The sequence below is a fragment of the Myxococcus llanfairpwllgwyngyllgogerychwyrndrobwllllantysiliogogogochensis genome (assembly GCF_006636215.1).
In the GTDB taxonomy this organism is placed as follows: domain Bacteria; phylum Myxococcota; class Myxococcia; order Myxococcales; family Myxococcaceae; genus Myxococcus; species Myxococcus llanfairpwllgwyngyllgogerychwyrndrobwllllantysiliogogogochensis.
Genome location: NZ_VIFM01000077.1, coordinates 1 through 42,238 on the forward strand (window position 1 = coordinate 1; position 42,238 = coordinate 42,238).

Annotated in this window: 29 protein-coding genes; 13 read left to right on the forward strand and 16 right to left on the reverse strand. The window is 70.1% G+C overall.

What is annotated here, in order from left to right; all coding sequences use genetic code 11:
- The 3 genes from FJV41_RS20225 to FJV41_RS20235 all read left to right on the forward strand — a co-directional run.
- Positions 1–964: RCC1 domain-containing protein (locus FJV41_RS20225; RefSeq protein WP_368773771.1), on the forward strand; the 964-nt coding region annotated here is incomplete at its 5' end.
- A 104-nt stretch (positions 965–1,068) separates the two neighbouring features.
- Positions 1,069–1,485, forward strand: coding sequence for an RCC1 domain-containing protein (locus tag FJV41_RS20230; protein ID WP_246137304.1), 417 nt, complete (start codon positions 1,069–1,071; stop codon positions 1,483–1,485).
- A 129-nt stretch (positions 1,486–1,614) separates the two neighbouring features.
- Positions 1,615–4,905, forward strand: a complete 3,291-nt coding sequence (locus FJV41_RS20235; protein WP_141644154.1) for an RCC1 domain-containing protein — start codon at positions 1,615–1,617, stop codon at positions 4,903–4,905.
- 84 nt (positions 4,906–4,989) lie between these two features.
- Here the strand turns inward: FJV41_RS20235 and FJV41_RS20240 are convergent, their stop codons facing one another.
- From FJV41_RS20240 to FJV41_RS20250, 3 genes are all read right to left on the reverse strand, one after another.
- Positions 4,990–6,831, reverse strand: coding sequence for a putative Ig domain-containing protein (locus FJV41_RS20240; RefSeq protein WP_141644155.1), 1,842 nt, complete (start codon positions 6,829–6,831; stop codon positions 4,990–4,992).
- Between the two features lie 8 nt (positions 6,832–6,839).
- Positions 6,840–7,637, reverse strand: coding sequence for a right-handed parallel beta-helix repeat-containing protein (locus FJV41_RS20245; protein ID WP_181790796.1), 798 nt, complete (start codon positions 7,635–7,637; stop codon positions 6,840–6,842).
- A gap of 384 nt (positions 7,638–8,021) precedes the next feature.
- Positions 8,022–9,050, reverse strand: a complete 1,029-nt coding sequence (locus FJV41_RS20250; protein ID WP_141644157.1) for a coiled-coil domain-containing protein — start codon at positions 9,048–9,050, stop codon at positions 8,022–8,024.
- Positions 9,051–9,310: 260 nt separating this feature from the next.
- Between FJV41_RS20250 and asnS the strand changes: the two genes are divergently transcribed.
- The gene (gene asnS / locus FJV41_RS20255; protein ID WP_141644158.1) at positions 9,311–10,711 is read left to right on the forward strand and encodes an asparagine--tRNA ligase; all 1,401 of its coding nucleotides are present in this window, start codon (positions 9,311–9,313) and stop codon (positions 10,709–10,711) included.
- Between the two features lie 28 nt (positions 10,712–10,739).
- Here the strand turns inward: asnS and FJV41_RS20260 are convergent, their stop codons facing one another.
- Together FJV41_RS20260 and FJV41_RS20265 are read right to left on the reverse strand one after the other, a co-directional pair.
- Positions 10,740–12,497 (reverse strand): CotH kinase family protein, encoded by a 1,758-nt coding sequence (locus FJV41_RS20260; RefSeq protein ID WP_141644177.1) that lies wholly within the window; start codon positions 12,495–12,497, stop codon positions 10,740–10,742.
- Between the two features lie 86 nt (positions 12,498–12,583).
- Positions 12,584–13,291, reverse strand: a complete 708-nt coding sequence (locus FJV41_RS20265) for an abortive infection system antitoxin AbiGi family protein (RefSeq protein WP_141644159.1) — start codon at positions 13,289–13,291, stop codon at positions 12,584–12,586.
- Between the two features lie 273 nt (positions 13,292–13,564).
- On the opposite strand from FJV41_RS20265, the gene FJV41_RS20270 reads away from it, so the two are divergent.
- The 6 genes from FJV41_RS20270 to FJV41_RS20295 all read left to right on the forward strand — a co-directional run bounded on the left by FJV41_RS20270 (position 13,565) and on the right by FJV41_RS20295 (position 25,098).
- Complete coding sequence (locus FJV41_RS20270; RefSeq protein WP_141644160.1) at positions 13,565–14,446, forward strand: hypothetical protein; 882 nt, start codon at positions 13,565–13,567, stop codon at positions 14,444–14,446.
- Between the two features lie 119 nt (positions 14,447–14,565).
- Entirely contained in the window at positions 14,566–17,874 is a 3,309-nt protein-coding gene (locus FJV41_RS20275) for a carboxypeptidase regulatory-like domain-containing protein (protein WP_141644161.1), read from the forward strand.
- A gap of 51 nt (positions 17,875–17,925) precedes the next feature.
- Positions 17,926–18,330, forward strand: coding sequence for a TonB family protein (locus FJV41_RS20280; protein WP_141644162.1), 405 nt, complete (start codon positions 17,926–17,928; stop codon positions 18,328–18,330).
- A 35-nt stretch (positions 18,331–18,365) separates the two neighbouring features.
- Positions 18,366–22,289 (forward strand): coiled-coil domain-containing protein, encoded by a 3,924-nt coding sequence (locus FJV41_RS20285; protein WP_141644163.1) that lies wholly within the window; start codon positions 18,366–18,368, stop codon positions 22,287–22,289.
- A gap of 37 nt (positions 22,290–22,326) precedes the next feature.
- Positions 22,327–23,052 carry a purine-nucleoside phosphorylase gene (gene deoD, locus FJV41_RS20290; protein ID WP_141644164.1) on the forward strand — a complete coding sequence of 242 codons (726 nt, stop codon included), beginning with the start codon at positions 22,327–22,329 and terminating at the stop codon, positions 23,050–23,052.
- A 276-nt stretch (positions 23,053–23,328) separates the two neighbouring features.
- A complete protein-coding gene (locus FJV41_RS20295) occupies positions 23,329–25,098 on the forward strand; it encodes a penicillin-insensitive murein endopeptidase (protein ID WP_246137305.1) in 1,770 nt (589 codons plus the stop codon).
- Positions 25,099–25,113: 15 nt separating this feature from the next.
- Here the strand turns inward: FJV41_RS20295 and FJV41_RS20300 are convergent, their stop codons facing one another.
- Genes FJV41_RS20300 through FJV41_RS20310 form a run of 3 tightly spaced genes read right to left on the reverse strand, consistent with a single transcriptional unit; the run spans position 25,114 to position 28,180 of the window.
- Positions 25,114–26,943 (reverse strand): caspase family protein, encoded by a 1,830-nt coding sequence (locus FJV41_RS20300; RefSeq protein ID WP_246137309.1) that lies wholly within the window; start codon positions 26,941–26,943, stop codon positions 25,114–25,116.
- Entirely contained in the window at positions 26,943–27,698 is a 756-nt protein-coding gene (locus tag FJV41_RS20305; RefSeq protein ID WP_141644167.1) for a DUF4384 domain-containing protein, read from the reverse strand. The genes FJV41_RS20300 and FJV41_RS20305 overlap by 1 nt, the downstream gene beginning before the upstream one ends.
- The gene (locus FJV41_RS20310) at positions 27,695–28,180 is read right to left on the reverse strand and encodes an RNA polymerase sigma factor (RefSeq protein ID WP_141644168.1); all 486 of its coding nucleotides are present in this window, start codon (positions 28,178–28,180) and stop codon (positions 27,695–27,697) included. The genes FJV41_RS20305 and FJV41_RS20310 overlap by 4 nt, the downstream gene beginning before the upstream one ends.
- Positions 28,181–28,278: 98 nt before the next feature.
- On the opposite strand from FJV41_RS20310, the gene FJV41_RS20315 reads away from it, so the two are divergent.
- A complete protein-coding gene (locus FJV41_RS20315) occupies positions 28,279–29,157 on the forward strand; it encodes an alpha-ketoglutarate-dependent dioxygenase AlkB (protein WP_141644169.1) in 879 nt (292 codons plus the stop codon).
- Between the two features lie 49 nt (positions 29,158–29,206).
- Here FJV41_RS20315 and FJV41_RS20320 read toward each other — a convergent pair whose 3' ends face one another.
- The 5 genes from FJV41_RS20320 to FJV41_RS20340 form a co-directional block, all read right to left on the reverse strand.
- Entirely contained in the window at positions 29,207–30,457 is a 1,251-nt protein-coding gene (locus tag FJV41_RS20320; protein WP_141644170.1) for a DEAD/DEAH box helicase, read from the reverse strand.
- 57 nt (positions 30,458–30,514) lie between these two features.
- Entirely contained in the window at positions 30,515–31,420 is a 906-nt protein-coding gene (locus FJV41_RS20325; protein ID WP_141644171.1) for a VWA domain-containing protein, read from the reverse strand.
- Between the two features lie 81 nt (positions 31,421–31,501).
- Positions 31,502–32,881 (reverse strand): adenylosuccinate synthetase, encoded by a 1,380-nt coding sequence (locus FJV41_RS20330; RefSeq protein WP_141644172.1) that lies wholly within the window; start codon positions 32,879–32,881, stop codon positions 31,502–31,504.
- Positions 32,878–33,801, reverse strand: coding sequence for a VWA domain-containing protein (locus FJV41_RS53770; RefSeq protein WP_246137306.1), 924 nt, complete (start codon positions 33,799–33,801; stop codon positions 32,878–32,880). The genes FJV41_RS20330 and FJV41_RS53770 overlap by 4 nt, the downstream gene beginning before the upstream one ends.
- Positions 33,802–33,903: 102 nt before the next feature.
- The gene (locus FJV41_RS20340; RefSeq protein WP_141644173.1) at positions 33,904–34,923 is read right to left on the reverse strand and encodes a serine/threonine-protein kinase; all 1,020 of its coding nucleotides are present in this window, start codon (positions 34,921–34,923) and stop codon (positions 33,904–33,906) included.
- 51 nt (positions 34,924–34,974) lie between these two features.
- On the opposite strand from FJV41_RS20340, the gene FJV41_RS20345 reads away from it, so the two are divergent.
- Positions 34,975–35,448 carry a PIN domain-containing protein gene (locus tag FJV41_RS20345; protein ID WP_141644174.1) on the forward strand — a complete coding sequence of 158 codons (474 nt, stop codon included), beginning with the start codon at positions 34,975–34,977 and terminating at the stop codon, positions 35,446–35,448.
- On the opposite strand, the gene FJV41_RS20350 is transcribed toward FJV41_RS20345, so the two are convergent.
- On the reverse strand, positions 35,424–36,968 hold the full coding sequence (locus FJV41_RS20350; RefSeq protein ID WP_141644175.1) for an NADase-type glycan-binding domain-containing protein: 1,545 nt from the start codon (positions 36,966–36,968) through the stop codon (positions 35,424–35,426). The two genes, FJV41_RS20345 and FJV41_RS20350, sit on opposite strands and share 25 nt — an antisense overlap.
- A complete protein-coding gene (locus tag FJV41_RS20355; protein WP_246137307.1) occupies positions 36,965–37,957 on the reverse strand; it encodes a multiheme c-type cytochrome in 993 nt (330 codons plus the stop codon). The genes FJV41_RS20350 and FJV41_RS20355 overlap by 4 nt, the downstream gene beginning before the upstream one ends.
- Before the next feature lie 80 nt (positions 37,958–38,037).
- Between FJV41_RS20355 and FJV41_RS20360 the strand changes: the two genes are divergently transcribed.
- Complete coding sequence (locus tag FJV41_RS20360; protein ID WP_141644176.1) at positions 38,038–39,051, forward strand: zinc-dependent alcohol dehydrogenase family protein; 1,014 nt, start codon at positions 38,038–38,040, stop codon at positions 39,049–39,051.
- 81 nt (positions 39,052–39,132) lie between these two features.
- Here FJV41_RS20360 and FJV41_RS53775 read toward each other — a convergent pair whose 3' ends face one another.
- Complete coding sequence (locus tag FJV41_RS53775) at positions 39,133–41,856, reverse strand: RIO1 family regulatory kinase/ATPase domain-containing protein (protein ID WP_246137308.1); 2,724 nt, start codon at positions 41,854–41,856, stop codon at positions 39,133–39,135.
- Positions 41,857–42,238 lie beyond the last annotated feature (382 nt).

The window sequence follows — 42,238 nt, forward strand, 5'->3', positions numbered from 1 at the left end:
CTACCTGGGGCAGCTCGGGGCGGCGGGCCGGCCGGGCCGTGCGACGCCCGGACAGGTGCCAGGACTGTCGGAGGTGCTGGCGGTGGCGTCTGGCCGGGACCACACGGTGGCGCTCACGCTGGAGGGTTCGGTGTGGACGTGGGGAGGAACCTTCGAGGGCCCCGGTGGGCCGGCGGCTCGCGACGGCCTGCGGACGCCCACGCGCATCACCAGCCTCTCCAACGTGGTGATGGTGGGGGCGGGGATGCACCACTCCGTGGCGCTGAAGGACGACGGCACGGTGTGGGCGTGGTCCATCAATCCCCTGTGGTTCCCGGGTGCGCCCCCGTCGAGCTTCGTGCTGGCTCCGACGCAAGTCTCGGGCCTCACGGGAGTCATCGCGGTGTCGGGGGGCGGCTACAACTTCTTCGCATTGAAGGCGGACGGCACGCTGTGGGCGTGGGGCACCAATCCGCACGGCAACATCGGCGACGGGACGCTGGATGATGCCCCGCTCCCGGTGCGGGTGCTGGGACTGACGGAGGTGATGGATTTCTCCTCGGGGCTGACTCATTCCGCGGCGCTGAAGGCGGACGGCACGATGTGGACCTGGGGTGAGAACTCCGACGGCCAGCTCGGAGACGGCACCCAGGTCAACCGGCTCTCGCCCATCCAGGTCCAGGGGCTCACGGAAGGGATACGCCTCTCAGCCGGCTTCGCGGACTCCTTCGTGCTGAAGTCGAACGGGACGGTGGAGTCCTGGGGCTTCAATGGCTCCGGGCAACTGGGGGACGGCACGTTCGTCACGCGTTCGGTGCCCGCTCCGCTGACGGGCTTCACGGGGACGGTGTCCCTGTCGGCCGGGCTGCATCACGTGGCGGCGGTGAAGGGGGATGGCTCGGTGTGGACCTGGGGTCTCAACCAGAGCGGGCAGTTGGGCACGGGGACCTTCGTCGACAGCGCCTCGCCCGTGCGCGTGTGGTGATTCGCCGCGGGAGTCGGACTCCGGCGGCGCGCCGGGGCTCGTGACAGGGATTGCAAGACTCGTTGTGGGGAGCAGGGGGACTCATGCAATGCGGTGGGAGACGTGTGTCTGGCATCCTGGCGTGGGGCGGGTTGCTGTGCGCGGTGGTGCTGGTGGGCTGCACCGAGCGCGGTGCCGGTGACAAGGCGGCGGAGTTCGCGTCCGCGCGCGCGGCGGAAGGTGTCGCGCGTCAGGGCACGGTGCTGGCGGGGCGCAATCACACGCTGGCGTTGCGCTCGGACGGGACGGTGTGGGCGTGGGGGCCCAATCACCTGGGGCAGCTGGGGGATGGGAGCACCGTCACGCATCGGCTGGTGCCCGTGAATGTTCCCGGCCTCTCGGCGCTGTCCGTCGCCGCGGGCGCCGCTCATGCGCATGCGATTCGAAGAGACCGGGGCGTGTGGTCCTGGGGTGACAGCACTTCGGGGCAGCTTGGCACGGGCCTGTCTCCTGTTCGAGTGTCACCCGTGAGGGTCTGGTAGCGCGGCAAAGGCAGCACGAAGTCCGGGAGGGCCTCGTGCTGCTGCGAGCACCCTCCCGACCGCGCCCCTGCTTCGCGCGGGTCCTGTTTGGAAGTTCTCGTCGTCGGGCTGTCTGAAAAGGGGTGTCCCATGGAGCGTGTCGCGAGACGTGTGTCTGGAATCCCGGTGTGCTGGCTGTTGTGCGTGATGTGGCTGGCGAGTTGTGGTGAACCGGGTGCATTCGAAAATTCCGAACTCGGCACCATCCGTGCCGCCGAGGGTGCCTCGCGCCAGGGCACGGTGATGGCGGGGCGGCACCACACGTTGGCGCTGCGCTCGGATGGGACGGTGTGGTCCTGGGGCGGAAATGCCTTTGGACAGTTGGGCAATGGCACCACCCGCCCTCGTCCTGCGCCCACGCGCGTGTGGCGTCTGTTCAGCATCAGGGCCATTGGCGCCGGGGAGCTGCATTCGCTGGCGTTGAAGTCGGACGGGACGGTGTGGTCCTGGGGCTACAACAGCAGCGGCCAGCTCGGGGATGGCAGCCTCGTCTCTCGCTCGGTGCCCGCGGCCCTGCCGAACCTGACGAACGTGGTGGGCATCGCCGCCGGCTTCTCCCACTCCGTGGTCCTGAAGGCGGACGGGACGGTGTGGGCCTGGGGCAACAACGCGACGGGGCAGTTGGGAGATGGGACGACGGTGCGAAAGACCTCACCTGTGCAGGTGCAGGGCCTGACGGGCGTGGTGTCCATCGCGGCGGGCAATGCTCATTCAATGGCGCTGACGGCGGACGGCCGGGTGTGGACGTGGGGCGGAAACGCGGATGGTCAGCTTGGCACGGGAACCCTGACAGGCCGCTTGCTGCCCGCCGTCCTTCCAGGGATGACGGGCGTGACGGCGGTGACCGGCGGTGGCTCTCACTCGGTGCTGTTGAAGACGGATGGCACGGTGTGGAGCTGGGGGAGGAATGACGAGGGGCAGCTGGGGCTGGGCACCTCGGCGGCGAGCCTGGTCCCCACGCAGGTGCCAGGGCTGACGGGCGTCGCCGCGGTGGTGGGTGGAGGCCAGCACACGGTGGCGCTGAAGGGGGATGGAACGGTGTGGGCGTGGGGCAGCAACCTGAGAGCGCAGCTGGGAGACGGAACGCAGACGCAAAGACTGTCACCGTTCCAGGTGCCCGGGCTCACGCAGGTCAAGGGCGTGTCGGCGGGAGGTGGGCAGCACTCGGTGGCGGTGGTGGCCACGGGCGAGGTATGGGCCTGGGGCTCCAACTCCGACGGACAGGTGGGGGATGGGACCTATCTGATGAAGCTGGCGCCCGCGCTGACGCGGGGGTTGCTGGAGCGCGTGGAGGCCTCCTCGGGAGGGCGCCATTCCCTGGCGCTCAAGGCGGATGGCACCGCGTGGGCCTGGGGCTCGAATGACCAGTCCCAGCTCGGGGATGGCACGACGCAGACTCGCTGGCTGCCAGTCCAGGTCCCCACGCTGACGCTGATGGCGGCCGTGGCCGCGGGGGCCTACCACTCGGTGGCGCTCAAGGAGAACGGCTCGGTGTGGAGCTGGGGCTCGAACAGTTGGGGCGCGCTGGGGGATGGGACGAACGTCAACCGGGCCCTGCCCGTGAAGGTGGGCACCACGCTCACCGCGTCGGCCGTGGCGGTGGGGGCCTATCATTCGCTGGCCTTGAGTGTGGACGGCTCCGTCTGGGCGTGGGGAGACAATGAGATGGGGCAGCTCGGGGACGGCAATCCCCGGTTCCTGTCCCGGACGGCGCCCGTCAAGGCGCTGGGCCTGGAAGGCGTCGTGGCGCTCTCGGCGGGCGTCGAGCACTCGCTGGCGTTGAAGGCGGATGGAACGGTCTGGACCTGGGGCCGCCAGGACACGTGCGAGGACGTCGAGGACCTGGGGCGGCTGGTCTTCGCGCCCGAGCAGGTGCTGGGGCTGACGGACGTGGTTTCGCTGGGGGCGGGTGTCTGTCATTCGCTGGCGTTGAAGGCGGATGGCACGGTGTGGGCCTGGGGAAGCAACGCGAAGGGTCAGCTGGGGGATGGGAGCTTCACGGCGCGGCTCGCTCCGGCGCGGGTGCCAGGGCTCACGGGGGTGGTGGCGCTGTCGGTGGGAGCCGAGAGTGTCCTGGCCTTGAAGGCGGATGGCACCGTGTGGGGCTGGGGTGCCAACGTCCAGGGGCAGTTGGGAGGGGGCGCCTCGGCGGCGCGTACGAGTCCGGTGCAGGTGCCCGCGCTCACGGGGGTCAGGACGGTCTCCGTGGGGGAGCAGCACTCCCTGGCGGTGAAGGAGGATGGGACGGTCTGGGCGTGGGGTGGGAATGCCGACGGGCAGATTGGCGATGGGGTCGTGGATTGGCAGTTGCTGCCGGTGCGCTCGCAGCTCGTGGCTTCACGCGGGCTGTCCACGGCGTATCAGTTCTCGCTGGGCGTCGCGCTGGACGGGAGCGTCCAGGGCACGGGGGCGAATCTGTCGGGGCAGTTGGGGGATGGGAGCGTCCTGAACCGCGCGCTGCCGGTGGCGGCGCTGGGGCTCACGGAGTGTCGAGCGATTGCCGGCGGTCAAGGGCATACCCTGGCCTTGAAGTCAGATGGGCGGCTGCTCTCCTGGGGGGAGAATCAGGAGGGTGAGCTGGGAGATGGGACGGGGGTGTCCCGGGCGCTGCCCACGTTGATTCCCTCGCCGACGGGAGTGTTGTCCATCGCGGTGGGCAGCCGGCACTCGCTGGCCTTGCTGGGAGATGGCACCGTCCAGTCCTGGGGTTCCAATGTCCAGGGGCAACTGGGTGACGGGACGACCGTGTCCCGAATCCTGCCGGTCCGCGTCCAGGGCTTGACGGGAGTGGCTGCGATTGCGGCGGGCGAGGGCTTCTCCCTGGCGCTCAAGCACGACGGCACGGTGTGGAGCTGGGGGTACAACTCGCTGGGACAGTTGGGCGATAACTCCACGGCCCGGCGGCTGTCGCCGGTGCAGACGCAAGGGCTCACGGGCGTGACGGCTGTCTCGGCTGGACGCACGCATGCGCTGGCCTTGAAGGGGGATGGGACCATCTGGGGCTGGGGGTCCAATACCTATGGCGAGCTGGGGGATGGCACACAGGTGCGCAAGCTGTTGCCCGTGCAGGTGAGCGGGGTGGCGGGGGCTGTCACCCTGGACGCGGGCGAGCACCACAGCCTCGCGGTGACGACGGGTGGCAAGGTCTGGTCCTGGGGGCGCAACCAGCAGGGCCAGCTGGGCAGCGGGGTGAAGTCCAACTGGCGGCTGTTGCCGGCACAGGTGGCGGGGCTGACGGGCGCCGTGTCCGTGGGGGCGGGAGGTGAGCACTCGCTCGCCGTGCTCGCGGACCGGAGTGTCTGGGCTTGGGGCAGCAGCAGCCATGGGCAGCTGGGCACGGGGCTCTCCAGCTTCCGTGCCGCGCCCGTGCTGGTCTGGTAGCGCGAGGATTCAACCCCACCCGTGACGACGGCGGCCTCGATGCCAGCGTCGTAACGGGTGGGGGTTCCCTCGGCGTATACGACTTCACCCTGGAGTCGGTGACTCCCGACGCCGACGGTTCAACACGAGCAGCAGCAGCGTCAGCAGGACTCCGCCCGGCGCTCCGGACTGTCGACAGCCGCATCCGCTGTCACCCTCCTCGACGGGCGCCTTGGCGGGCAGGACCTCCAACGTCAGGGGCGCCGCGTCGACTCCACCGAAGCGGGTGTCTCCGCTGTACGCCGCGCTCAAGGTGTACTGACCCGGAGCAAGCGGCGCGAGCGTGTGTTTCGCCTCGCGGGAAGTCACGGTGACGACCTCCAGCACCTCCGTGCCCCGGAAGAACGTCACCGTCCCCGAGGGCTCTCCCTGTCCGCCCACGATGCTCGCGGTGACGGACACCGCCTCTCCCGCATACGCCGGGTTGGCCGAGGCCTGGAGCTGAACCGTGGCCTCCTGGAAGTCGGCGGAGCGAGCGACGGCCAAGGTGTAGCTCTGGCTCGACGAGCAGCGCCCGCCATCCGTCGCGGTCAGGGTGATGGGGAAGGTGCCGGGCTGCGTGGGCATTCCCGTGAGGACGCCGTCACGGAGCTGTAGTCCACGGGGCAGCGCCCCATCGAGCACGAACGTCGTCGTGCCCTCGCCACCCTCATGCACGAAGGGTGTCTGCGCATAGACCTGTCCCGTGGTCCCCGCGGCCAACACGGTGGGGCCCAGCGTCATGGGCGGACAGGCCACCGCGAGCGTGAAGTCGCGTGATGCCGTGCACCCATTCCCATCCGTCGCCGTCACCGTGAAGGGATGGTCGCCGCCCTCCTCGGGAGTGCCCGAGAAGACGCCGCCCTCCAACCGGAAGCCCCGAGGCAGGGCCCCCGACACCGTCGAGGTGACGCTCCCCATGGCCCCCAGCACGGCGAGCTCCACCGGAGCGAAGACCCCACCCCGGGCAATCCCTGGCAGTGCCGCGTCCTCCAGCAAGACGGCTCCCGTGGGACACGTCGACGCGGAGCCTCCCGCCATCCGGTTGTTGCCGAAGGACAGGATGGTGCCCGTGCCGATGAGCCGCGTGGTGGCCAGCACATTGGCGTCCACGGCGGCGCGGGACAGCCTTAGCAGCGTCTGACTCCCACTCCCCACCGAGGCGGCATGCAGGCCCACGCCATTGTGCGTGAGCCGGGCCCGCTCCACGTTGAGCTGGACCTTGCCGCCATCGTCCGTCCGGGCCCAGATGCCGGCCTCGGCATTGTCGGACGCCGTCAGCTCATTCACCGTCGCCACACTGCCCGCGCCGAGCCAGAGCCCCTGGCGATTCCCCGAAAGGTTGCCGCGCGAGATGACGGCAGAGGCCACCCCGGACGGCGAACTCACCCGGACGCCAGCGCCCCCATTTCCCGAAACCACGACATCGGCGAGGACCAACTGGCCACCCGCCTCGGGCGAGAAGCGGATGCCGTCCTGCTGGAAGCCATGAATCTGTACGCGCTCGACATGCAGCGCCCGCCCGCTGTTGAACGCGATACCCGTCGTTCCGCGCGTGCCCGCGCTCCCGGTCAGGGAGAGCCGACGCAGCACCACCACGTCCTGAGGGCCGGCGTTGATCGTGATTCCCGGGATGCCGGACGCGCTCACCTTGCCGGCCGGCCCGCCATCAATCGTGATGGCCTTGGTGATGACCAACGTGCCGAAGCTGCCGGCGTCCAGCACATCGATTTCCCCACCCGCGGCCGTCTTGCTGATGGCCCCCGCGAACGTCTTGCACGGCGCGGTGCGGGAACACGGATTCGCGTCGTCGCCCACGGCCGACACCCAGGTGCGCGTTGCCTGGGCCAGCGCGGGAGTGGACGCGCAGAGCGCGACCACGAGGATGCAGCGCAAGTGGACCCCCATCGCGCGGCTCAATTCTGAGGCAGCGTGGTGGAGGGGGAACCATCCGTGCCGTTGCCCGCGGCGACGCGATTGTTCCCGAACGAGACGACCGGGCCGTCCAGCCCCAGGCCCGTGTTGTGGCCTACCATCGTGTCGGAGATGCGCACCTGCGCCGGGGCCTCCGCCTTGATTCCGACGCCGTTCTGCGCCACCACGGCCCGCTCCAGCGTCACCTGCGCACCGCCCACCGCCAGGACGCCCTGGCCGGAGTGCCCCACCACCGTCGTGTCATTCACGGTGACGCGCGCGCCGTTCAGCACGTGGAGCCCGATGAGGCCGGACGCAATCTGGCTGTTGCCAATCACGGCCCCGCCGCTCGCCACCTGGATGCCGCCCGAGGTTTCGTCGGCGGTCGTCGGCGCCCTGGCGACCGCACCGTTGACCGTCGTGTTGCGCACGACGAGCTGCACGGCGCCCGCGCCAGGCAGGACGTTGATGCCCGAGCCGGTGAACCCCTGAATCGTGCAGTTCTCCACCAGCACCTTGTCCGCCGCGAGGATGCGGATGGCGTCCAGTCCCGTGGTGCCGCCATTGATGGCGACATTTCTCAGGATGACGGTGGCGCCGGCCGCGTTCACGACCACGCCATGCGTCCCTGAATAGAGGATGCCTCCGGCGCTGGGCCCGCCGTCAATCGTGATGGACTTGGTGATGGTCAGCGTGCCGTAGCCACCCGGGTCCATGGCATCGACCTCTCCACCCGTGGCCGTCTTGCTGAGCGCCCCCATGAACGTCTTGCACGGCGCGGTGCGAGAGCAGGGGTTCACATCATCCCCCACACCCGAGACCCACGTGCGGGTCGCCTGGGCCGAGGCGGAGGACCCCACGAGCAGGCACAGCAGGGCGGGAAGCGCGAACAGACCCCTCGCGCGGGAAAGAGCAGAGCCAGGATTGGACATGGTGAGACAGGCTACCCCGCTCGTGCTCACTCCACGAACGACGCCCGCGCGTGACTCATCCCAGGACAGCCCGAGTCCATCGGCACTCAGATTCTTCAAGGTGTTTCAGCCTTTCCCATGAAAGCTGAACGCACCCAGGAAGGGGTGTTTCAGCCTTTCGCATGAAGGCTGAACGCACCTTGTCGAATTCCTTCGCGCGGGACGCTCGCCAGGCCGAGCGCGGCAAGCGTCCCCGTGTGGCTCCAGCCGGGATTACTTCGTCTTGTTGTACTCGCGGCTGGCGATGACACCCTGCACTTCGGCCAGGGCGCGGGCGCCGGAGGCGGACTCGAGCGCCTTCTCGGCGATGGTCTGCACCTGGCGCTTGGCGTCCGCCAGCTCCGCCTGGAGCGACTGGATGGCCTGCGCCTGCTTGGTGTTCGTGTCCTTGAGCGACGCAATCTCCATGCTGGCCACGCGCTGGGACGTCTCCGCGTCCTTCGTGGCGAGCGTGAGCTTCAGGTCCCACTCCGACTTCACGCGGTTGCCGACGATGGCCGCCGCCGTGTCCGCTTCCTTCTTCAGCACCGCCGGGAACTCGGACACCTGCTTGCGCAGGTCCTCCAGCTCCTTCTCGCGCAGCTTCAGCGCGTCCTCGCGCGTGGCCCAGTCCTTCTCCAGCTTCTCCTTGCGGTCCCGCTCCGCCGCGGACTGCACGCGCAGTCCTTCCGCGAACGCGTCCTGCTCCTTCTTGCGCAGGTTCTGGACGTCATACGCGTACTGCTCCTCCGCCCGCTGGCGCGCCATCTGCGCCGCCTCACGCTCGGTGGCCAGGTCCGTGGCCGCCTTGGCGCGCGTGTCCTCGATGTCCTTGTTCAGCCGCTCCATCTCCTCCTGCAGCTCCGCCTTGCGCTTGTCGTACTCCGCCACGAGCACGTCCACGGCGCTGGCCGCCACGTCCTTGCCGTGCAGCTCCGACAGCTCGTCCGTCTTGAGCTGGATGGCCTCATCCAACTGCTTCATCTCCTCCACCAGCGCGATGACCTGCTCGTTGATGCCCGAAAGCGTCTTGTTGATGGTGAGCCCCGCCTCGGTGACTTTCTTCACCGCGGACTCGGCCGACAGGGTGGAGACGTCCGCCAGCACGTTCTTGGCGTGGGTGTCCCGGGCCTCCTGCTCCTTGGCGGGGACGACGGGCTTGCTGCGCGCCTTGCGAGCCAGGTCCTCGAAGGCGGCCTTGGTGGACTCCGAGGAGCGGTTGCGGGCGGCGGACTTGCGGGAAGCGGACTTGCGCGTAGCCATGTGACTCTCCAGGTAGGGCACGGCCAGGCGGGCCAGGGCGGCTCGCGAATGACGTGCGGGTTTCGTGGGATTCGTGGTCCCCTTTTCGGGCGACCATGGGAGAAGAGTACCTGTGGGGTCTGACATGGTTGGCCGGGTTCCAGGCATCCGTCCGGGGCCCGGAAACAGGCGTTTGGGGCCCCGGAAAGCCACACCGGGCTTGTCCTTCGGGCCGGCGCGCGGCTAACTCGCCCCCCGAATCCGCTCAAGGGAGAGCGTCAATGCAGGTCGTCAGTGTGAAGCAGGTCCTCGCCGGCGCGGTGGAGGCAGGGACGAAGGTGGAGGTCCGTGGCTGGGTTCGCACCCGGCGCGACTCGAAGGCGGGCATCAGCTTCGTCAATGTCAGCGATGGCTCGGTGTTCGACCCCCTCCAGGTGGTCGCCCCCAATTCGCTGCCCAACTACGAGAAGGAGATCCTCCACCTCACCGCGGGCTGCTCCGTCGTGTGCCGCGGCACGCTGGTGAAGTCCCAGGGCAAGGGCCAGGCCTTCGAGGTCCAGGCCGACGAGGTCCAGGTGCTGGGCTTCGTGGACGACCCGGACACGTACCCCATTCAGCCCAAGCAGCACACGCTGGAGTTCCTGCGCGACGTGGCCCACCTGCGCGTGCGCACCAACACGTTCAGCGCCATTACCCGCGTGCGTCACCGCGCGGCCCAGGCCGTCCACCGCTTCTTCGACCAGGAGGGGTTCTTCTGGGTCAACACGCCCATCATCACCGCGAGCGACGCGGAGGGCGCCGGGCAGATGTTCCGCGTGTCCACGCTGGACACCGTCAATCCGCCCCGCACGCCGGAAGGCAAGATTGACTGGCACAAGGACTTCTTCGGCAAGGAGGCGTACCTCACCGTCTCCGGCCAGCTCAACGTGGAGGCCTACGCCATGGCCATGTCGAAGGTGTACACCTTCGGCCCCACGTTCCGCGCGGAGAACTCCAACACCACGCGCCACCTGGCCGAGTTCTGGATGATCGAACCGGAGATCGCCTTCGCGGACCTGAACGCGGACGCGGACCTGGCCGAGCGCTTCCTCAAGTTCGTCTTCAAGGCGGTGCTGGAGGACTGTGGCCCCGACTTCAAGTTCTTCGAGGAGCGCGTGCAGAAGGGCGTCACGGAGCGCCTGGAGAAGTTCATCCACTCCAGCTTCGAGCGCCTGACCTACACGGAGGCGATTGAAATCCTCAAGAAGGCGAAGAAGAAGTTCGAGTACTCGCCGGAGTGGGGCAAGGACCTCCAGACGGAGCACGAGCGCTACCTGTCCGAGGAGCACGTGGGGAGGCCCGTGGTGGTGATGAACTACCCGGAGGAGATCAAGGCCTTCTACATGCGCATCAACGAGGACGGGAAGACGGTGGCGGCCATGGACGTGCTGGCCCCGGGCATCGGCGAAATCATCGGCGGCAGCCAGCGCGAGGAGCGCCTGGACGTGCTGGACGCGCGCATGAAGCGCTTCGGCTTGGACCCGGCCCACTACCAGTGGTACCGGGATTTGCGCCGCTACGGCACGGTGCCGCATGCGGGCTTCGGCTTGGGCTTCGAGCGGCTCATCGTCTACATGTGCGGCCTGCAGAACATCCGCGACGCCATTCCCTACCCGCGCGTTCCGGGCTGGGCGCAGTTCTAGTCGGGGCGGTCCACCGGCGGGGAGGACGTCAGGGCAGTTGGGACTGGAGCGCGGGCCAGCGGGTGCGAACCCACTGGCGCACGTACTCCAGCTCCTCCTCGTAGGTGAGGAAGTCCGTGCGCTGGTACCAGGCGGGGAAGTTGCCCTCGCCCACGGTGCCGGGCGCGCCCAGGGCGCGGTACTCCAACTGCCACCGCGCCCAGTCTCGCCTCGCGACGGCGGACGTCTCCTTCTCGTAGCCGTCGATGAGCGCGAGCACGTTCTCCAGCTTCAGCTCGTTGCGCAGCAGCGTCCGGTAGCGCTCGCGCATGGGCCCCGCGAAGGTGGGGTCCGCGAGCAGCCGCGCGAAGATGCGGTTGTTCCCGGTGAAGGTGTTGCGCGTCGTCGGCGAGGTGCGCGTGGTGTCGAAGTTCTGGCCGAAGCTCGCATCGAGGTCCCAGGGGATGAAGCGCCAGGGGCCCTGCGTCTTCGGGTCATACGCGTGATAGGCGTTCTTCGAGTGGGAGTCCGTCCCGAGGATGAGGGAGTTGAAGATCCACCAGTCCTCGTAGTCCTTCAGGCGGGTGCGCTGCGGGAAGCTTGCGCGGAACGTGGCGTCGTCGGAGTCCGCCACGAAGGTGATGAAGGCCTCCAGGGTGTCCCAGGCGTGGGGCTGGCCCATCTCCGGCTCGCCGACCTTCTTCTCGAAGCCCTCGCGCAGTGACGCCTTGGGCTCGCCGTTCTTGCGGATGCGGGAGAAGTTGGCGTCGTTCTCCACGGCCTTGAACAGGTCCGAGTCCTTGTCCATGCCGTGCTCCGCCATCAGCCGCTTGTGGGGCAGGTCCGCCGCCGTATAGAGGCCGAGGAAGCGGTTGTTGGCATAGAGCACCGCGCTGAAGGTGCGCACGCGGATGTGCTCGGGTGACATGCGGCTCCACAGGTCGAACGCGAGCCGCGTGCGCACGTAGGAGTTGTCATTGAACGTGGTGACGAGCGCCACGCGCTTCTTCTTGAGGAAGCCGTCGCCGTGGACGGGCTCGTTGAAGAGGTCCTCGTCCGGGAACTCCAGCGTGAAGCTGCGCTTGGGGAAGGCCCCGGACGTGGCGCCCCGGTACTTGGCTTCGATGTTGTAGGTGCGGCCCCGGTAGATGAGCTGCGCGGGCTTGTCGCTGCCGGAGGTGAGGGGCGGCGTGTAGATGAGGTGGAAGACGGGCAGCCCGTACTCTTCCGTGTACTTCGTCGGGTCGACGATTTTGATGTTGCCGGGGCCTCCGTCGTTCTCCGCCACGCCGACCTTGAGGGTGCCCGTTTCATTGCTCGTGTGCTCGCGCAGGACGAGGTTCCACACGGCGGCCTGGTCCCTGCCGGGCGTCCAGCGCAGGGTGGCGGTGGCCTCGTCGAAGGTGGCGCCGGGCGGGAGGTTGTCCACGCCGAAGCGCAGCCCCGTCGTGGTGCTCCCGGTGGCGCACGTCACGGTGGCCGTGACGAGCTGCCCTTCCGTCAGCCAGCGCGTCTCGCCAGCGGTGGGGGCGCAGACAATGGGCGCGGGGCCCGCATCGGGAGGACCCGCGTCCGGAAGGGGGCTCCCCGCATCGGGCACGCCCGCGTCCGGAAGCTCCTGGGGATTCGTGGGGGGCGGGTCGGGGATGGTCCCCGAAGGTCCCGTCGGCTCGTCCGGAGGTTCACCTCCAGGGCCGGCGGAGGTGCCACCCCCACAGGCCACCGTCAGACAAACGACACACGCCAGCACGCCTCGCGACAAGCTTCTTCCGGCCACTGTGTAGCTCCCCCGTGTCCACCCACCCATGTCGGAGCGGAAGAGATAGGCATCCGGAGAAGCGCTGACAGGCCCCCGCCCCCGCACCGGTGTTGGCTCATGGACGCAAGGGGTGACTACCCTGCCCGGAGGCGCACGGAGTCCTCCGCGTGTTTTTCCAGCGCCGCGGCAATCTGGGGCGCCGTCCACAGCGGATCCAGACAGGGGCAGAAGTAGCCAGGGCCCGCCTTCTCACGCACGGCCCACTCGAAGAAGCCGCGAGCCGTCGGGTGCAGCTCTTCCGGAAGGAAGAGCGCCGCCACGTCGTACTCGGTGAAGCGCAAGAGGCCCGGTACGCGCCACTCCCGCTCCCAGTCGAAGCGGTAGTTGTAGGGCGCGTTGTGCTTGTCGCCCTGGATGTCCACGAAGGGCGTCATGGCCCAGAGCGGGTGTGCTCGTGAGTCCGTCGCCGCCAGCGCCTGGTCCACCTGGTGCTTCAGGGAGAGGTGCGCGGGCGAGGCGTACTGGACGTACCAGACGGGGCCGCCGCCCTGGGAGAGGATGAAGCTCTTGCTGAAGCCGATGCCATACAGGCTGCGGCGCTGGACGAGCCTGCCGAGTTGGTCGAGCGGAATCTCGCTGAAGCAGACGGCTCGGTGCCGGTCCGCGACCTGGGGTTCCTTGCGCGCCAGCCCGAAGCCCTGGGCGCCCGGGATGAGCGTCCGCGTGCCCAGGATGTTCATCATGTTCTGGTAGGCGTCATGGAATGGCGGTCCGGGCTTCGTGAAATGCACCACGAAGTCAGACATGTCGCGCCACTGTGAGTTCGCCTGATAGCCCAGCATCGTCCAATCCCCGGAGGCAATGTCCCGGAGCGAGGTGAGCGATGCAACCGGACTGCATTCGCGACCCCGCTGCCTGCCCGCCCTGCCGACGACGGGCCCGGTGCTCGGTGGGGTCAGGAGTCGACGCGAAGGGGCATCGCGAGCGCTGTCTCCGCTGGTCCGTCGGGGTGTTGGCCGGTGGGCGGCATCACAATCGTTGTCGAGCGGAGTGGGCCTTCCGCGCGGGGGGAGCGAGCGATGCGCCACGATGGACGATTGTCACCAGTCGAGCTGATGCGGCGTCTGACCCTGTCACTCGAGCGAATCGCCGCCCATGGGCTCACGAGCGGCGCCATCCAGGGGGCCTCGGAGGGACTCCAGGCGGAGCTGCCAGGGCTCGACGGACAGCTTCGTCAGCTCATCCAAGACGCCGTGGCCCTGCTTGCTCGTGAGGTCGAGGTCGCGGCCGAGCGTCCTCGCGGTTCATGGTCTCGCTCGCTCGCGGAGAGCGCAGTGCAGGGGGTGGTGGCGGAGCTGCGGCGGTCGATGCCCGGGGCGGATGCGTTGTCCCATGACCTCCTGGAGCGGGTGAATGGATGGTTGGACCACTCGGCCAGGGCGGCGGACCAGCGTCAGCGGGAGCTTCGCCAGCCCGGTGCGCGGGCCCGGACGCTGGCGACGGGCGCGGTGCGAGGCGCGGTGCTGGAGCTGGAGCACGAGATGCCCGTGCTGGCGCCCATCGCCTCGGAGGTGGCGTCCCAGGCGGGGCGCGGGCTCGTCGAGGGACTGAGCACGGCCCTGGATGCGCGGACCGAGCGGCTCGACGAGGTGCTGGAGCAGGTGGGGCGGCGGTTCATCCACGCCGTGGTGGGGCAGCTGGAGCTGGAGCTGAAAGAGCACCGCGAGCGCTCCGACGTAGATGTGGGCGTCGTCGTCGCGACGATGGCCGAGCGCACGGCGACCGCGACGGTGCGGGGCGCCTCCGAGGAGCTGCGACGCCAGCTCCGTACGACGCGAGACGAGCTGGGGAATCCTTCGCTGCGAAGCGCCAGCCGAGAGGTGACGCTGGGCGTGTTCTCCGCGTTGTCGGAGCGGCTGCGCATGCCCCTTGCCGTCGCGATGGGAGCGGGCGGCGCGCTCATGCTCACCGCGTTCACCCTCGCCAGGCGACGCTGAGCGGCGCGTGGCCCGGTGCTTCGACGGAAAAAGCCCGAGGCCGACGAACTGCAGCGCGAGGTGGGGGAATGCGGATAGGCTGACCGGACGACACGAGGTCCTCCGGGGTGGGCTCGCGCATGAGGCGATGGTTTGGAATCGGCGCGGGGCTGCTGCTCCTGACACTCTTCCTGGGGCGTCTGTTGCTTGGCGGGACGAGCGTGGATGGGCGCGACACCGGAAAGCCTTCCTCCTCTGGCCTCGGAACGGAGGGCCGGGGATTGTCATGGCGCGCGCTGCTCGCGGCGCCCGTCGAGGCGCCCCGAGGTGAGTTGAGGGTGCGTGGCGTCGTGCTCGGACCCGATGGGCCTGTCGAGGGCGCGGTCGTGGTGGCCACCGAAGCAAAGCCAGACATGCCGTTGCTCAAACAGCCTTGCGACTGTGGCGAGCCCTGTGAGCTGCTGTTGCTGAGCACCCTGTGCCGGACGGAGGGGCTGCTGGACTGGTTGGAATCCGGCGCGGGAGAGACGCCTCCCCTGGCGCGCACCACGACGGACGCGGAGGGGCACTTCACGCTCGCGGGCCTGGAAGCGGGACGGTACGCGGTGTGGGCCGAGGGGCCGCGAGGCGTGGGGTTGAGCGAGGACGTCGCCGCGGGCGGCGAGGAGGTCGAAGTGCGGTTGGGCGGCGAGCCTCCGCTGTCGGGCCAGGTGCGGGACGAGTTCGCGCAGCCGGTGGAGGGCGTCCGCGTCACCGCCATCCTCGTGGCACACAACCGTGCCTTCGAGGTGTCCACGACGTTGGATGGGCGCTTCCAGTTCGCGTCGTTGCCCTTCGGGGACTACAACGTCCTCTTCTCCAAGGAGGGGCTGCTCCCGCAGCGCGTGCAGCTCCGGGGAACCGGCATGCAGCGGCTGGACGTGATGATGCCCCGCGCACGTCGGCTCTCGGGGCGTGTCGTCATGGGAGACGTGCCCATCCCTGGCGCGCGTGTGAGGTGCGGGAACCCATACTGGACGCGCGACGTCGTCACCGACGACCAGGGGCGCTTCACCTTCGAGGCACTGCGGCCTGACCAATATTCGTTCTCCGCCACGCACGGCGAAGCGGTGGCCGAGGAGCGCGTCGGCCTGGCGCCTGGGGGCGACTATCCCGAGGTCGTGCTGGCGCTCGGCAATGCCCTGCTCCTTCCCGGCGAGGTGCGCGACTCCAGGGGCGCGCCCATCGTCGGGGCGAGCATCTCCGCCTGGTTGATGGGGACGCCCGCCGTTCCCCTGGAAAAGCGTGGGACCACGGACGCTCGCGGGGCCTTCACGTTGGGGCCGCTGCTACACGGCATCTACGCCGTCAATGTCGAGGCACCGGGCTTCCTCGACCATAACGGCGAGGTGCGGCTGGGAGCGGACACCGTGCCGTTCGCCATCGTGTTGCGCGACGCGGTCACGGTGGAGGGAACGGTGGTGGATGCCGAAGGCCATCCCCTGGCGGGAGCAAGCCTCGCCTTGAGGTCCGCGCGCGACCTGAGTGGCCCGTTCGATGCGTCGGTCATGGCGCGGGATGACCTCGAGTTGGAGAGCACCACGAAGACCGAGGAGGACGGCTCGTTCCTGCTCTCTTCCGCCGAGGCGGGGGAGCATGGACTGGTCGTCACCCATGACGCGCATCGGCCGACGTGGCTTCCGGTGACGTCACCTCGGAAGGGGCTCCGGGTGGTGCTCACGCCGGGCGCCACGGTGAGCGGCGAGGTGCTGAGCGAGACGGGCGCTCCGGTGCGCTCCGCCCAGGTGGACGTGGTGCCGGTGGTGTCGGAGGTGGCGGGCGCTCACGACAAGAGGGCGTTCACGGATGCGAGGGGCCGCTTCGCGCTCCAGGGCATCGAGGAGGGGCGGCACCACCTGGTGGTCACCCAGAAGGAGTCGGAGACGCTGCGCCAGTTGACCACGCCAATCGAGGTGCGGGGGCTTCAGCCCGTGAATGCGCGCCTCCAGTTCCTCGCGGGACTGTCCCTCTCGGGTGTCGTCGAGGACGGGGATGGCCGTCCCGTCGATGGAGCCCAGGTGCGTGCGCAGCCGGCGGGGAAGGCCGTGGTGGTGCGACCTCAAAGCGACGGCTCCAGCCGCATCCTGTCGCACCCGGGACCGTCGACGGGCAAGACCGACGAAGGAGGGCGCTTCACGCTGAGCCACCTCGTTCCGGGCGCGTACTCGCTCACGGTGCGAGGCAGTGGCTATTCACTGGATGCGACCCGGACGCAGGGGGCCTCGACGACCAGGGGCCAGACCTCCGTGCCCGTCGAGGCGGGCGACGCCGAGGTGCGCCTGGTGATGCGCCGGGACGTGGGCATCCGGGGGCGGTTGGTTCGTGAGGATGGCACTCCCGTCACCCGGTTCCAGTTGTGGGACGGCACCGTCACGAACGCTCGGGGCGAGTTCTTTCGGGGTCCCCTCACCGGGGGGAAGCTGACGCTCCACTTCTCCGCCCCCGGCTTCGCGAAGCTGTCGCTCACGGTGGAGGTCGTGGAGGGACAGTCCCTGGACCTGGGAGCGGTGGTCCTCCACCAGGGGCGGCCGCTGCGGGGGCGCGTGACAGACGCGGCGACGGGAAGGCCCGTGGCGGGAGCGCTGGTGGACGTGGGCGACGTCCCCGAGGATGCCGAGGGCTGGGAGCGCCAGGCTCGGCCCAACGAGGAGGCGGGGGCGGCGAGGACGCGGCAGGACGGCACCTTCACCTTGCCGCATGTCATGGAGCGACCGTATGCGCTCGTCGTGACGCACGCTTCGTATTCGCAGAAGCGACTGTTGCTCGGCGCGGGACAGGACGAAGTCGCCGTGGCGCTCGATGCGGGGGCCACGCTGCGCGGCACCGTGAGCGGCTTGAAGACAGGCGATGCCACGGTGGTCCTCTCGGGCGCGGCGAGTGGCTTCCGGAGGGAGGTGCGGGTCGTCGCCGGTCGCTTCGAGCAAGGAAGTGTCCCTCCCGGCACCTATCTCGTGGCTGTCCAGCCCCATGTCCACGAAGAGGAGGAGCCCGCGTCGCGCCCCGTGTTCATGGCGCGGCACGTCCAGGTCCCCGCTACCGGCACGGTGACGGTGGACTTCGAGGCGCGTCGGGACGGGGTGACGCTCCACCTGCGGGTCGAGGGGGCCTGCGAGGACTCCGTGGCCATCCTCGTGCCAGGGTCGGTGCCCGCTCCGAGCACTCCGGGGGAATTGGTGCTTCTTCAGTCCATGTACTCGCGGGAGCCGGCGAGGGAGGGCGGTGGCTGGACGTTCCGCTCGCAGCCGGAGGGGGCCTATACGGCCTTCGTCTTTCGAAAGGACGCGCAGCATCCCTTCAGTGTCGTGCGCGAGGAGTTGACGCTGCCGGGGACAGGAGAGGTGACGCTCGAATTGCCGCCCTCATGGACGCTGCTGCCGGAGAAGCTGCTGATGAAGATGGAGTGGAACTGACGGCGTGAGGCCCCTTCGCGGCGCGGTCCGTGGCGACTACCATTGCGCGCCATGCTCCGCCTCCGTCCGCTGTCTGTCGTGGCCCTGCTCACGCTGGTCGTCGCGCCGCTGGCGCTCGCCGCCGGTGGGACCCCCCAGCTCCAGGCCTTCTTCCAGCCCGAGCTGACGAGCGCCGCGTATCAGCAGCGCGCCTACTCCCAGGTCGCCGGCAAGTGGAAGCAGCCCGCGCGCAAGGGGCTGCCCGCCGTGGGACGCAGGACGGTGGTCCAGGCGGTGATTGGCCGGGATGGCAAGCTCGTCACCGCGGTCGTCTCCCAGGAGTCGGGCTCCAAGGTCTGGGATGCCGCCGCGCTGTCCGCCGTGCAGAAGGCCGCGCCGTTCGCGCCGCTGCCCAAGGACTACGCCCTGGCCACGCTCGACGCGCACTTTCATGTCGCGTGGGTCGCCGCACCTTGAACACCTCGCAGCGCTCGTTCGTCTCGGTGCCACCGATGAAACGCTCGTCCCCGTCGTTCGCGCCCCTGCTCCTTCTCGTGCTTGCCCTGGCCGCGTCGCCCGTCGAGGCCGCGCGCAAGCCTCGAAGCATCCAGAGCGCGACGAGCGTCGAGAAGCTCTGGTCCGAGTCCCAGCACGTCTATGTGAAGGGAGACGTCGGCGTCTCCGAGGAGCAGCTCGAGGAACTGGAGGCCTGGCTCGCGACGAACGCGCCCCACTGGACGGTGGTGTTCCTCTGGAGCGCTGCGGGGGAGCGCTTCGTCGACGCCGAGGGCACGACCTTCACGGGCATCGACGCCGCGTTGCATGCCCTGGGCAAGGGGTTGTCCAACCGCACGCGGTTCGGCGCGCTGAAGCATCCGAAGACGCAGGAGCCGGACGGCGCCGTGTTCGTGCTGTCCCTGGCGGAGCGGAACCTGTCGTATTTCGGCTCGGAGGCGCAGGACCGGCGCAAGGCGGGCGAGGCCCAGTGGAAGGGCGACCTGGATGCTCCGGCCATCGAGGCCATGCGCAACGGTGGTCGCATCATCGACGCGGCGAAGAACACCGTGACGCTCGTCGACTCGCGGGTGGCCTCCGCCATCGACCAGGAGGTGGCCGAGCGCAACCGGCTCATCGAGTCCCTGCGGGGCCGGCTCCTGGCGATGCGGGAGGAGGTGCCGCGCCTCTCCGCGCAGCGGCTCGCGGCCTTCGGGACGGCGCTTCCCTCGGGGCTGACCGCGGCCGCCGTGGACCTTCCTGGCGCGGAGCAGCAGGTCCTCCAGGCACTCGCGCTGCTGACGCCTCTGGAGAAGGCCGACCTCGCGAAGGCGACGGCGGTTCATGACGGACTGCGGACGCGTCTGGACGGGCTGCGCGTGGCGATGGAGACGCACCGTGCCGCGTCCGAGCGACTCAAATCGCTGGAGTCCGCGCAGGTGACGCTGTCCGCGCATCCGTTGGCCGCGTTCGCGTCCGAGCGGCTCACGCTGCTGCGCACGGAGACGGAGACGGCGCGCGGCGCGGTGCGCGACATGACGCTCGCTCATGGCGGCGCGCTCACGTCGGCCGAGGCGGCACGCGCGAAGGTCACCGAGACGCTGGATGCTGCGGGACGGGATGGGCAGCGGCTCACGGAGCTGGCGGGCCTGCTGGAGCGCCTCGCGACGAGGCCGGAGGTCGAGGACTTTCAGGAGCCGCTCGCGGCGGCCCGGCTGGCGCTGGGGCAGGCTCGCGAGGCGTATGATGCGAGAGCCTCCGCGTACGGCGAGCTGCTGCGAGCGACTGAGGACTCCTACCGCACGGCAGTCGCGTCGGCGGACGAGGCGGAGCAGGCCCGGAGGACGCGCAACCAGGGCGGGGCGGCGGGTGGCGCGGGCCTGCTCCTCGCGGGTGTCTGGGCGCGTCGTCGCCGCAACGCGAGTCGGCGCAAGGCCACCGAGCTGCATGCCCGCTGGCGCACGGCCATCGACGAGAAGACCCACGCGCTCTTCGGCCTCCTGGAGCGCACGCACCTGTGCGCCGGCAAGTCTCGCGAGGACATCGAGAAGCGCTTCGAGGGAGTCACCCGGGAGCGCGGGCAGCAGCTCGCCTCCGATGTGGACGAACTCTTCCTGCTCGCCACCGCCGCCGCGCGCGTGCTGCATCGGGCCGAGGAACTGCTCGAGGGCGCGGGTATGACGAAGGCCCTGGGAGCGCACCTGGGGACGGCCCGCTACGAGCAGGTCACCCGCTTGCTGCGCGACGAGCCCATCGTCTTCCACCCCGACGAAGGCGTGGAGGACGTGCTGCGCGGACCGCGCACGGAGGCGCAGCGGCTCATCGGCGACCTGAAGAGCTATCAGCCCTTCTCACTCTCCTTCGAGGCCTTGCTGGAGGCGTTCAACACCCATGCCGAGCGGGCCCTTGTGCTGGTGGACTCGCTGGAGAAGGCTCCGACGACTTCGGTGGACTCGGTGAAGGTGCTGGAGTCCTTCTCGGCCGAGCTGAAGACGACCGCCTCCGGGGACGCGGTGCTTCGCGTGAAGGACGTCATCGGTCACGTCACGCCGTGCCTGGACTCACTCGCGAAGCAAGCGAGGTCCCTGTTGGGCATGGACCCGCTCGCCGCGCTGGAGGGGCCGCTCGCGCAGGGCGCGCGACGGATGGATGATGCACTGGCGCTCGTCACCGTGTTGGACGTGGCCGCGCGCGAGGTGCTCCCGGTGGTGACGCAGGCGGGAAAGGCGCTGGGGGGCGCGGGCCTGTCGCGCCGGTGGTTGGATGACGCGCTCGCGGCCCTGGGACATACGGCGGAGGAGACCGCGAAGGCGCTGGTGGACCAGCCGGTGAAGGAGTCCGTCGAGGTGTTGGGGCAGTCCTTCTCGGCGCTGGCCACGCGAGCGACGGAAGCGGACGAGTTGGTGGCGCTCTCGGCCCGGGCGCGAGATTCCCTGGCGCGCGTGGAGAAGGAAACGGCGAAGGCCCGCGCGGAGCTGGGGCAGTCGATGGACAAGCCCGCCTCGGCGATGCTTCGCGAGAAGGACGCGGACCCGACCGACCGGCACGCCTCTGGTGCCCACTCATTGACGGAGGCGCGAGCGGCTCTCGCTGAGGGACAGCTGGATGCGGCGCTCACGGCGCTCACGGCCACCCTGACGCGCGTGGGCGAAGTGGAGGCGCTCATCGCCGGCAGCCACGAGGCGCGGAAGAGCTTCGCGGCCCGGCGAGATGCGTGCCGTGCGGAGGCCCGGCGTCTCGAGGTGCGCGTGGCGGATGGCACCGTGCTGCTCGAGGCGTTGACGCGTGGCTATCGCCCCTCCGCGTTGCGTCTGCGGCCGGAGGACCCGGTGCATCCGGAGGCCAATGGCACGGTGCAGGACAACCTCGCCGAGGTGGCCCTTCATCGAGGTGAGGCGGCGAAGCGCCTGGCGGAGTCGGAGCTGGCGTATGCGGAGGCCCGATTGCTGGCCACCGCCGCGTTGCTGACGGAGGTGGAGGCGCGTCATGCCCGGGTCCACGCCCGGCTCGATGAAGTCGAGGAGAAGTCGCGGAGACTCCAGTCCACCGAGGAGGGCAATGCCCGCACGCTGCTCGTGGCCCAGGGCCTCATCACGGCCTGTGACACCGACGCCTCCGATGCCCGCACGATGCAGCCCACGCGCACGGCCCGCGATGCAGCCCGGCAGCTCCTCCTGGCGGCGGTGACCTCGGCGGAGACGCGCCCCGCGGACCCCTTCGACGCCGCCGAGCGGCTCGCCTCGGCCTGTCTGTCACTGGAGCAGGTGCGGCAGACCGCCGCCTCGGACCGGGCCCACCACGCCCAGGCCGAGGAGAGCCTGGCCTCGGCGAACCGCGCCCTGTCCTTCGCGGACCAGTGGATTCGTCAGGCCGCCAACGACGGCATCACCGACAGCCGCGCGACGACGGTCGCCATCAACGCCCTGGTGACGCTGCGTCGCGAGCTCGACACGACGATGAAGGACTTCGCGAAGCCCCATGGAGACTGGGTGGCCTTCGACCGGGTGGCGGACCGCATCGCCTCCGAGGCCGCGCGCAAGTCGGCGGACCTGCGCGGAGAGCTGCGCGCCGCCGAGGAGGCCTCCGACGCCATCCGGTCCGCCGCCAGCCTCGTGCAGAGCGCCGCGACCTGGCGGGGCAGGGCGGGAGGCTCCCAGCTCGACTCGGCGCGCCGCGCGCTCGACAAGGGGCTCTATCAGGAGGCACTTCGGTCGGCGGACTCGGCGACGCGCGAGGCTCGTGACGCCATCGAGGAGGCCGAGCGCGAGGAGGAGCGGCGCCGCGAGGAGGCCCGTGAGCAGGCGCGGGCTCGCGAGTCGTCCTCGTCCAGCTCGTTCTCGTCCAGCTCGTCCTCTTCGAGCAGCGACTCGGGCTTCTCCAGTTCTTCCTACAGCAGCGGTTCTTCTGGGAGCGGCTCGGGGTTCGGCAGTTCGAGTTGGTAATCGCGGGCAGGCGCACGGAGCGTTATGGTGCGCCCCCATGGCAACCCCTCATATCTCCGCCGCACCCGGCGACTTCGCCGACGTGGTGCTGATGCCCGGCGACCCCCTCCGGGCCCGCTATATCTCCGAGCGCTTCCTGGAGGACGCCCGGGGCGTCACCTCCGTGCGCAACATGTTCGGCTTCACCGGCACCTATCAGGGCCGCAGGATTTCGGTGATGGGACACGGCATGGGCGTGCCGTCCATCTCCATCTATGCCACCGAGCTCATCAAGGAATATGGCGCCCGCGTCCTCATCCGCGTGGGGAGCTGCGGCGCGCTCCGCCCGGACGTGAAGCTGCGGGACGTCATCGTCGCCACCGGGGCCGGCACGGACTCGAAGGTGAACCGGATGCGGCTGCTGGACCACGACTTCGCGGCCGTGCCGGACTTCCAGCTCGCCCGGTGGGCGATGGAGGCGGCGGAGCGACGGAGCAAGGCCGTGCGCGCGGGCACCGTCTTCACGTCCGACCTGTTCTACCACCCGCAAGAGCAGCTCACCGCCACGCTGGTGCGCATGGGCGTGCTGGCCATCGAGATGGAGGTTGCTGGCTTGTACGGCGTAGCAGCCGAGTTCGGTGCGCGCGCCCTGGCCCTGCTCACTGTGTCGGACCACCTCCAGACGGGTGAGGCCCTCTCCCCGCAAGACCGGCAGACCTCGTTCGACGAGATGATTGAGTTGGCGCTCGACGTCGCACTCAAGGTGCCGGCGCCGGCGCCCTGACGCGGACATTCTCGCGCGGGAAGTGTGGCCCTGGCCACGCAGAGAGCGCCCCCCGGGGCAGGGGGGCGCCAAAAAATCAGGGCGGGGCTTTGTGCTCGAACGATTCTCGGGCCATCCTCCGGCCCGGTGCGTTACCCCCTCTGGCTCCTATTGGTTTGCGCCGGCTGTGCCGCGCGCGTGGCTCCCCCCTCTGGCGGCGAGGCTGCCCTTGCGTCCGTGCGTTCGGAAGGACTGACGCCTGCGCGAGAGCAGGTGCCTCCGGCACCGGTTGAAGCCGTGCCGATTGTCTCGGCGGAGGGGGCGACTTCCGGGGCCGCCGCTGTCGTGGCCCAGGCTTCCGACGAGAGCTGCGCGCTGTCGGCGGAGGACCTGGAGGACGAGGCGGCGGAGGCCGGCGAGGGTGAAGGCGACGACGGCGAGGGAGAGACGCCGGTGGTGGGCGGCGAGGTGCCGACGGGGCCGCTGTACTCGGCGGAGGTGTCCGATGAGGACCTGACGCGGCGCTGGAAGGAAGACATCGCGTCGCTCGGCTCGATGGCGGTGGGTTTCGCGCACAGCGGCCGGCTGGTGAACTCCGTGCAGTTCCCCCGGGGCGACGACTGGATTGTCGTGTCGCCGGAGATTGCGTGGGGCACGCAGGAGAGCATCGACTACCTGGTGTCGGCCATTCGCGAGGTGCGCTCGAAGTACCCGGAAGCGCCGCCCATCCGCGTCAACGGCATCAGCAACAAGGAGGGCGGCTACAAGCGTCCTCACAAGAGCCACCAGAATGGCCGGGACGTGGACGTCGGCTTCTATTACCCGACGGTGGACCCCATCCGTGAGCGCGAGCGCGAGAAGTACATCAACGTGCCGCTCAACTGGGCGTTCATCCGCGCGGTCGTCACCAAGACGGACATCCAGCTCATCCTCGTGGACAAGCGCGTGCAGAAGGTCCTTTACGACCATGCGCTCGCGGTGGGCGAGGACAAGGCGTGGTTGGACTCGCTGTTCAGCCCGGTGGGCATCATCCGGCACGCGCGTCGGCATCGGGACCACTTCCACCTGCGCTTCCACAACCCGAGGGCGCAGGAGCTGGGGCGCCGGGTGCAGCCGCTCCTGTCGTTGCAGCCCGAGCACAACGTGACGGTGCACCGCGTGCGCTCCGGTGACACGTTGGGCGGCATCGCGCTGAAGTACGGGTCGACGGTGTCGATGATTCGCAAGGCGAACCGCATGCGGAACAACTTCCTGCGTGCTGGCCAGCGGTTGTCGGTGCCGCTGCGGGGACCGTGCACGAACTGCCCCGTGCCGCCGCCCTTCGTGCTGCCGCCCCGGCAACTGCCGCCCGAGCCGAAGGCCCCCGCGATGGCCGTCGCCACGAGCGCCGCGCCCACGATGGATGCAGCGCTCGCGACGAACTGCGCGAAGCCCACGCCCGTCGCCGAGACGGTGAAGCCGGCCGCCGCGCCCGTTGCTGAGGCGGTGAAGCCGGCCGCCGCGCCTGTTGCCGAGGCGGTGAAGCCGGCCGCCGCGCCTGTTGCCGAGACGGTGAAGCCGGCTGCCGCGCCCGTTGCCGAGACGGTGAATCCGGCCGCCGCGCCTGTTGCCGAGGCGGGGAAGCCCGTTGCCATGCCTGTCGCCGAGACGGTGAAGCCGGCCGCCGCGCCCGTTGCCGAGGCGGGGAAGCCCGTTGCCATGCCTGTCGCCGAGACGGTGAAGCCGGCCGCCGCGCCTGTTGCCGAGGCGGTGAAGCCGGCCGCCGCGCCCGTTGCCGAGGTGGTCAAGCCCGCTGCCATGCCTGTCGTCGAGGTGGTGAAGCCCGCTGCGCCCGTTGTCGAGACGGTGAAGCTCGCCGCACCTGTCGCCGAAACGGTGAAGCCCTCCGCCGCGCCTGTTGCCGGAGCGGTGCAGACCACCATCCCAGTCGCTGCGTCGGCGCAGGCGGCCTCATTGCCAGTGGCCGGGTCGGTGCCATCCGCTTCGGCTACGGCCGTGCCCGCGTCGCCGGCCTCCGTGCACGGTGCCTCGGAGGGCTCGTCCGCTGGTATCTCCCACGGACGCTGAACGTCGAGCGCTTCGCTAGAAGCGCGTTCTCACCCCCAGGTCCAGTGCGGGCAGGAACTTCACCTCGGTGAAGTCGTCCATCCGGAGGACGGCCACGGGCAGTCGTCCTCCGATGAGCAGCGCGAGCTGGGGCATGACGAACACCGCGATGGACCCCACGGGCGCGACAGCGGGTCCAACGGTCCACAGCGTGTCACCCGACCGGCTCTGCACAACGAGCTGCATGCTGGCCTCGACGCCGCCGGTGAACTCCACGATGCGGGCCTGCTTCTTCCACGCGTAGCCCACGCCCAGCCCCGTGATGAACTCCCGGTCCTCCTGGTGCGGCCCCTGGCCCAGCTCCAGCGAGAAGGTCATTCCGCTCGACTCCGTCCGGGACAGTTCCAGTCGGAACGACACCAAGGCCCCGTCCGGATCGATCACCGTCTGACGCGCTCCCACCGTCAGGCTCAGCGCACGGCTCCCAGGAGGATTCTGGAATCGTGACATGGGCAGGGGCGGTGGCGGCAGTGCCTGTTCGAACACTGACTTCTCGGCCACGGGCTCCAGCGCGCCGACCGCCAGGGGTTCCGAAGTCGGAGGCTCCGGAGACTCCACCGAGACCGTGCCAGCCTCGGCCGCGGCCCGGCGCGTGGCGGCCTCCTCCCAGGGACGAGGTTCCTCCGGCGCCGTCCTGGAGGTCTTCGCACCGGGCGCCTGCCCAGGCTGCACCGGAGCCGCCGACGCCGGCCAGTTCCACTCCTCGGGTGACGAGGAGGAGACGGCCGTCCGCGCCACCGGCTCCGAGCCCCCCTTCCTTCCACCGACGAGAGGCGCGGGGGCCACGAGCTGAAGGTCTTCCCACCGCACCTTCTGAACCTGTCCCGACGGCGCGCGCACCGTGCCCTGGTGCTGCTTGCCCGCGCGCCATGCCCGCAGCTCGTACTCCCCGGGAGGCACCGCGAGCCGGGGCACCGCGCCCGGCCCCAGCTCCGCGAGCACCTGTCCCCGCCCGGGACGCAGCAACAACGCGCGCTCGAAGTCGGAGGGCAGCTCCAGGGCCGTGCCCGGGCTGGGGAGCTGGGTGAGGATCAGCTCGCCCTTGCCCGTCAGCCGGTAGTCATAGGCGGGATGCTGCGCGCCCGTCAGCACGTCCGCGGTGGCGGAGACCGTATGCGCATAGGCGTACTGATACGCCTCCGCCAGCGTCACCAGCCCATCGCCGGAGGCATCCGCCGCCCCGCGCAGCCCAGACACCAGGTGGTGCGTGAAGAGCGAACCGCCGACCTCGCGAGACTCCAGCGCCAGCTCGTCCTCCGCGCTGGAGGTGAGCAGCGCATGCCCCGTGCTGTGCACCTCGTCCGTCAAGCGCAGCTCGAAGGAGGGACCGGGTCGTCCGCCCTTGAAGCGCAGCAGCGCGCCGCTGCGGCAACTGTCGACGATGGCCAGCCGCACATCCGCGCGCGTCGCGTCCAGCCACCGGCGCAGCTCCGCATACAGCAGTCGCTCCGTGCCCAGCTCCAGGGCCACGCCATCCGAGTGCCCGGAGAAATAGAAGAGCAGCACCACCCGCGTGTCCGGCGTGACGCGCAGCGAGTCGACCTTCCGCGCGGCGGCGTCCAGCGCGGCGCGCACCGTGGCCAGGTTCTCGCCCTGCAGGACGATGAGGTCCGAGGGTGGCACGTCTCCCAGCTCGGAGAGGACTCCGGCGAGCTTGACCGCGTCGGCCTCGGCGTAGCGCAGCGGAGGCCGCTCGCCACTGCCGACGTTGTGGCCAACCAGCACGGCGATGCGCCGGGTCCCCGCCTGGGCGGGCAGGGCGGCGCAAAACACGAAGGCGAGGACGAGGCAGCGGATGAAGGTCATCACGGCTGGGTCTTCTCGAAGAGGAAGGAGGCCTGTGCTCCGGCGGGAACCGGCAACCTCGTGCGGTCTCGGATGACGTCAGCCCCCCCGGCCGAGATTTCACGCAGTGCGGGAGCCACGGACTCGATGGACAGCGGCTTGCGAGAGAACAGGGCGAACAGTCGCTCGGGGCCCGGGGCGCTGTCGAGCACCACGCTCCCCGGAATCTCCAGCGGCAGTCCCCTCGAGGGCAACAGGCCGCTCTCGGTTCCCCCGAACGGGAAGTAGGTGCTCACCTGTCCCGCGCCATCCACGGAGACGACGAGGACGTAGGGCAGCCCCAGTCCCTCGACGACGAAGCGCACCTGGTCGCCCGCGGCCAGCGCCTCGCCTTCCTCCACCTTCCACGTGCGCTCGCCGCGGTGCGCGAAGAGCTGGAGCACCGCGCCTCCCTTGAGGGCGAGCTCGGGCTCCTCGGCAGAGGGGATGGCGACGAGCGCGAGCAGGAGCAGCACCGCCGATGAGAGGGCCAGGGCGGGAGCCCACCATCGCCAGCGGTGTCCCCACGGCGACACGCGGGTGGGGAGCCGGTCGGCGCGGGGCAGCACATAGGCGGTGAAGTGGCGGCGCAGCGACGCCAGCTCGTCCGCGCGGGTGCGACACGTGAGGCAGGTGTCCAGGTGGGCCTGGGTGGCACTGCGCTCCTGGGGGGAGAGCGCATCCATCGCGAGGGCATCCAGCTTGAGGCTGGAGACGTGGGAGGGGGCGGTGTTCATGAGGGGGGCCTCCCGGCGAGCGTGTGTGCGTGCCGGTGGAAGTCTGCGAGCCGGTTGACGACGGTGCGACGGGAGATGCCGAGCACCTGGGCGACCTCGTCCTGGGTCATCCCATCGGCGAGGTGCAGCCAGGCGACCTCGGCCGCCTTGGGGGGCGCGGTGGTGATGAGGCGGCGAGCGAGGTCCCGGTCCTCCAGGAGTCGCTCGGCGTCGACGCCCGGTGCCTCGGGAAGCTCTCCGACGGGCACGGCGCGGCGGCGGCGGTCCCGGGCCTGGTTGAGGCAGTAGTTGGTGGCCACGCGGTAGATCCACGCGAGGGCGTGGTGGGCATCCGGGGCGCGGGCCAACTGCCGGTGCAGGCGAAGGAAGGTCTCCTGGGCCGCGTCGGCGGCCGCGGCGTCGTCGCCCAGAATCTGGCGGCAGCGGGCATACAGGGCGGGCCCGTAGGTGCGGTAAAGCGCATGGAGGCGGTCTTCGGACATGGTGGTTTCGCGTTCCGGCCTCCCTACCAACACCCGGGGTGTCCGGATTGCGCAACAGCCGCTCCGGACAGAGCGGGTGTGGTAGCACGGGGCCGCCCATGGCCCTTCCCCCCCGCCGTGGCCCCTCGCTGGCCCAGAAGGCCCGCCAGCGCACTCCGGGTCACCACTACAACGCGAGCTTCCTGTCCGACGCGGACCGGATGGACATCCTCAACTGGCTCGGTGGGCTCCACCCGCTCTGGGAGGAGCGTTACTCCAAGCACTTCCCGCCCCCGCCTGGGCAGCAGCAGCGGCGCCTGCTGCGGCCGGTGTACTGGCTGGGAAACTGGCAGTTCGCGTGCCTGGACTACTACCGCCCCCCCAAGGGCCTCTTGAACCGGTGCGTCAAGGCGGAGCCCTTTCCGGCGGTGCTCCAGCGGCAGGTGGACAAGGTGGAGGCGCTGGCGCGGCGCATGTTCCGGGGGCCGGACATGCCCAAGGGCTGGCACCTCAACACCTGTCTGGTGAACTTCTACGGCAGTCGCCTGGAGGATGACCGCTGGGTGGACACGGCGCGGGTGGGCGAGCACAAGGACTTCGAGCCGGGGCCGGTTGCCTCGCTGTCCTTCGGAGAGCGGGCGCTCATCCAGTTCGTCACGTCCTCGCGGCCCGGTGAGCGCGACGCGGTGGTGCTGGAGCAGTGGCTGGATGACGGCTCGCTGGAGCTGTTCGGCGGGACGCGGTGGAAGGAAGAGACGTTCCACCGGGTGCAGCGGGTGGACACGCGCGAGGGGCATGACCTGGCGCCGAAGCTGCCGGACTTCCGCACGCGGCGCATCAACCTGACGTTCCGCTACGTGCCGGATGCGCACGTGATGCCCTTCGCGAAGCTGTCCGACGAGGCGCGCGAGGACGTGCGCGGCTACATGGCGCGGCTCGCCAAAGGCAGCGCCTTCTTCCGCGCGGAGCTGGAGCGCGAGCGCCCCGCTTCCCCCTGACGCGAACCCCCGTCGCCGGGGGTGGGTGGCCCTGGAGCCCTCGGCCTGGTCAGCGCTTGCGATGCGTGCGGGCGTGTCGGCCTTCGGGCCGCCGCTGCTCGCGCTTGGGCGCCTCCGATTCCTGCTGCGCCGGGCCCGGGTTCTTCTGTGAGGCGAGGAACTGGGCCCACGCCTCCTGGAACACGGGGTCCTCGCGAGGCACCGGCACTCGGGGAATCTGTCCGCGCATGACGCGCTCAATCTGCGCGACGACTTCCTTGTCCTTGGGGATGGCGAACGTGGAGGCCACGCCGCTGGCCTGCGCGCGCGCGGTGCGACCGATGCGGTGCACGTAGTCCTCGGGTGAATGGGGCAGGTCGTAGTTGATGACCTGTCCCACGTCCTCCACATCCAGGCCGCGCGCGGCGATGTCCGTGGCGACGAGGCACCGGTACGTCCCCTTGCGGAAGCCCTCCATCGCCTGGCGACGCTGGTTCTGCGTCCGGTCCGCGTGCAGCACCGCGCTCTTGTGGCCCGCGCGCTGGAGGATGCGCATCACCTTGTCCGCGCGCTCCTTCGTCTTCGTGAAGACGAGCGCCGTCGTCGAATCCTCCGCCAGCAGCGTGAGCAGCAGCGAGGACTTCTCCTCGGCCTTGACGATGTAGAGCCGCTGCTCGGCCCGCTCGGCGGGAGTGCCGCTGCGAGTCACCTCCACGCGCACGGGACGGTACAGCCGCTCGCGGGCGAACTCGGTGACGTCCGGCCCCAGCGTCGCGGAGAACAGCAGCGTCTGCCGACGGCGGGGCAGGGCCTCGAAGATGCGCTCGAGTTGAGGGAAGAAGCCCATGTCGAGCATCCGGTCGGCCTCGTCGAGCACCAGGGCCTCCAGCTTGCTGAAGTCCACCATGCCGTTCTCCAGCAGGTCCACCAGGCGGCCAGGCGTGGCGAGCACGAAGGTGGGCTGGGCCTTGAGGGCCTCCACCTGGGCGCCCATGTCCTCGCCGCCGATGACCACGGCGTGCGTCAGGCCACGGGCCTCGGCGAAGACCTGCACGGGCTCGGCGATCTGCTGGATGAGCTCGCGGGTGGGTGCGAGCACCAGGCCGAGCGTGCCCGACTTGCTGTGGAAGCGCTCCACGAGGGGCAGCACATAGGCGGCCGTCTTGCCCGTGCCGGTGGCCGCGCAGCCGATGATGTCCTTGCCCGAGAGGGCAGGGGGAATCGCCTGGGATTGGATGGGGGTGGGCTGCGTGAAGCGCACCCGGCGCAGGGCGCCGAGGGTGGCCTTGGACAGTCCGAGCCGTTCGAAGGATTCACTCACGGCTTCGGGGTATCACGGCGCGAGGCTCCGTGGGAAAGAGCCTCGACCGACACTGTCCTACGTCGTGGCTCGCAGCTTCTGGGCCCAGGGCTCCAGCGCCCGCAGGATGCCCTTCACCCGCTCGGGGGGCTTGCCGGAGTCCCGAAGGCGCTTGGCGATGGCGTCGAGGTGGGGGACGGCGCGCTCGGTGAGGGCTACCAGCGCGGCGGCCACGTCGCAGGTGTCCACCGCGTCATCCATGCAGATGACCCTGTCGCCCATGACGATGCGCCAGAAGTCCTCGCAGTAGCCCCGCCGCCGCTGGTCCGGGATGAGGAAGAAGGGGTGGAACGTCCGCTCCAGCCGCTCGACGGCCTGGTAGATGGGCATGTCCTTGTCGAGCGTGTCTCCGATGAGGGACTTCACCTGGGTCAGGGACACGTTCTCCAAGGCCGGCTCGTCGCCCGTCATGAAGAAGTAGCCCTTCTTGCCGCGCTTCTCGAAGCAGTCCATCGCGGTGTGCTCGGCGGCGAAGTACATGCCCAGCTCGTACGACTCGCCGGGGTTCGAGCCACCGCCGCGCTCCAGGAACATCCAGGTGAGCCACTGGTCCAGCTGATTCTCGGAGGACTCGAACTGGCCGACCTGGAGCGGGGCGCGGTCGAAGAACGCGTCACCCACCGCCATGAAGAGCACCTGCGGGTCGGGGATGCCCGCCTCCATCAGGTCCTTCATGAACGAGGGGAACGTCTGGCGCGCGAGGCTCTCGGGGATGTTGCCCATCGAGCCCGTCACGTCGAGCGCCATGACGACGGCGAGCGAGTTCGGGTGGGCCGCGCTGTCGCGGCTCTCGCGGAACTTCACCCCCAAGGGGTCCATCTGGGGATGGCAGGCGCGCTGCTTGAACACTTCCTGAGGCGGCAGCTCGCTGCGAGCCTTCGTCATCGCCTCATGCGCCTTGTGGCTGTAGCTCCCGTAACCCATGACTGAAAGACCCCCTCGGTGGAGACACCGCGAATGCACCTCGCGATGTGCCCGGACGCTAGCCCGGAGGCCCTCTCGTCGTCAGCCCCGGGAGCGCTTGTCCCGGGCCCTGGGGCCCTGTGACGTCACGGAGACGCGCACGCCCAGGGTCGCCTCCACCCAGGTGACGAAGCGCTGAGTCCGGGTGTCGGCGCTCTCTCCCAGCGACAGCGTCGTCCGCTCGGGTGTGCAGCGGGCGAGCGCCCCGGTGAGTCGTGCCTGCCATGCGAGGTCCTGGGCCGCGCCGGGACGCAGCGCCGTGACGCGCCCGGCCTCGTCGCGCACCACGAGCGCCTCGTCTTCCGCGGTGCCGGAAGGTGCGTGGTACGCGGAGCACACGGGCCAGTGCGGGCCAAGCCTGTCCACATGTGTCAGGGCGAGCGAGTCCACACCGCCGCAGACCTGGAGCGAATAGCGTCCGAGGACCGCGTCGAACCCGCCCACGCGGAAGCCGCCCTGCCAGCCGTCGGCGGTGTTGTGAGGCTCGGGCACCAAGGCCGCGAGCGATGCTTCCTCGGTGGGCAAGGGGCCCTCGCCGTGGCGCGTGGCGTAGGCGCGAAGCACGCCGAGTCGATGCACGTCCCCGTCGAAGCCCTGCTCGCGCAGCAGGGCCAGGGCCGGCTCGAAGGTGCAGGTGCTCCAGGTGGTGTGCGGATGGAAGCCGCGCCACTCATCCAGCAGGACGCCCTGCGCGCCCTCGAAGATGGTGTGGCCCTCGCGCAGCCGGGGGCCGAGCCAGCCATCGCCCACCACGCGCTGCTCGGGATGGATGACGCGCACGGCCTCCACCCAGCGCGAGGGGATGTCGGAGTCCTCCAGCAGTCCCAGCTCGGGCGCGGAGTCGGGATGGCCCATGGCGGCGCGCCGCACCTCGGCCAGCTCCGCGCGAAGTCGCTCCTGCGCGGCGCGGGCCTTCCTGGTGAGGACGTCGGGTCGACACAGGTCTGCCGCGAGGACGGCGGCCTCCGGATGCGCGAGCGCGTCGCGCATCGTCTCGCCCACGCCCACGCCGCAGGTGCCATGCCGCCGCGCGCCCCGACCCAGCTCGCGCAGTCGTCCGGCCGCTTGATGGAACGGGGTGATGACGCGGGCGCGCTCGCCCACCGTCACGCGCGACAGGGCGTCCGGGACACCGCGCTCCGCGAGGTACTGCGCTTCCACGTGGAGGGCCAGCGGATGGAAGACGGTGGAGTGCGCCAGGTGCGTGGCCACGCCCGGGACAAACGTGCCCGCGCCGAGCTGGGAGAAGGTGTGGTGCCTGCCGTCATCGGTGACGACGTTGTGGCCCGCCTGGGCGCCTCCGTTGAAGCGCACGACGAGTTGGGCGCCGTGGCGCCGCACCAGCCAGTCCGTGAGCGTGCCCTTGCCCGCGTCGCCGAAGCCGAGGTCGACGACGACGTGGGCCGCGCGGGGCGCCTTCATCGCTCGTCGCGAGGGATGCGGCGGTGGCCGGAGTTGGCGTCGTTGGTGGGCAGCGGCTCATCCTCCAGGCGAGGCTGTGGCGTGCCATCGCGCCCCAGCGTCGCGGCGAAGGACGTGAGCGCGCGGATGACGGCGCCGCGTCGGGGTCGCTCCAGTCCGCCTTTCTCCAGATGTCGGGCCAGCGCGTCCAGGTCTGGGATGGCGCCCTCGCACAGGCCCACGAGACTGGCCGCCACATCCACCGTGTCGGTGGGGTCCTCCATGCAGATGACGCGGTCTCCGAGCAGCTCCCGCCAGTCGCGCTCGCAGTTGCGGCGTCGGGCCAGGTCCGGGATGAGGAAGAACGGCTCGAAGCCGACCTGGAGCTCCTCCACCACCTGTCGCACGGGCAGGTCCTCGTCGAGCGTGTCGCCGATGAGGGACCTCACCTGCTTGCGGGAGACGTACCCGTAGGGGCGCTCGTCGCCCGTCATGAAGAAGTAGCCCCGGTGCTTGCGCTTGCGCCAGCAGTCCAGGTCCGTGTGGCGCGCGGCGAAGTACATGCCCAGCTCATAGGACTCGGTGCCGGGCGTTCCGCCGCCGCCTTCCAGGTAGCTGGACGTCAGCCACTGGTCCATCTGCCGCTCGGAGGACTCGAACTGGCCCACCTGGAGCGGAGCGTGGTCGCTGTTCGCGTCGCCCACCGCCATGAAGAGGACCTGAGGGTCCGGGATGCCCACGTCCATCAGGGACTTCATGAAGTCAGGCAGACGGCGCCGGGCGAGCAGCTCCGGGATGGAGCCCATGGAGCCCGTGACGTCGAGGGCGAAGACGATGCCCAGGGACTTGGAATGCGCCTCGCTGTCGCGACTCTCCCGCCACTTCACGCCGTGCGGGTCCATCAGCGGGTGACAGCGCTCCTGTCGGAAGACGCGCTGCACGGGTATCTCCTCACGGGCCCGTGTGAATGCCGCATGTGCCGCGTGGCTGTAGCTCCCGTAACCCATGGCTCGACTCTCCTTCCTCGCACGGCCAGGCCGCGCTCAACGCCACCCAGGCAGGGTGAAGGGAACGTAACTCGGCGGACCGAAGGCCTCCTGCGCGGCGGCGGAGACCTGCTCCTTCACGCTCCACGCATCGACGTCCAGGCCACTCCGCCCCGAATGCTGCGCGCGCAGCAGCTCCGCCAGGGGCGCTGGCACGCGGGACGGCACCGCGCCCGTCGCCGGGTCTCCACCGAGCACCCAGGTGATGGAGCGCGCGCACATCGCCACGTCCGTCTCCGGAGTGGGCACGCCTCCATTCCACAGCGCGTCGGGATAGAAGTCCCGGTGCGAGGCGCTGGTGGAGGGCAGGGATTGGAACGAGCGGTGCCGCACGGCGCTGGACCAGCCAACCAGCATCAGCCCGTGGTCCCTGGGATGGAGGAGCAGATGGGGCGGCAGCACCGCGCCGTGGACGTAGCCCGCGCGATGCACGAAGCCCAGCAGCTCCAGCGCGCGCTTCCACATCCAGACCGCGGCGCGCGGGTCGATGCCATCGGAGTACACCTCACGCGCCTCCGAGAAGGTGTGCTGGAAGCCGCTCGTCCACCGGTACACCAGCGCCGCGCGAGCGATGCCCTCGGGGTCCTTCGCGGTGCCTCGCGCCACGGGCTGGGGGAGCAGGCGGGTGAAGTACTCGGCGCCCTGGGCGTCGGTGCGCTGCAGGTCCTCCAGCACCTCGTATTCGCGGGCGAGCAAGTCCTTGTCGTCGAGCGCGCGGGCCACCTTGAGCACCACCAGCTCGGTGAGGCGGGAGTCGCGGCGCGCGAGGAACACGTCACTGCCGTCGCCTCGGCCCAGGCGCCCGAGCAGCACGTAGCGCGTGTTCGCCACCGTGACGCGGGGTCGGTCCGGAGCGAAGGGAGGGTCGTCCGCGGGGCGAGCGGGCTTGGGCCAGACAGCCGCGCCCTTCGCGGACACCATGGCACCGCAGTAGTCGCAGGTGAGGATGCCATTCGGTGAGGACGGGGGTGGAAGCTTCGCGCCGCAGCCAGGACACTTCAAAAGCTGTAGTTCCATCCACCCCTCACACAGTGCCGGGCAAGCATACCGCAGCCTCCAGGAACCCGAATGTCCCCATTGACGCCTCCGCTCCCCGTGGTGCTCGACACCAACGTCGTCCTGGACCTGTACGTCTTCGAGGACCCCGCGCTGCGCGTGCTCCAGACGGCGCTGGAGGCGGGCGCGCTGGAGGCGTGGGCGGAGGACGCGACGCTGGCGGAGCTGGGCTTCGTGTTGGCGTCGCGCCACTTCCTGCCGGGGCGAGACCTGGAGGGCCGGAGGACGGCCCTGGAACGCTACCGGGCGCGCGTGAAGGTGCTCCCGCCGGACGCGTCAGGGCCTTCGCTGGAGCTGCCTCGTTGCAAGGACCGGGACGACCAGAAGTTCCTCCTCCTGGCCGCCCGGGCGGGGGCCGCGTGGCTGGTGAGCAAGGACAAGCGCGTGTTGTCGATGTCGGACCGACAGGGGATGCCCTTCGTCATCCTCACCCCCCGGCAGGCCGTGGCGCGACTGGAGGCTCAGGCGTTGGTGGCGGGGCGGTAGCGAAGCACGCGCACCGACTCGAGGCCGATAATGAAGGTGGTGATGGCGCTCAGCTTCGCCTTGCCCCCGGACTCGCTCCAGTCGAGCACGTGCACGAAGACGGGCTCTCCACCGTCCTCCGCGTTCCGGTTTCCGAAGACGAGCACCGTGTCGGCCTTCTCGCCCGAGTAGGTGACGAGCGTCTGGCGGAAGGAGATCCACGACTCGCGGCTGCCGTTCTCCTCGCTGAGGCCGCGCAGGAACGCGGTGGGCTGGGCGAGCGAGCCCTGGACGTACTCGCCACCGGTGAGCTGGTGCTTGAGCTGCTCGCTCCGGGTGCTCAGCTCGGGCTCCCGGTCACCCATGCAGCCCATGCACTGTTCATCGCAGCCGCAGATCTCCTCGGGCTCGGAGAGCGTCCGGCCCTTGCGGTCCGCTTCACACTGCTTGACGCAGGCGGCGAGCGCGCGGGACTCGGCCTTGTGGGTGCTGGCGATCTTCGCGCGCATCTGGGCCTGGGTGGCGTCGGACTCGAAGAAGGACGCATCCGCCAGGTGCAGCAGGCCGGCGACCCGCACGAGTCCAGGGTCATCCATGGAGGACAGCGCTGAACTGGCGGCGGCCTTCTGCGGGCGCAGCAGCGCGGGCCTCACGCGAACCCACTTCGAGCGGGCCTCGGACTTGTCGCCGTCCAGGTTCAGGCTGGCGCGGTCGAACAGCGCCGCCGCGGCCTTCGCGCGAGCCAACTCCGCCTTGTAGGAGTCCTTCACCTTCACCTGGGCCAGCCACTTCGTGGGGGTGCGCTCCGTCTGGTAGAAGACCTCCTGCTGCTTCTCGGTGTTCTTCTGGATGAAGAGGTCCTCGGTCTTGTAGCGAGGCGCCCACTCCAGCTTCGCCTGCGTGTCGTTGCGCGCGGCGGCCATCTTCCGCTCGTACGCGTAGGCGCGCACCTGTTCGAAGGCGGCCGTCTCCATCTCCGCCTTGTAGGGGTCCTCGCCCTCCACGTAGACGCGCAGGTCGCTCAGGCAGGTGTCGTCGTACGACGCGCCGGGATAGGTGGACACGAGGGTGAGCCGCACGCCCTGGACCTTGCCGGGCACGGGCAGGGGGATTTCCTGCCAGCCGAGCACGTCCTTCAGCTCCACCTCCACGGCGGTGCCCGTCGTCTGCGGCCCCGTCTCGCCCTGGACGAGCGGCTCCAGCTTCACACCCTTGGGACGGGCGTTGGCCCGGTAGAGCTTGTCCGTCTTCTGGTAGCCGTTGCGCAGGAAGACGCGGAAGGACTTCGCGCGCGTCAGCTCCGGGCCCCACCACTCGATGGCCTCGCCCTCGCCGCGTCCCTTGGCGCCCTCCACCCAGGCGGTGGCCGGGTCATCGTCGGCGACGTAGAGGGGGAGGTAGTTCTGGGCGTGTTTGTTCCAGCCGTTCTCCAGGAAGGAGGACGCCGTCACGCGGCGGGGATGCAGGCGGTGGGCGGTGCCCGCGTCGGGCTCCAGGAGGACCGGCGGCGCGGCGGCGAGGATGAGCGACAGGAGAATCATGGCTTGCGCTCCAGGGGTGTGCGGGTCGAGGGAAGGGGCGCGGCCCACAGCACCAGCTGTGAGAGCCCCGGGGGATAGAGTCCCGAGTCTTCCTGCTCTCGGGACACCAGGTGGTAGACGACGCGGGCATAACGCGCGCCCGCGGGCATGCGGATGCGGCGAGGCGGGCCCGGAAGCAGCCGGGTGTCCTCGACGGCGCCCAGGTGCGGTAGCGGCTCCGGTGGCCAGGAGCGCACTTCAATTCGACGGCCCAGCGTGGCCACGGTGCGCGAGGACTCGAAGAGGGGTTGGTCCGAGACCTCCACGCTGACCCAGCGCATGACGTCACCGGAGGGGAAGGCGTGGCCCACATCGCGCGTGGAGAGCAGGAGCGCGCCGTCCACGGCCTCCACGACGAGCGCGGCCTTGAGGGACTCCGTGCGACGGGTGCCGCCCAGTCCGTGGTCGCCGCGAGGCATGTGACAGCTCGTGCAGTGGCGCGTGTCCCCCGTCTGTTTGCGCCACCGGGTCCATTCGCCCACGGTGTCCTGTTGCCACTGGGTGTCGGAAAGCCGGACGCGCTGGCCATCGCCCTGGAGCACCGGGAAGCCGAACTGGTGACAGCCCGCGCAGGGCATCGCGGGGGCGGCCTTCGCGTCACCGAGGGGGGCGTGACAGCCCGCGCAGGTGACGCCGTGCTCCTCGGGAGGGCTGCCCGTGGGAAGCGCGCCGCGCTCGAGGTTCCGCGCGAGCGGGGCGTGACACTGGACACACCAGGCGGGCCGGTCCTCGGTGATGGCGACCTGGAAGACATCGTCCGTGCGCGCGGTGGCGTGGCCGCTGCGCTTCCAGGCCTCGACCTGGGGTGCGTGGCACTCCGCGCAGCGCTGGACGCTCCAATCGGGGAGCCCGTGCGGCGCGGGGCCAACCTCCATGCGCGCGGTGCCCTGGGGGAAGCGAGGGCCGGGCGCGGAGGCGAGCAGTGCGCAGATGAGGAAGAGGGCGTTCACGATGAGGCGGGGAGTGTAGGCGCCCTCCGTGTGCGAGCGCGACTCCCACTCTGGGGCGTGGGCGCGGTAGAACCCGACCCATGCGGGCCTATGAAATTCGAGGCGGATTCGGGTTGGACAAGCTGGTGCTGGGCGAGCGGCCGGACCCCGAGCCGGGCCCGTTCCAGGTGCGGGTGCGGGTGAAGGCGACGAGCCTCAACTACCGCGACCTGATGATGGTGGAAGGTCGCTACAACCCGAGGCAGAAGCTGCCGCTGATTCCCAACTCGGACGGCGCGGGTGTGGTGGACGCGGTGGGGCAGGGCGTCACGCGCGTGAAGCAGGGAGACCGGGTGATGGGCCTGTTCTCGCAGGCGTGGCCCGCGGGTGAGCCGACGCGCACGGCGCAGCAGCACACGCTGGGGGGGCCGCTGGACGGCGCGCTGGGCGACACGATGGTGCTGCACGAGGACGGGGTGATGCTCACGCCCGCGTACCTGTCGGACGAGGAGGCGGCGACGCTGCCATGCGCGGCGCTCACGGCGTGGAGCGCGCTGGTGACCTATGGCGCGTTGAAGGCGGGAGACGTGGTGTTGCTCCAGGGCACGGGCGGCGTCTCCATCTTCGCGCTGCAGATCGCGAAGCTGCTGGGCGCGCGCGTCATCATCACTTCCAGTCGCGACGACAAGCTGGAGCGGGCGCGCGCGCTGGGAGCGCACGACCTCATCAACTACGTGACGACGCCGGACTGGGACAAGGCGGCGCGGGCGCTCACGGGGAACGCGGGCGTGGACCACGTCGTGGAGGTGGGTGGGGCCGGGACGTTCGAGAAGTCACTGCGCGCGGTGCGGCCCGGGGGCACGGTGTCCGTCATCGGCGTGCTGAGCGGTGGCTCGGGCGCCGTGCCGCTGACGTCCATCCTGATGCAGAACCTTCGCGTGCAGGGAATCCTGGTGGGGCATCGCCAGGGCTTCGAGGCGCTGGTGCGTGCCTTCTCGCAGCACTCGGTTCGTCCCGTGGTGGACCGCGTCTTCGCCTTCGACGAGGCGGTGGCGGCGTTCCATCACCTCAAGAGCGGCGCCCACTTCGGGAAGGTGGTCGTGCGCGTCGGGTGAGCGGGTGCTGCTCTGTATCGCAGGAGTGGAGACGGGCCCGGTGACGCGAAGTGCTCACCGGGCCTGGGTCCTACGGGGTGGTCAGGAACCCGTTTCCGTCGGGCCCGAGTCCGAAGGGTTGTTGTTGCGAGCGACGTAGCTCACCTGGGGACCGCCGCGAGGAGCACGGGAGCCGCCGCCCCGGTTCGGAGCGGAACGTTGCTGCCGGGGGCCGGGCCCATTCTGCCGAGGCTCTCGCAGCGTGTTGCCGCCGGGATTGGCATCAGGTGCGTTCGTCTCGGGGCGGGCCTCCACGACAGGCAGTGAGGCCCTGCCGTTGCCCCGATTGCCACCTCGCTGCTCGTTCCGGGCAGGTCGCTGCCGCGACTCGGGGAAGGGGCTTTCGGCGCCAGCCTGGACCTCGTTGCCGTGACGTCCGTTTGGCGCGGAGGATTGCTCACGAGGCGTGCCGTTGCGGGAATCCCCCTGGGGGGCGCGTGGGCCGCTGCGTGAGTCTCCCTGTGTGGACCGAGGGCCTCCGTCGCGCTGCTCGCCCTGCGCGGAACGTGAGGAGCCACGGCGCTGCTCTCCCGAAGCCGGGCGGGTGTTGTCCACTCCGGACTGTTCTCTCGGGGCCCGGTGGTGTTCGCCCGGGGCGGAGTGCTGCTCGCTGGAGCGGGTGCGCGGGCTGCCGTTGCGCGATTCATCCGCGGTGCGGGAGCCGTTGCCGTTCCGTTGCTCGCCATCGAAAGCGCGAGGTGTTCCGTTGCGTGATTCAGCCGCGCCGCGAGAGCCGCCATTGCGCGAGTCGTCCGACGCACGGGGGTGACCGCCGCGCGGAGCGTCCGAAGCGCGAGTGTTCCCGTTGCGCGAGTCCTCCGAGAAGCGAGGTTCTGCGCTGCGCGACTCGTCCGACGCACGGGGGTGACCGCCGCGCGGAGCATCCGAAGCGCGAGTGTTCCCGTTGCGCGAGTCATCCGAGAAGCGAGGTTCTGCGTTGCGCGACTCGTCCGAGGCACGCGGGGTTCCGCTGCGTGAGTCCCCCGACGCGCGAGCCGCCCGACCGTTGCGGGGCTCTCCTTGAGCGTCACGGGGACCGCCGTTGCGAGGATCACTCGCGCCTCGCGGACCACCGCTGCGCTGCTCGTCCTGAGGCGAGAACGTGCTTCCGTTGCGCTGCTCACCCGGCGCGGAGCGCGTGTTTCCGTGGCGCTGCTCGTCCTGAGGCGAGAGCGTGCGTCCGTTGCGCTGCTCACCCGGCGCGGAGCGCGAGCTGGTGCTGCGCTGTTCAACCTGAGGCGAGTGGGGGCTCCCGTTGCGCTGCTCACCCGGCGCGGAGCGCGGGCTGGTGCTCCGCTGTTCAACCTGCGGCGAGCGGGGGCTTCCGTTGCGCTGTTCAACCTGAGGCGAGCGGGGGCTTCCGTTGCGCTGCTCATCCGGCGCGGCGCGGGGGCTTCCGTTGCGCTGTTCACCCTGAGGCGAGCGTGGGCTTCCGTTGCGCTGCTCGAACTGGAGAGCGCGAGGGCTCCCGCTGTGCTGTTCGACCTGAGCCGAGCGAGAGCTGCTGCTGCGCTGTTCACCCGGCACGGAGCGCGGGCTCCCGTTGCGCTGTTCGACCTGAGGCGAGCGAGTGCTCCCATTGCGCTGCTCGACCTGAGGCGAGCGAGGGCTCCCGTTGCGCTGCTCGACCTGAGGCGCGCGTGAACTCCCATTGCGCTGCTCAGCCGGCGCCGAGCGCGGTCCACCCGAGTGCTGACCACCCTGCGGCGTGCGCGCGGCATTTCGCTGATCGCCAGCGCCACCCGTTCGCGGCGCCGACGCGGGAGCATTCGGGCGATTGCCTCCGGAACGTGGCGGCGACCGACCGGGCCCGCGGCGTCCGCCTCGCGGCGCTGGGGCCGCGGGAGGCTTGCTCCGCTCACCACCACCCTGCCGGAGCACCAATGCCTCCAGCGCGCGCAGCTCCGCCTCTTCGGCCTCCTCGGGCGTCATGGGCGCCTCTGGGGGCGCTTCCACCGGCTGCGCATGGACGGGGCGGCTCGCTCCCCGGCCCGCGCTACCATTGCGACGCGGCGCCTCGCGGAAGCTGCCGGAGGGAACGAACGAGGGCGTGAGCTCACGCCGCGTGTACGCGCTCCAGATTTCGCTCGTGTCGCCCCCGGCGCCGTGCAGCCAGGGCGCGATGCCCGCGAGGAACTCGCGCACGTTGTCCAGGTCGCGCCGGAAGTAGAACTCCGCGCGGTTGTTGCGCGCGGCGGCGATGGTCTGCGGAAAGTCGATGATGGTGGGCCCCAGGTAGCCCATCAGGATGTTGTAGGGCGACAGGTCCCCATGGATGAGGTCGGCGCACAGCATGCTGACCACCTGGGCCCGCAGGTCCACGTACATCGCCTGCGCTTCCTCGGGCGTCGCCGGAGGAGCCTCCACCAGCCGGGGCGCGGGTTGTCCCTGCGCGTCGAGCACCAGCTCCATCAGCAGGATGCCCTCGTAGAACATCACCGGCGTCGGCACGCGCACGCCCTGGGCGTGCAGCTTGTAGAGCGAGTCGGCCTCGGCGCTCTTCCATGCCTCCTCGGAAGCGGCCTGCCCGAAGCGGCTGCCCTTCTCCATGGCGCGACGCGTCCGGGAGTTGCGCACCTCGCGCCCTTCCCGATAGCCCACGTTGTTGCGGAAGTTCCGCTCGTGGCGCTGCTTGTACAACTTGGCTGCGACCACCTGCCCGGAGTGCTGAACCAGCCACACCTCCGCTTCCTTACCGGTCTTCAACTGGCCGATGACGGCCTCGATGATTCCGTCGGCGAGGAGGGTCTCTAGCGAGTCATTCATTCAGAGGCGGAAGTCCTGATGGGGCTCGGGCGGGTGTCTCGAAACGCGCGCGGTGCGGCCCTACTCGCAGCGCGCGGTGGCATGTGAACATCTGGCGGGGCCCTCTTTCTACCGCGTTGTCGCCGCGAGCAGTCAGGAGGGCCGACGCTCGGCCTGCTAACAGTTTGTCTGCCAGGGTTCCAGGGTATCAAGGGGACGCCAGAGCGGGTGGGTCATGTCGGACCTTGTCCTCGAGGCCTCTCCGGCAGCCCGTTCCGAGCAGACGCGGCCTGGGTGCCGAGCGACCTGGCGGCATGTCGATCGCTCGGAGAGAGGGCAGGGGCAACAACCCCGCGGAGCCCGCCAGATTCCGGAGACCGGGCATGCGGGCTAGGCGGAATGG

Coding starts and splice junctions, on each gene's coding strand:
- FJV41_RS20235 (WP_141644154.1), top strand. CDS start 1,615: ATGGAGCGTGTCGCGAGACGTGTGTCTGGAATCCCGGTGTGCTGGCTG.
- FJV41_RS20240 (WP_141644155.1), bottom strand. CDS start 6,831: ATGGGGGTCCACTTGCGCTGCATCCTCGTGGTCGCGCTCTGCGCGTCC.
- FJV41_RS20250 (WP_141644157.1), bottom strand. CDS start 9,050: ATGGCTACGCGCAAGTCCGCTTCCCGCAAGTCCGCCGCCCGCAACCGC.
- asnS (WP_141644158.1), top strand. CDS start 9,311: ATGCAGGTCGTCAGTGTGAAGCAGGTCCTCGCCGGCGCGGTGGAGGCA.
- FJV41_RS20260 (WP_141644177.1), bottom strand. CDS start 12,497: ATGGGTGGGTGGACACGGGGGAGCTACACAGTGGCCGGAAGAAGCTTG.
- FJV41_RS20265 (WP_141644159.1), bottom strand. CDS start 13,291: ATGCTGGGCTATCAGGCGAACTCACAGTGGCGCGACATGTCTGACTTC.
- FJV41_RS20270 (WP_141644160.1), top strand. CDS start 13,565: ATGCGGCGTCTGACCCTGTCACTCGAGCGAATCGCCGCCCATGGGCTC.
- FJV41_RS20275 (WP_141644161.1), top strand. CDS start 14,566: ATGAGGCGATGGTTTGGAATCGGCGCGGGGCTGCTGCTCCTGACACTC.
- FJV41_RS20280 (WP_141644162.1), top strand. CDS start 17,926: ATGCTCCGCCTCCGTCCGCTGTCTGTCGTGGCCCTGCTCACGCTGGTC.
- FJV41_RS20285 (WP_141644163.1), top strand. CDS start 18,366: ATGAAACGCTCGTCCCCGTCGTTCGCGCCCCTGCTCCTTCTCGTGCTT.
- deoD (WP_141644164.1), top strand. CDS start 22,327: ATGGCAACCCCTCATATCTCCGCCGCACCCGGCGACTTCGCCGACGTG.
- FJV41_RS20300 (WP_246137309.1), bottom strand. CDS start 26,943: ATGACCTTCATCCGCTGCCTCGTCCTCGCCTTCGTGTTTTGCGCCGCC.
- FJV41_RS20305 (WP_141644167.1), bottom strand. CDS start 27,698: ATGAACACCGCCCCCTCCCACGTCTCCAGCCTCAAGCTGGATGCCCTC.
- FJV41_RS20310 (WP_141644168.1), bottom strand. CDS start 28,180: ATGTCCGAAGACCGCCTCCATGCGCTTTACCGCACCTACGGGCCCGCC.
- FJV41_RS20315 (WP_141644169.1), top strand. CDS start 28,279: ATGGCCCTTCCCCCCCGCCGTGGCCCCTCGCTGGCCCAGAAGGCCCGC.
- FJV41_RS20325 (WP_141644171.1), bottom strand. CDS start 31,420: ATGGGTTACGGGAGCTACAGCCACAAGGCGCATGAGGCGATGACGAAG.
- FJV41_RS20330 (WP_141644172.1), bottom strand. CDS start 32,881: ATGAAGGCGCCCCGCGCGGCCCACGTCGTCGTCGACCTCGGCTTCGGC.
- FJV41_RS20340 (WP_141644173.1), bottom strand. CDS start 34,923: ATGGAACTACAGCTTTTGAAGTGTCCTGGCTGCGGCGCGAAGCTTCCA.
- FJV41_RS20345 (WP_141644174.1), top strand. CDS start 34,975: ATGTCCCCATTGACGCCTCCGCTCCCCGTGGTGCTCGACACCAACGTC.
- FJV41_RS20350 (WP_141644175.1), bottom strand. CDS start 36,968: ATGATTCTCCTGTCGCTCATCCTCGCCGCCGCGCCGCCGGTCCTCCTG.
- FJV41_RS20360 (WP_141644176.1), top strand. CDS start 38,038: ATGCGGGCCTATGAAATTCGAGGCGGATTCGGGTTGGACAAGCTGGTG.
- FJV41_RS53775 (WP_246137308.1), bottom strand. CDS start 41,856: ATGAATGACTCGCTAGAGACCCTCCTCGCCGACGGAATCATCGAGGCC.